Origin of the sequence: Haladaptatus cibarius D43 (assembly GCF_000710615.1) — an archaeon.
GTDB lineage: Archaea > Halobacteriota > Halobacteria > Halobacteriales > Haladaptataceae > Haladaptatus > Haladaptatus cibarius.
In genome coordinates this window covers 167491-223971 of record NZ_JDTH01000001.1, presented here as the reverse complement: position 1 = coordinate 223971, position 56481 = coordinate 167491, and the positions used below count along the sequence as shown (strand labels likewise).

Below are 56481 nucleotides of genomic sequence, written 5' to 3'. Positions count from 1 at the left end.
CGTGAATGTATTCGTCTTCCGTTTCGACCGACTGGATGGCTGGCGTGTCGGTCATGGCGTCTGAGGTACGAGAGGCAGAGTAAGAAAAGTGGTGGCTAATCAGAGTAAGCGACAGCCCTCAGAATCGGTCTTCCGTTCGCAGTTCCGAGACTACTTCGCGCACGCGCTGAGCCTCGGACTTCGGGACGACGAGGACGCGGTCGTCGTACGATGTGACGACCAAATCGTCTACCCCGACGAGGCTCACGTGTTTGTCGCTGGCGACGACGTTGCCGGTTGCGTCGATGGTCAGCACGTCGCCGAGAACCGTATTTTCGCCGGGAACGAGTCGTTCGAGTGCATCCCACGAACCCAAGTCGTCCCACTCGAAATCGGCGGGAACGACGGAGGCTTCGTCGGTACGCTCCATCACGGCGTAATCGACGCTCACGGATTCGACGCGGTCGAAGCCGTGTTTTAAATTACCTTCTTCGAGTGCCGAGACGAGAGGAGAAAGCGGGGAATCACGCGCCTCCCGCAGGAAGGCCTCCGGCGTCCACGCGAACAGTCCTGCGTTCCAGTAGAAGCCGTCCTTCACGAACTGCTCTGCGGTTTCAGCGTCCGGTTTTTCGCGGAATTGATCGACACAGAAATGGCCTCCGTAGTCTGTTCCGGGTTCGATGTAGCCGTATCCGGTCGCGGGTCGAGTGGGTTCGATTCCCACAGTTACGACCCCCTCGGTTTCCACTGCAATCGAGGCGGCACGGCGGGCGGTCGTTTCGAAATCGCCAGCGATGTGGTGGTCACTCGGCATGCACAACAGAACGCAGTCACCGACCTGTTCGCGGATTCGGTGGGCGGCGTAGGCGAGCGCAGGGCCGGTGTCTTTGGGTTCGGGTTCGACCAGCACGCCGACTTCAGGGACGTGTTCGCGCACGAGGTCGGCGTGGTCGTCCCCGGTACAGACGAAAATTTCGTCGGCGAACCCGGCGCGTTCGACGGTTTCGGCGAGTAGGGAATCGTCCCCGAGGAGCGAGAGGAACTGCTTCGGGCGGTCGCTTCTGCTCGCGGGATATAATCGCGTTCCGGTTCCACCAGCCATGATGAGGGCGACGAGCGGGCGAGTCATGGAACAAATGACGAGTGGCGGTTTCAAAAATCGGTCTATCCGGCTCTCGCTCAGCTAATCGACTGGACGAAAATGAATGTGGTTGTCGTGGTTCGTTCCTCAGGCACCGCGTGCTGTGTCCGAGCGAGCGGTTTCGCGGGCCTCGGTTCTGCTTCCCTGTGCCATGAACATCATCGAGACGCCGCTGACGAGTAGGTTCACGCCGAACAGGAGTCCGACTGCCCAGAGCGCGCTGGTTGGGAATCCGGCCCAGATGAGTCCGGCCACGGCCAACGCGAGAACGCCGCTCACGACGAGCGCGGCCCAGCCTTTCTCACTGCGGGCTTGGAATCCCATCACGATTTCGAGGATACCTTCCGCGAGCAGGAACGCGACCAGCAGGATGGTCAACGTCGTCAGTCCGATGACGGGGTTCGACAGCAGTGCGATACCGGCGATGGCGTACACGACCGCGAGCAGTCCTTGGATGAAGAACCGTTTCCACCCACCCGAAAAGGCGTGTGCGACGTGCACCAGCGCACCGACGACCAGTAGCGCGCCCAGTAAAATCGACAGCGACACACCCGCCACGAACGGCGAAAGGATGGCAAGAACGCCAACGACGGCGATGATTGCCCCCGCACCCATCGAGGCTCGCCACGATGTTTCGGCAGTGCTGGATACCACGTCAACACCGCTCTCTGATTTCGTACTCATTGTTATGTCCCCGAGTGTCGTGTAGGCTAGCCAAGATTATAAATTATATCTATTATTTGAAGAAAATTCCGGATAGCAGACCACTTTGTGAGAAATTCATAGTCGAGAACAGCTCTGTTGCTTGAAATCCGATTGGAGAGCCTACGACAGTACACAGACAGAACCTAAATTTTGAATGTCCAATTGATGAGTATGTTGGCAAAGCCAGATTTGAGATTGCCGAACCGCTATTCGGTTCGAACGCTAAAATAAATAGTCAAAGAGTAGTCATTCATTTCGCAGTTACCACGTTTCGATGGTTCGTTCCCGAATGTCCTCCACACACCCCTCACAGGCCGGATGTTCCGCGTCGAAACAGGCCGGACGACCTTCCTTATCGAGTCGCACCGCGCGACGTTCGGCGTATCGCCGACAGACGATTTTCGCCCGTCCGTGTTCGTCCTGCGGCAAATCCGCGAGCGTGGTGTCGCGGGCGTTCCGGTAGGCTTCCTTTGCCTCCTCCACCTGCTTGTCTGCCGACTCCCGCGTTTCGGCATACTTCTTGCCCACTTCCCTGAGTTTGATACGAAGGAAGCGTTCGAGACGGTCGTCCATACCGCACGTTGGTGGTGAGGGAATGAAAGGTTTCCCCGATGCGGTTCTCACGGAGTCGTCCGCCCGAATCGGCGCTATCGTACCGGTAAACAGTTCGGCAGTCGGAGAACCGAGTTTGCACAGAAACGCCGCAAACCCGCCCGAGACAGCGGTTTTCACTTCCACTCAGGCTCCACGTAACCTTTTATACTATTGCGAACCAACCACCGTATGTCTCCCATAGAAAACGAAGTGGAGACGGAACAACCATGACCGATGTGCGACAGCATGCGGAAGAAATACACGAACAGTTCTCCGACCATCTCGACGTAACTGTAGACGACGTAGCATCGCGTCTCGACAGCCTCGTCAACGAATACAAGGTGCCCATGGAAGAGGCACGACGAAGCGTCACCAGCCATTATCTGGACGAGGCCGGACTCGAACGCGACGACATCCGAACTGGCGGAACCAGCGACGTACAAGTCGAAGACATCGAAACCGACGAGCAGTGGGTGAACCTCACGACCAAGGTCGTTGACCTCTGGGAACCGCGAAGCGATTCGGTTGGCCAAGTCGGTCTGCTTGGAGACGAGACGGGCACTATCAAGTTCACGAAGTGGGCCAAATCCGACCTCCCCGAACTCGAAGAAGGCACGGTCTACCAACTCGGCAACGTCGTCACCGACGAGTATCAGGGTCGATACTCGGTGAAACTCAACCGAACGACGAACGTCGAGGAACTCGACGCCGACATCGAAGTCGGCGACAACGCGACCGAAGTCGAGGGCGCACTGATTGACATCCAGTCCGGCAGTGGCCTCATCAAGCGATGTCCGAAAGAGGACTGTACCCGCGTCCTGCAGAACGGACGCTGTTCCGAACACGGCGAACAGGAAGGCGAGTTCGACCTCCGAATCAAAGGCGTCGTGGACGACGGAATGGACGTTCACGAAGTCATCTTCAACGAGGAGGCGACCCAGAACCTGACCGGCATCGAACTGGAAGAAGCCAAGCAGATGGCGATGGACGCACTCGACACCACCGTCGTAGCCGACGAAATGCGCGCAAAAACGCTCGGCTACTACTACCGCGTGTCCGGCCCGACCATGGGTCGATACGTGTTGGCGAACGATGTCGAACAACTGTCCGGGCCAGTGGATGCAGAAGCGGCGCTAATCAAAGCGAGGTCGATGTAACATGAGTGGAGCACCTACCAGAGAAGTCGCACGCAGGACGTTCGCGGCGGAGTTCAACGACGCGAGTTACACATTCAAGGAATCGGACGACGAGCGAGCACCGGTTTACTTGCTCCTCCCCACGGGCGAGCGAGCGAACCGCGTCTTCGTCGTCGGGACGCTGACCGAGAAAGAAGACGTCGGCGAAGATAGCGAGTACTGGCGTGGCCGGGTCGTTGACCCGAACGGCGACACATTCTTCGTGTACGCCGGGCAGTACCAACCAGACGCCGCGGCCATGCTCCGCGAACTCGAAGCCCCGGAGTACGTCGCCATCGCCGGAAAGCCGCGAACCTACGAGATGGACGACGGAACCGTGAACGTCTCGCTCCGACCGGAATCCATCACCGTGGTCGATGATTCGACGCGCGACCGCTGGGTGGTTGAAACCGCCGAGCGAACTCTCGAACGAATTTCGACGTTCGACGACGAAACGAACCGCTACGCGGCCATGGTGAGAGAAGAGTACGACCGACCGGTCGATACGTACCGAGACAACGCGATTCGAGCGCTCGAAAGCCTCGATACGGACGGCAAATCGGACGGCGGAGCAAACAGCCAAACGAAAGAGGGCGACGAAATGAGCGATGGCGGAGTAAGCGAGGAGGCAGACGGGGAAAGCGAAACGCCGATGCAGTAGCCAGACGCCGCTTATCTTTCGGAGCAGTCGTAGTCGGGCGAGGGTTTTGTCGAACAGAGAATCGTCTATCGAACAGTTTGGCGGCTAAAGCCGCCAAACGAGCAAAATCACCAAGATGACAGACGAGCGGACATCACCGAGCAGTGGATGGCAGGACGTGTACGACGCGATGGAGTCAGAGACGTCCGCGGAAGCACCGGTCAACCCCTGTCCCGACTGCGGAGTGGAATCGAGGCGCATCTTCCGGCGCGTGTTCGAGTGCGAAGAACACGGCGTCTGGGCACTCGACAGGACGGGAACGCCACGAATAGGCACCAATCCGAAACGGCTAAACGCCGACTGATACGGATAGAATAGTCGGGTGGTCAGTCCAGCGATTCATCCAGCGCGTCCTCGACGCGCGATTCGAGGAGGCCAGACCAGACGAGCGTTTCGGCGGCCGAAATATCCTCGTGAATCGGGCGGTCGTCGGTCAGCGGCGGAACGACCTCCCGAACCGCGTCGTAGGCCGCGCCAGTTCCGACGCCATGTGCGAGGTCACCGGAAATAAATTCGCTCGCCTGCGCGCCACAGACGAGTTCGATGCCGACGATGGCGAGCGTGTTTTCGACTGCGCGACGAGCGTTGTACGCGCTCTGGGCGCTCATGCTGACGTGGTCTTCCTGATTACCGCTGACTGGCGTGTTGTCCATCGAGGCGCGGCCAATCGACCGATTTTCGTTCAGCAGTGCCGCGGCGGTATACTGGGCAATCATGTAGCCGGAGCGCAGACCGCTGTGTTCGGTGAGAAACGGTGGGAGGTGCGGTTCTTGGATATTCGGATTGAGCATACGGTCAACGCGGCGTTCCGAGATGGCCGCAAGTTCCGTAATCGCGTTAGTCAGGTAGTCCAGCGGAAGTGCAAGTGGGTCACCGTGGAAGTTGCCGCCGGAGAGGACTGCGGCGTCGCCCGTCCCGCTAGCTCTACTGTTCACCGCGTCGGCAGGGAAGATGAGCGGGTTGTCGGTCGCGCTGTTGAGTTCGACCTCCACCGCTTCACGGAGGTGAGAAACAGCGTCCCGAACCGCGCCGTGAACCTGCGGGAGACAGCGAAGCGAGTAGGCGTCCTGCACCCGGTCGCAGTTGCGATGCGACTCGACGATTTCGGAGTTTTCGGTGAGTCGTTTGACGTTTCGTGCAGTTTTCGCGTGGCCGTCGTGGGGACGAATATTCGCGATAACGGGATCTGCCGACGCAGTCGTTCCCATCGTCACTTCTGTCGTCAGCGCGCCCGCAACGTCCGCCGCCCGAATCGCGCGTTCTGCGTCCCGAACCGCGAGGGCGGCGAGTCCGACCGAAAGTTGCGTGCCATTGATGAGCGCCAACCCTTCCTTTGCCGCGAGCGTCACCGGTTCGAGTCCGGCGGTTTCGAGCGCGTCCGTGCCGGACATTTTCTCCCCATCGACGGTTGCAGTTCCCTCGCCCATCAGAACCAGCGCGAGATGTGCGAGGGGAGCCAAGTCGCCGCTCGCGCCGAGGCTTCCGCGGGATTTGACGACGGGGTGAACGCCCTCGTTCAGCATCGTCACGAGTTGGTCAACGACGAGTTCGCGGATACCGGAGTAGCCCTTAACGAGGGCATTGATTCGCCCGAGCATCATCGCGCGAACCTCCTCCCGGGTCAGTTCTCTGCCTGCTCCGGCGGCGTGGCTTCTGACGAGGTTGGTTTGGAGCGTTTCGATGTCCTCCGGCGGGATTCGTTCGTCCACGAGTTCGCCGAATCCGGTGTTAACACCGTACACTGCCTCGCCGCTTTCGACCACCTGTTCGACGCGTTCTCGGGCAGTTCTGACCCGTTCGCGGGCTTCGTCGGAGACGAAGACGGTTGCGTCGTCCCGCGCCACTTTTTCTACGTCTTTCGGCGTGAGCGATTCGCCATCGAGTCGGATTTCGGTCATAGAGAGTTCACCTTTGTAGTGGAGTGGTTGTAAATCGGTTCTGAGTCGATGTATCGTTGGCATTCGTGAACTTTTATCCACGGTGACGCGCGAAGGCGAATCGGAGGTTCGCCCGCGCGAGGTCTTCCGAGCGGAGTTCTCGTGAGCGAAGCGAACGAGAACAGGAAAGAGCGTGTCTCTTTCCGTGCGACGGAAGGCTCGGAAGTCACATGCCCGCGCAACGCAGTGAGCAGGGACGTCGTCCGGTGGACGATCGAAGGGAGTCGGTTGGGGTGGTCTGCGGGCGATTGCGGAGCGGTTGCGGTTTCATTGAAGTCGGCAACTGCCAACGACAAATCGACTGATGAATCACGCACTGCGAACGAACCAACCGTAAACCAAAATTCGCTCTTCCAACTTTCGCGTTCAAGCACGATGTACCACCTGACCATTTTTCAACACAGTCTCGACCGTGTTCACGCCGAAGTTGTACGGAACGTGGACGTAGCTCGGAGCATCGAGAACGGCAATATCGCCCGCGGTACCGGGCTGAAGCGTCCCCGCGCCATCCGCCATATCCAGCGCCATTCCGGCGTGTTTCGTGCCCGCGACCAGCGATTCCTTGGGCGTTATGCCCATTTCGACGCAGGACAGAGACGCGGCGAAGCCCATACTCTGTGAGTAACAGTTTGGATTGAAATCCGTGGCAATTGCGACGGGCGCATCCGCGTCAAGGAACGCCCGCGCGTCGGCGAACTCGGCACCCAAACCGAAGGCGGTGCCGGGAAGGAGGACGGGCACGACGCCCGACTCGACAACTGCGTCAATGTCCTCCTGCGTGGCGTAGAGCAAATGGTCTGCGCTGGTCGCATCCAGTTCCGCAGCGAGTTGTGTTCCGCCGATGTGGGCGAGTTCCTCGGCGTGAACTTTCGGCGTCATGCCGTGTTCCTTGCCCGCTTCCAGCACGCGACGGGACTGCTCGACGGAGAAGACGCCCTCCTCGCAGAACACGTCGCAGAACTGCGCGATACCCTGTTCTGCGACTGCGGGAATCTGTTCTTCTACGACTTCGTCAACGTAGTCGTCCGCGTCCCGACCCTCGGGGATGGCGTGTGCGCCCATGAACGTCGGAATCACCTCTACGGGGTGCTGGTCGTCGGCGCGGGCGATGACGTCCAGCATCTGGAGTTCGGTTTCGGTGTCGAGTCCGTAGCCGGATTTTATTTCGACGGTGGTCGTCCCGTGAGCGAGCATCGTGTCGAGGTGCGAGAGCAGATTGGACAGCAGTTCCTCGTCGCTTGCCTCCCGGACTGCGCGGACGGTTCGGAGAATGCCGCCGCCCTCCGCGAGGATTTCCTGATACGTCTTTCCCTGCAGTTTCGCCTCGAACTCGTCCGAGCGGTCGCCTGCAAACAGGGCGTGGGTGTGCGGGTCGATGAAGCCCGGAATCACAGCTTTGCCGGTAGCGTCAACCGCGAACTGTGCATCCTCAGGCGAATATTCGCGGGTCACTGGGCCAGTCGCCCCGATTCGTGCGACTTCACCATCGACCACCGCGATTGCGGCGTCTTCATAGATGCCGAGCGATCCGTCCGCTTCGATAGTTACGATTTCCGCCGCGTCGTGAACGACAGCGGTGAGTTCTGCGTCTTCGCGGTCGGGTTCCGAATTTGGAGCGCTCATCTGCCACCTCCAAGTGTAGAGAGGAAGTGCGCGATTGCTCGCGCACCGGCCTTCGCCGTCAGTTCGTTTTCGTCCAGCGATGGGGCACATTCCACAATTTCGAAGCCAGCGACCCGCGGGTCGCTGGCGACCAATCGGAGCATCCGGAACAGTTCCCGGGTCGTGATTCCGCCCGGAGTCGGGGCGCTGACACCCGGCGCAAACGCGGCGTCCAGCACGTCCAAATCGACGCTGACGTAGACGGTATCCACGTCGCCCATTGACTTCAGCGCGGTGTCGATTGCGGAAACGGAATCCTCGCCGACTTCTTCCGCGGTGACGATTTCGCCACCTTCCTCGCGGACGAACTCGGCGTAGTCGGTGCTCGTCTCGAAGTGACGAACGCCGACGCAGGCGTAGGAAGCGAGGCCGCCGCCAAGGTCGGAGTCGAACAGTTGGCGGTAGGGTGTTCCGCTAGTCGGGGACTCCCGAACTTCGCGCACGTCGAGGTGGGCGTCGAAGTTGATGACGCCGAGCGAGGCGTCTTCCGTCAGCAGATGAACTGCATTCGCATAGGTGAGCGAGTTGTCGCCGCCGAGGAAAACCGGGAACACCGATTCGTCGTGGATTTTGCTGGCCGCAGTGTGGGCGAGCGATTGGGCTTCTTCCACCCATTCGGCGTTTTCGAGGTTGGCAACGTCGCCGAGGTCACCAAGCGATTCGATTGGCCCGGCGTCGAAGTGATGGGTTTTGATTCCCGAGAGTTGCTCGCGGAGTGCCGACGGCCCTCCGCTCGCGCCTTTCCTGCCGATAATCGCCCCGTCGTACGGTTCACCGACGAGGACAGCATCGAACTCGTTCGCAGTGTCGGTCGTTGCAGGTTCGACCACGTCGCCGAACTGCTCGTCGTTCGGGTCGGTAGACGTGCCCTCCCAGTCGAAAGTGTGGATAAAGTCGCTCATTCGCTATCACGCATCGGAATCGAGACGTTTGATTGTTCTGCTTGGTCAAGTGCAACGTCGTAGCCCGCGTCGGCGTGGCGAATCACGCCCATTCCGGGGTCAGTCGTGAAGACGCGACGGGCTTTTTCGGCTGCGAGGTCGGAACCGTCCAGCACGACGTGGTTGTTCGTGTGAAGTGCGTTGCCGATGCCGACGCCGCCGCCGTCGTGGACGGAGACGATGTCCGCACCCGCCGCGCAGTTGAGCAGGGCGTTGAGAATCGGCCAGTCCGCGACGGCGTCCGAACCGTCGCGCATGGCTTCCGTTTCTCGGTTCGGACTGGCGACCGACCCCGCATCGAGGTGGTCGCGGGTGACGACGATTGGTGCCTCGATTTCGCCGTCCGCGACGAGTTCGTTGATTCGAAGGGCGAACCGTGCACGTTCCGTGAGTCCCTCATCATCTCCGGCGGCGTCGCCGCCTCTGTTTCGATGTTCCTCCGAAACATCGTCCGTATCGTAGCCCAACCAGCAAACTCGGGATGGGAGTCCCTGAAATTCGACCTGCTCCTGTGCGAGGTCAATCCAGCGGTGGAGTTGCTCCTTTTCGGGGAACAGTTCGACCACTGCCTCGTCGGTTCGGTGGATGTCCTCCGGATTGCCCGAAAGCGCGGCCCAGCGAAACGGCCCCTTTCCTTGACAGAACAGGGGCCGGATATACGCCGGAACGAAACCGGGGAAGTCGAAGGCGTGTTCCATCCCCCGGTGTTCTTTCACCTGTCCGCGGATGTTGTTGCCGTACTCGAAGGCGATTGCGCCTGCGTCCTGTATGTCGAGGAGTCCCTGAACGTGGCGGGCCATCGTGTCCAGACTCTGCTCGACGTACTTTTCTGGATTCTCGGCGCGAAGTTCGTCGGCCTCGGAAACGGAGTACCCAGAGGGGTAGTAGCCTTCTAGTTCGTCGTGCGCGCTCGTCTGGTCGGTGATGACGTCCGGAACGAAATCCCTGTCGAGCATGCCCTCTAGCATGTCTGCCGCGTTGATGTGGACACCGACCGAATACGGTTCGCCCGCTTCTGCGGCCTCTTTGGCGTTTTCGATGGCTTCGTCCAAATCGTCCGTCTTCTCCATGCAGTACCCCGTCTCGATTCGGCGGTCGATTCGGGATTCATCGACTTCCGCCGCGATACAGACGCCGTGGTTCATCGTGACCGAGAGGGGTTGCGCGCCGCCCATTCCACCGAGGCCACCCGTGACGACGATTTTCCCGCGCAGGTCGCCCGCAAAGTGTTCGTCCGCAAGCGCGGCCAGTGTTTCGTAGGTTCCCTGAATGATACCCTGCGTGCCGATGTACGCCCACGACCCCGCGGTCATCTGGCCGTACATGATGAGACCTTTCGCTTCGAGTTCGTGGAAATGCTCCCAGTCGTCCCATTTGCCGACGATGTTCGAGTTGGCGATGAGAACGCGCGGAGCGCGCTCGTGAGTTCGAAAGCGCCCGACTGGTTTGCCGGACTGAACCAGCAAGGTTTCGTCGTCGTCCAGTTCGCGCAATTCGGCCAGAATAGCGTCGTAGGCGTCCCAACTGCGGGCCGCGCGGCCGGTACCACCGTAGACGACGAGGTCTTCGGGTTTCTCGCCGACGTCCGGGTCGAGGTTGTTGTTCAGCATGCGCAGGGCTGCCTCCTGCCGCCAGCCCTTACATTCGATGTCGGTTCCAGTCGGCGCGCCCTGATAGTCGTGCCACTGGGCGCTCGGTTCGCCGACGCCATGCGTCTCGGTTCCGTCGTTCGTTTCGGATTGCTCGCTCATTGTATGTCATACGCGCGCGAACCGCAAATACCTCAGGCCCCGCACGTGGAGGGCTGTTTAAGTATTCTCGACGGAAATCGAAACACGATGCACGAGGTTGTACTTCGAATCGAGGGAGACGGCGCGTGCGCGGCGGCCACTCGCGCCACCGAGACGACCATCGAACTCTGGTGTAACGACCACTGTGACCTCCTCCACATCAGCGGGCAGACAGGCGCAACCGCACTGGAACACCTCGAAGAACTCGTCGGAGTACAAGAACTACTAGTCGAGGGTTGCGAGCGATTGGCGATGACCGAAACCTGCCTGAAAGACCGCGAGACGGACACTATCGAATCGTTTCTGGCACGACACAGTTGCCTGCTCGTGCCACCGCTTCGGTACGCGGACGGCGAAAAATGGTGTCGGATACTCGCTCTGGATTCGAGCAATCTAACCGGACTGTACCGTGATTTGGTGAACGAGTTTTCCGTCACTGTTGAATCGAAACGCGAAATTGCTGGGGTACCCGGTGACAGACCACTGCTCACACCTGAAACCGCGATTGCCGACCTCTCGCCGCGTCAGCAGGAAGCACTCGTCACTGCACACGAAACGGGCTACTATCGGATTCCGCGGGAGACGACGACCGCTGAAATTGCCGCCGAAATGGAGATTGACCGCCGGACGTTCGAAGAACACCTTCGTCGCGCGGAGAACAAACTGGTCGATGGAATGGTCGCGTTCTACGGCGGCCGAACTCCCGTCTGACAAAACCTTAAGTAGTGGTACGCCACCAATATACACAACGATGGGCAACAAAAACAAAACCATCTCCTTCAGGGTCAACGAGGACGCCTTCGAAACCCTGCGGGAGATTGCGGAAAAGCGCGACATTTCGCTGTCGGCAGTGTTCCGCGACTACGTCGAGACGCTGGTCGCCCACGACGGAAAGGTGGAAGTCGTCCCCGAAAATCAGGTCAAAGACGACAACGAGAGTTCGTTCCCGCCAAAAATCGAGGTGCCAAAGAGTTTCGTCCGCGAACACGAACGCCTCGAACTGGAGGCCGAACATCTCCGCGACCAACTCCAAGAGCACAAACAGTACGTCCGCCATCTAAAGTCGAAAGTGGACGACGAAACCGAAGAGGAAGTCATCCACTTGGAGGAACTGGACGACGAGATAGAAAACGACGAGCCGTTTCGGCTGGGCTGAGTTGGTCGGGTCGGCTGACTGTGCCGATTCGATTGCTGTGGTTCTATTCGGGTTCCTTCGTTCAGATTACCCCGATAGCGAGTGTTTTTTCCGCCGAGCGAGCGCCTCCGCCGAATCGTCGCCCTCCACGTTGGCGAGTTCCTCAACGGCTTCCAGCGTCCGCACCGAATTGTCCAAAAAGGACAGCACGTCGCCTGAGTAGGCGTACACCATGTAATCGTCGGTCATCACGTCCACGATGGCATCCGGGCCGAGGCCACCTTCGCGCAGTTCTAACAGGTAGCGCATGAACTTCCGCTCCGGACAGCCACAGTACGGATTGCTCTGGCAGTCACAATCGAGGAAATCCTCGGCGAAATCGAGAACCCTGTCTCGCGTTGCGCCGTCCAGTTTTTGCATGCCGTCGCCCTGAAACAGGATGTCCAGCGTCGCACCCTTGAACGCCCCTTTCGGGATGTTCGTCTCCAACTGCGAGGAGATTTGGCGATGGTTTTTGACGTAGATTTTGTCCGTGATAGCCACGCTTGGTGGATTTGTATTCGGTTCTGCCGGATAAGCGTGTCGTCAACAGGAGAGATGGATGGAGGTGCCGAACATTTTTGAGATTCTGTATCGTCTGCTGGCATTGCAAATCACACCGACGAGACTGACAGTTCCCGACTCCAAATACCGCCACCGCATACGGACGAGTGCGCCGACCGCTGGCGCACTCGCCCTCGGCGCTCGCAATCGAAGCAGACCGCTTGCCTCGTACTCCCCCATCCCTCCCCGGGCATACGGACAGTTCGCGCAAAGCGCGCGAACTGTCCGCATCGCGCTTCCTAAAGGATGTGGAAATTCGAGGAACCAATTGCGAGTCCGGAAGCCATCGAAATCAAATAGTTTGTAGAAGTAATTGGAGCAATGACAAGTCTCTCCGAGCGATGGTTTAGCCGATTTTCCGACGACTGGGAAGACCCCTCGACTGCACGAGGATTTTTCGGCGGGTTATGGCAGATAGGGCTTCAAACCGTGCTGTTCGTGTTACTTTTCTACCTTAGCATCTCGATGGACATCGCAAAATTGGGAGGATGGTATCTCCCAAATGATTTCATACTCGCATTTTCGGTTCTACTCGGTATCCTGCTCGGTGGCGGACTAAACTATCTCCACTACACCCGAGAGCGATTCAAGCGACTCGGACGGACGTTTACGTACCGAATAACGATGATTATCGGAGTCTATGGTCTGTATGTGCTTCTTCTCTCGATACATTCATTTCACGGAATTATGTTCGCACTCGCCAACATCGTCGCCAAAATCCTTCTTCTCCTCGGAATGACAATATCCAGAAAACTGTAATCGCGGTCGATAGCTCAGTGTTCGCGCGTGACGACGAATTCCGCGAAATCGCGCAGATAGTCCAGCGCCTCGGAATCCGGCGCGTCAACTCGGTCAAGCGCAGCGAGGGCCGCGTCGGACTGCTCGTGGGCCAGTTCGTTCGCCTCGTCCGCGCTGAGGTCGGTGACCTGCACAATGGAGGGGCGGCCGATTTCCTCGTCCTGTCCCGTCGGTTTTCCGAGGTCGTCCGGGTCGGCAATTTCGTCCAACACGTCGTCTCGAATCTGGAACGCGACGCCGACACGCTCTGCGTACTCGCCGAAAGCGTCCACTGTTTCCGAATCTGAACCCGCCGCAATCGCACCGAGTTCGGCGGCGGCGCGGAACAGCGCCCCGGTTTTTCGGCGCGCGAGTTCCATGTACTCAGACCGGTTCGAAGGCAAATCGACGAGTTCCGAGGCTTCCCCCATGCCGAGTTCTATCATCGACTCGGCGACGACTTCCATCGCACGAGGGTGTGAGGAAAACAGTTCGAACGCTTCGCCGAGCATGCCGTCGCTGGCGATGATTGCCGGGCCGTAGCCGTATTCGGCCCACGCACTCGGCGTCCCCCGGCGCACATCCGAGCGGTCGATGATGTCGTCCACGACGAGCGATGCGTCGTGAACGAGTTCGACGCCGACGCCGAAATCCACGGCGTCTTCGGCGTCGCCGCCTGCTGCCTCACAGACCAGCATTGCAACCGTCGGTCGAACGCGCTTGCCACCCGAAAGCGCGGTGTGTGCAAGTTGTTCCGACAGTTCGCGTGGTTCGACCCGCGCTACGACCTCCTCCAATCGGTCTTCGACGAGCGTCCTGCGGGCCATCAGGTACTCCATTCATCTGTGCTTCAGGACGGGGGACGCAAATACGTGACGGGTTCAGTTTGCTGTCATCACGGCGCGAATCGACAAAAACGTGGGTTCGCGTGACACGCGCTCGAACGTTTCCGGAGCTTTCTCACGAAACGCCTCAGTCGGTTGGCTTCCCTCGATGCGGTCGAGTCGAAATCCAGCATCGAGCAGGGGATTCAGTATCGCAGACAGTGGCCGCCGATACGTTGGCACTTCGACCGGGTCGCCGAAACTCGTCCAGACCTCGCTCACGACTTCCGTCTCGAAGTAGTTCTCCGGGTCGAAATGGAAGTAATCCGCGACAGGGTGACCGGAGGAAAAGACGAGCAGGCCGTCAGCGCAGAGTACGCGTGCGAGTTCCGAGAAGAGCGAATCCCACTCTTCTACATAGTCGAACGCCAGTGAACTGTAGACGAGGTCGAACCGATTCGACTCGAAGGGCAGATCCTCGCCGAAATCGCATCGCAGAAATTCAGCGTCCTGTGCCCGCTCGCGCGCGTGAGAAAGCATTGCAGGGCTTGCGTCGATGCCAGTTACGTTCGCATCTTCGTCCAGCAAATACTCGGTCGTGATTCCCGGGCCGCATCCGGCGTCCAGCACCATCATTCCGGAAATATCGGGGAGCAATCCCTGCGTCGTCGGTCGTTCGAGGTCTGCGTTGAACGGTTTCGTCGGCGCGCGTTCGGCGTAATCGTCGGCCAGTTGTTCGTAGGCAGAGAGGGCCAGCGGTCGCTCTCGCTCGTCGGTCATACACTTCGCTCTGCAAGAACGGTGAAAAAGGTCGCTAGTTGAACTGCTCAAACAGAGAGAGCAGAAAAATCGAACGAGTGTTTAGCTGAACTTCTCGATGAGTTCCGGCACGACGTCGAACAGGTCGCCGACGACACCGTAATCCGCAATGTCGAAGATTGGCGCGTTCGGGTCGGTGTTGACCGCGATGATGGTTTCCGCGCCTTTCATTCCGGCGACGTGCTGCACCGCGCCGGAGATACCGATTGCGAGGTACACCTGCGGCGTGACCTGCGCACCCGACTGACCGACCTGCCGGTTCTTCGGAAGCCAACCGTTGTCCACGATTGGGCGCGAAGACGCGAGGGTCGCGCCAGTCGCCTCTACGAGGTCTTCGATGAGCGGGAGGTTTTCTTCCTCCTCGATACCGCGGCCGATACTGACGATGAACTCCGCTTCGCTGATGTCCACGTCGCCACTGCCGACCTCTTCGAATCCGGTGACAGTCGAGCGAACCGCGGATTCGTCAACTTCGAAGTCGAACGCGGAAACCTCGGCGTCACCGACGCCTTCGGCCTCCGGCCATTCTGCGCCACGAGTCGTGACGGCGAACTGGTCGCCCTCGACGTCTACGGTCGTCTCGACTTTCGACCCGTACATTTCGCGGGTCGTCGTGAGCGTTCCGTCGTACTCGAAGCCGATTACGTCGGTGACGAGTGGCAGGTCGAGTCGGTTTGCGACTGCTGGCGCGTAGTCCAGTCCGTTCACGCTGTTCGGCATGAGAACGAACGTCGGCGCGAGGTCGTTGTACAGCGCTTCTACGGCCTGCACGTACACGTCGTGGTTGAACTCTTCGCCGTTTTCGACAGTGTGAATCGCGTCCACGCCTTCGCGGTTCAGATTGTCCGCGAAGGAATCCACGTCGCCGCTGATGACTGCGAGGTGGAGGTCGCCACCTGCGTCGTCGGCGAGTTCGCGCCCGGCGGAGATGATTTCGAAACTCTCGTCGCGGAGTTCGCCGCGGCGGTGTTCCGTGATGGCGAGAACGTCGCTCATTCTGCCACCCCCTTCTCGCGGAGCACTTCAGCCAGTTTCCCGGCCGTTTCTCCGGCGTCGCCCTCGAAGATTTCTGCGTCACTCTCGCTTTCAGGTTCGTACATGTCGGTCAGCGTCAGGTCGCTCTCCAAGGTGTCGGCGTCGAGGCCGATGTCGGCGAGCGTTTTGGGTGCGATTTCTTTGGACTGGGCTTGTCGAATACCACGCAGGCTAGCGTATCGTGGTTCGTTGATACCAGTCTGGATCGTGAGCACCGCGGGGAGTTCCACGTCGGTCAGTTCCTCGACACCGCCCTCCAGTTCTCGGCGGACGTGCGCGACACCTTCGTCGGCGTCCATATCGAGCGCATTCACGACTGCCGCCCACTCGAAGTCGATGGCGTCCGCGAGCGCGACACCGGTCGAACCAAACGCATCGTCGCCCGCCTGCACGCCGGTCAGCACGATGTCCGGTTCCTCTTCCGCGACGACAGCGGAGAAAATCTCTGCTTTTGCTTCGGTGTCGAGCAAGTCAACGTCCTCGAACGACTCGTCCCAGACGCGAATCGAACGGTCTGCGCCTTTGGCGAGCGCCATCCGAATCGTTTCTTCCGAACGCTCCGGGCCGATGGTGACGGTGACGACTTCGTCGGCGATGCCCTCTTCGTTCATCTGAACGCCTTCTTCGACGGCGTAGTCGTCCCACTCGTTGAGGTCGTATTCGAGGTAGCGGTCGTCTACCTCCGTTCCTTCGACTTCGAAGTCATCCGCGAGTTCGGCGACTTCTTTTACGGTTACCAAGACCTTCATAATCAATTCCTTTCCGGGTAGCGGGTAAACGTTTTCGAAACGGCGAACAATGCACGAGCAGTACTATTCGGTTTTCTTACTCGTTTGAACCGGATTTTGGAGAAACTACTCGTTATCGAAGTCAGCGATGTCTTCGTCCGGGAGCGTGATGAGGTTTTCACGGCCGATTCTGAGTTTATCCACGCGGTCGTCGTCGTCCATCGCCGAGAGGAGTTGTGACACCTTCGCGTTCGACCAGTTCGTCTCCGTGACGATTTTCGCCTGCTTCATCCGGCCACCGTTCTGTTTCAGCAGGTGTTCCACACGCTCTTCGTCGGACAGCAGTTCGACATCCGGTTCGTCGTCCTCCGGTTCGGAATCGGAGACGACTTCACCACCCGAATCGTGTCTGGGTTCCGAAACCGTCGCAGGCGGATCGCCGGAAGGTGAGTCATCTGTCGATTCATCATCCCGCCGTTGCATCAGCACGTACAGACCGCCAATCCCGGTACTGACGACGAGCAAGAGCAGTACGATGTTCGTCGTGGAAAGAAACGGTTCTTCGTCTCCGTCGCCCGTTTTGGTGTACGTGACATCGATTTCGCGGGTTTCGGGGTTCAACGACATCGGCCCCTCCAACGCAACGGTTCCGTTGTTGTGGCCGTAGTTCGGCGAGTTCTGAATCCGATAACCGTCTGGCGATTCGATGATGAGTCGTTGATCAGCAGTGAGCGAATCGAGCCACGTCGATGAATCGCCGTCGAGCAAAAACGCATCCCGCAAAATAATTTTGTCACCTTCAACCTGTGTGAAGTTCGTCCAGACGAAAGAGAGCGATAGCGTGTGAGTCGTATTCCCCGGCGTGTACGTCCGCTCTACGTCGAGAATTTTCATTTCGCGGCCAGTCTCCGACTCCATCTGATCTGCGATTCGAATGAACAACTCCTGTGAGGGACCAACGTTTGTGCTACCCCGTTCGAAATCGTCGCCGAGTTCTTCGAAGGCGGCGGTTTCGTTCTCGTTTCTGGTGACGAACTCCATCGAAACATTCCACCGGGCATCGCCATCAGACTGTGGCGTAATTCGAATCGTGGTTCCATTCGTGGTCGTCTCTTCGGGTGTTGATTGGCTTGCAACCGTCCCATCGACACCGTTCGGCGTATCGAGGTTGGTCGAAGCCACCTGTCGTGTATCCGCCGCGGAAACAGCGGAACCCACGACGAGGAGGGTAAGGAAGACCACGAGGAGGGCGGAATGTAACCGCATACCCTTGTGTGGTCAATCGGGCAAGAAAATACTTTCCATCCGTGCGATAAAACATCAGCGACTGATTTGAATGATTTCCGTCCTTCTTAGCCGTTCATACAACTGCTTCGAAATCCCGTACGTATTTTAATGTGGAGGTACGTACAGCACTCACATGACCCGGGTGTTCCCCGTCGTATTCGCAGTACTTCTCGCCCTCACCGCGCCGACTGCTGCGTTCGAAACTGGGTCTGCGACCTCGATGCAAACCGGAGCGGACACGGATAGCGTAGTGACCCCACCGGGAGTCAACAACACGACCGCACAGTTGAGTCTTGACACTCCCGACCGCACCGGAACGGACACACCATCGACCAGCCTCGGTGCAGCGTTGGAGATGGATAGAAACAAGGTACAGACGGAGAGTCGGATATACGAACTCGACGAGAAGTTATCAAATTCGAACAACGACCAAAGCAGACACCACGAGCTTCGGCAGTACAGATTCGACATTGGGTCACGACTCTCGTCGTTGAAGTACACGGAACAGGAGATTCGAACGGAGTTCAACGACGGAGAAATATCCAGTGAAGAGTACATACGACGGCTCGCGGTGCTCCACGCGAAGGCGACGAACGTCAAGCGCTCGATACAGTACATGGAAGAGCGCGGGCAGGACGTTCCGCAGTTCACTCCAAGGGCGTGGCGACTCAGGGCGGAACTCATTCCCTTGGAAGGAGTCATTCGAGAGTCCGCGATAAACCAGTACAACGGACGAACCGAATCGCACACGATATACGTAGCCACGACGGATACAGGCGTCGTTCTATCGAGTATCGAAGGCAACCAGTACGTGAGAGAGGCGTATCTCTCCGAGAACAGAGACATAAACGGTACGAACCAACTGCTCGCTCAGGAAGCCCAGAATATCACAGAGACACAGTATCCGTGGGCACGAGAGAACAACGACGGAGAGATAAGTACGAACTCCAGATTTGGCACGGGGATCTTCGTGACCACGTTCCCGCACGAACAGGGAGTTATCGAAGCGGTTCTCGACGGAAAGACGGAGAAAATATTCCGAGAAACGCAGTACAGCTATCTCACTGGCGACAGTCACCTTCCATACGGAGAGGCCATCCAAAACGACACGATAGGCCACCAACTCACCGTCAACCGAACGTATCCCGGTGGCCCACTCCGAATCAACGCGACCGACGGAAACGGCAATGCGGTCGATAGTCGCATCTCGATTGGCGAGCGAGAGATCGGGAGAACCGGAAGCGACGGCGTTCTATGGACTGTCGCTCCGAGACGGAGCGTTACTATTTCCAGCGTGCACGGAGGCGCGCCACTCAACGTCACCGTTACTCCGTATGGATTGTCGCAATCGAACGAATCGGGTGGGACGCCGCAATCTGTCGTCACAGCCGAACATTGAAATAGCGAAACGGAACCATTCGGGTGCGTGTCGAACCGCGCTCTCTCACCTGTCGTCGCAACGGTTCTTTTACTCCTCGTCACGCTCGTCCTCGCGGGGACAATTGGCGCAGTTACGGTGCAATCGACCTCGCTTCAGGAACCGACGTATGCCGTCGTCGACGTTTCGGCTGATGCCGCCACGAACCGTTTGACGTTCGTTCATCGGGCGGGAGATTCGCTCGCCGTCGAATCACTGTCCGTTCATGTCCTCGTCGATGGGACGCCGCTGAAACACCAGCCGCCAGTTCCGTTCTTTTCAGCACACGGATTCCAATCCGGCCCGACTGGGCCGTTCAACAGCGCGACGAACGAAACGTGGGATGCTGGCGAAACCGCGAGCCTCGGAATTGCAGGGACGAACGCACCACTTCTCGAAACGGGGGACAGAGTCGTCGTTCGAATCGCCGTGGACGATACGGTCGTAACGGAGGTAGAGACAACGGCAGAATAAAACGGCGGTCAGTTTTGTTCTTCAGGCACGCGCGCGACGGTCGTGATGGCGATGTCGGGGTCGTACTGCGGCCCCATTTCGCGGTGGCGGATGTCCTCGTAGCCCGCTTCGCGGAACATTCGGTCGGCTTCTTCGCGGTCGTAAAAGAGCATTATCGAGTCCGCAACTTTCTGCATGACGCCGGTTCGAGGGTAGTTCGGGCCGACGATAAGCACTTGTCCGCCGGGTTTCGTCACGCGGCGAATGTCTCGAAGTGCTTCGACTGGGTCGGGCCAGTATTCGATTGAACCCGACGACCACACCACATCGAAGGAGTCGTTTTTGAACGGCAGTCGTTCTGCGTCACCGCGGTAGAAGCTGACAGGGTCGTATTTGCCGATTTTCGCCCACGCCTTTTCGAGTTGGTGGACGCTCTGGTCGAGTCCGTAGACGTTGTCCGTGTGTTCGAGCAGGCCTTCGGTTCCGAAACCGGTTCCACAGCCAACGTCTAAGACGTGGTCGTCTTCGTCGATGTCGAGCATCGACAGTGCCTCGGTTCGCATCTCTTCGTTCCAGATGAACGGATTGACCGTGTCGTACACCTTCGAGAGATATTTGTAGAAGATTCGTGCGCGACGTTTGTTTTCGAGGATACCCATTAGGCGGCGGTTGGGACTGGTAAGTCATGAATCCCCACCTTTTTCTGCGGTCGTGAGCCGAAAAGTGGCGCGATTCGCGCCACTCTTTGGTCGAACTCCCTAGAAAAAGGTGGGTCAAAAACCTCCTCACCCCCTCAGTCGCGTCTTCGACGCTCCTTCGAGGGATTCGTCGGTCCGCTCGCTCGTCGCGTTGCTCCTCGCTCACGGAGGGTGTGCTGGTCCTCTGGCGGTTGATTGGCCTGCCGATTCGTATGGGTTGTTTAGATTGCAGTTCTCCCGGTTAGTCGGGCCGCCTATCGCTTACGACTCGTTTCACTCGTCGTGCGCTTGGTTCCGCAAGTAGTTTATAGCCGCCAGAGTAACCTTCCGCGTGATTACAGTATATGCCGAGGCCAGAGGTTCTCGAACGAATAACGGAGGCCGAAGAAGAGGCTGACGAAATCGTCGCGGAAGCCAAAGAAGACCGCGAACAGCGGATTTCTGAGGCGCGAAAGACGGCTGAGGAAATCCGCGAAGAAGCCGAAAAAGAGGCCACAGAATTGGAAGAAAAGCGTTTGGAAGAGGCGCGCGCGGAAATCGAATCCGAACGCGAAGAACTGCTCGCGGCGGGTGAGCAAGAACGCAAACAACTCGAATCGCGCGCACAAGAGAACGTAGAGGACACGAAAGAGTTCGTCCTCGACCGGTTCAAGGAGGCGGTGCATGCTCAGACCTGAGCAAATGAGCAAGGTTTCGGTGACGGGGTCACGGGACGTTATGTCCGACGTCATCGAGACGATTCACGAACTGAATCTCGTTCATCTGTCGAACTACGATGGGTCGTGGAAAGGATTCGAACCCGGCAACCCGACCGAGGGCGCAGAAGAGGTGTCCGACAAACTCGTCACGATTCGTTCCATCGAGAGCATCCTCGATGTGCAAGACGAAGACGCAGGGCCACAGCGAATCGTCACCGACGACGCGCTAGACGACGAACTGGAAGACATCCGAACGAAGGTCAACACGCTCGACGACAAGCAAAACGAGCTGCAGGACGAACTCCGAAACGTCGAAGACCGCATCGACTCGATGGAACCGTTCGCGGAACTCGGCATCGACTTAGACCTGCTGTCGGGCTACGACAGCCTCCAAGTCGCAGTCGGTGAAGGGAACACGGACGAAATCGAGCAAACGCTGCGCAATGCAGACGACATCCAAGAGTTCGAACTGTTCACCGGCGGCGGAACCGTCGCCATCTTCGCGTACCCGGCGAACGATGCGGACGAAGACGCGCTAGACGACGCGCTCGTCGGCGTCGATTTCGCATCGTTCGACGTTCCGGACGCCTCCGACAGTCCGGAAGAGTACGTCTCGGAGCTTCGACACGAACGCCAGAAGCTCGAATCGAAACTCGATGGCGTCGAAAACGAACTGCACGACGTGAAACTCGACGGTGCTGGATTCCTCCTCGCCGCGGAAGAGAAACTCAGCATCGAGGTGCAGAAGGCGGAAGCACCGCTTCAGTTTGCGACGACGGAAAACGCCTTCATCGCCGAAGGATGGATTCCGACCGAGAAGTACAACAAACTGGCGAGCGACCTCGACGCGACGGTCGGCGACCACGTCGAAGTGGACGAACTCCGTCGCGCCGACTACGAGGAAGGCCACCCGCACACCGTCACTGAAGAGGCGGAAGAAGTCGCGACAACCGACGGTGGCCACGTCGTTGACGACGACGAACAACCGCCGGTCGTGCAAGACAACCCCGGCCCAGTCAAACCGTTCGAACTGCTTGTCGAAACCATCAATCGACCGCGCTACTTCGAGTTCGACCCGTCGGTCATCCTGTTCCTCACGTTCCCGATTTTCTTCGGGTTCATGATCGGTGACCTCGGATACGGACTGCTGTACCTCGCGCTCGGATACACACTCTACACGAAGGTAGACAGTCTCGCACTGAAAAGCCTTGGTGGCATCGCGCTGTGGTCAGGCCTGTTCACCGCGATTTTCGGCGTGTTGTACGGCGAAATCTTCGGGTTACACATCCTCGGCGAGGTAGTGTTCGGCGAGATGGGACCACCGATGAAGAAGGGACTTCAGCCCGCAAACGCTGAGTACGCGAGTACGTGGCTCGTGCTGAGCCTACTCATCGGACTTGCACACCTCACGCTCGGCTACCTGTTTGGGTTTTTCGAGGAACTCTCGCACGGATTCAAGGATGCACTGCTCCACAAGGGGTCGTGGATTATCCTCATGCTCGGCGTCTGGGTGTGGATTTTCAGCAAGCAGATGATGGGGCCAAAGCCCCCGTTCCTGTTTGAGGTGTTCAACGGAAGTCCGTTCGCGCTCGGCTTTGCTGGCTTCCCAGCATCGGTCGGACCGATTGCACTCGGCATCACCGCAGTCGGCTTCGTGCTGATGATTGCCGGTGAAGTCTCCGAATTGGGCGGCCCCGGTGCACTCATCGGCGCGCTGGAGAGCCTGAAATCGCTGTCGGACGTTATCTCCTACACTCGTATCGCCGCAGTGCTGCTGGCGAAGGCGGGAATGGCGTTCGTCATCAACCTGCTGTTCTTCGGTGCGTACGAACACCACGGAGAATGGCACTTCATGCTCACCTACAACGCGGACTACGTAATGAGCCACTACGAGGGTGCAAGCATCGTCTTCCCCGGTCTGATGCATTCGGGCATCGCGGGCGTGCTGGTCGGATTGCTCATCCTCGTTGTCGGTCACCTGCTGGTGCTGGCGCTCGGTGTCACGAGTGCAGGACTGCAGGCCGTGCGTCTCGAATACGTCGAGTTCTTCGGCAAGTTCTATCAGGGCGGCGGCGAAGAGTACGAACCCTTCGGCTACGAGCGGACGCACACGACGCAGGACTGACGCTGAAACCTCGCTTTTCGTTTTTCACGGCCGACTCGGCCTCGGTCATCTCTCGACACTGGCATTTGGTACCATGATTTAGCAGGTACAGCCCGCGATACGAGCAAATGCGACGAAACGCTTTGGGAAGTTTTAAGAATCCAGTGACTCGAACTACGACTTGTTAGGCTATAGAGCCACAAAGGACTAAACCAATGTTCGAATTCATACTCGCATTCGTTGACGCAGCTGTACTGCTTGCACAGGATGGCGCCGCACAGGGTGGCAATGCACCAGCAATTCCAAACAAGGCCGCTGCTGCACTCGCAGTCGGTATGGCCGCACTCGGCGCAGGATACGCAGAACGTGGTATCGGTGCCGCCGCGGTCGGCGCTGTCACGGAAGACCAGGACCTGTTCGGTACGGGACTCATCTTGACGGTTCTGCCGGAGACGCTCGTCATTCTGGCGCTCGTCGTCGTGTTCGTCGTTCCGAACTAAACCCCCTTTCCCTCTTATCAAATGAGCCTGGAAACGGTAGTTGAGGATATTCGAAACGAGGCCCGCGAGCGTGCGGAACAGATTCGTGCGGAAGGAGAAACCCGCGCGGACGAGATAATCGCTGAGGCGGAGTCGGACGCCGAGGAGATTCTCGCGGCGAAAGAGCGCGAAATCGAGAGCCAAATCGAGCGAGAACGAGAGCAGAAGCTCTCCAGCGCGAAACTCGAAGCCAAGCAGAAGCGACTGGAAGCCCGCCGGGACGTCCTGCAAGACGTTCGTTCCGACGTGGAAGAAGAAATCGCCACCCTTGACGGTGACGACCGCGAAGAACTGACGCGCACACTGCTTGATGCGGCAGCGGAGGAGTTCGACTCCGGCAACACCGTCCGAATCTACGGACGAGCCGACGACGAAGAACTGCTCACCGACGTTGTTACGGACTACGATGGCTTCGAGTACGCGGGCGAATACGACTGCCTCGGCGGCATCGTCGCCGAGAGCGAGGCGTCCCGCGTTCGCGTGAACAACACGTTCGATTCGATACTCGAAGACGTGTGGGAGGACAACCTCCAAGCAATCAGTTCGCGGTTGTTCGAGCAATGAGCACAGCAGACGGAACATCGAACTACGAGTACGTCAACGCCCGCGTCCGGGCACGACGAGCCGCGCTGTTCGACGACGAGGATTATCGGAAACTGCTCCGAATGGGGCCGGGTGAAATCGCCCGCTACATGGAGGAGACGGAGTACGAATCCGAAGTTAACGCACTCGGTGCGCGCTACGACGGTGTCGACCTCGTGGAGTACGCACTCAATCGCAACCTTGCCAAACACTTCGACGACCTGCTGGATTGGTCCGGCGGGAAGTTGTACACCCTTATCGCGCGATACCTGCGAAAATTCGACGCGTGGAACGTCAAAACGGTGCTTCGCGGCATCTACGCGGACGCAGACAGCCAGTCGGTTCGTGACGACCTGATTCACGCAGGCGAGTTCGAACGGTCGTTTCTCGACCGATTGGCCGACGCGGGAGCAATCGAAGACGTTGTCGAAATGCTCCACGGAACGATTTTCGGCGACCACCTCGAAGCCGCATACGAGGATTACGACTCCACCGGTCTGCTGATTCCGCTGGAGAACGCGGTTGACCGCGCGTACTACGAAGGACTGATGGAAGGCGTCACGGAGACGGAAAACCGTGCAACCCAGTTGTACGTCGAATTTCTGCAAGCGGAAATCGACTTCCGGAACATCCGAAACGCCCTGCGAATCAGCCGAAGCGGTGCGGACATCGACCCCTCGGAATACTTCATTTCGGGCGGGCGCTTGTTCAAGGCCGCGGAGCTGTCACAGCTCGCCGGGAACACGGACGAACTGATCAGCCGAGTTCGAGAGAGCACGTACGGGAGCGACCTAGACGAAGCACTCGACGAACTGGAGCGCGCCGACAGCCTCATCCGGTTCGAGCACGCCCTCGACGCGGCGCTGCTCGAATACTCCGACCATCTGTCGCACGTATTCCCGCTGTCGGTGTGTCCCGTGCTCGCGTACATACTCGCAAAACAGAAGGAAGTGGACAACATCCGTGCCATCGCACGCGGACGCGAAGCAGGACTGTCCGAAGACGAAATCGAAGACGAACTGGTGATACTATGAGCCAGGAAATCGCCGTTATCGGAAGTCCGGACTTTACGACCGGGTTCCGACTCGCAGGGGTTCGGAAGTTCGCAAACGTTCCGGACGACGAAAAGGACGCGGAGTTGGACGACGCTGTTTCTCAGATATTGACTGACGACGACGTAGGCATCATCGTGATGCACGACGACGACCTTGGACACCTCTCTCGAAACGTCAGGAACGACGTCGAGACGAGCGTGGAACCCACCCTCGTGACGCTGGGTGGTGGCGCGGGAAGCGGCGGACTCCGCGACAAAATCAAGCGCGCAATCGGTATCGACCTTATGGACGAAGACGAACAAGGTGATAACGAATGAGCCAGGCAACAGACAGCGACGTCGTCCGTGAGGACGGCGTCATTCAGAGCGTGAGTGGTCCGGTCGTGACCGCCACGGACCTCGGTGCCCGGATGAACGACGTTGTGTACGTCGGTGAAGAAGGGCTCATGGGCGAGGTTATCGAAATCGAAGGCAATCAGACGACGATTCAGGTGTACGAAGAAACCTCGAACGTCGCACCCGGCGGACCCGTCGAGAACACGGGCGAACCACTTTCCGTTGACCTCGGGCCGGGCATGCTGTACTCCATCTACGATGGTGTCCAGCGCCCGCTCGACGTGCTCGAAGACAAAATGGGCGCGTTCCTCGACCGCGGTGTTGACGCACCCGGTATCGACCAGGAGAAGACCTGGGAGTTCAACCCCGAAGTCAAAGCAGGTGACGAGGTCGAACCCGGCGACGTCGTCGGAATCGTTCCCGAAACCGAGAGCATCGACCACAAAGTGATGGTGCCGCCGGACTACGAAGGTGGCGAAGTTGTCTCCATCGAAGATGGCAACTACGCCGTCACGGACACCGTCGTCGAACTCGACAACGGCGAAGAAGTCCAGATGCAACAGGAGTGGCCGGTTCGTGAACCGCGCCCATCCGTCGATAAGCAGACGCCTCGGACGCCGCTCGTGTCCGGTCAGCGTATTCTCGACGGCCTGTTCCCAATCGCAAAGGGTGGTACCGCCGCGATTCCGGGGCCGTTCGGCTCCGGGAAAACGGTGACCCAGCACTCGCTCGCAAAGTGGGCGGACGCGGACATCGTCGTCTACGTCGGCTGTGGTGAGCGCGGAAACGAGATGACGGAAGTTATCGAGGACTTCCCGGAACTCGAAGACCCGCGTACCGGCAAACCGCTGATGTCGCGGACGTGCCTCATTGCGAATACGTCGAACATGCCCGTGGCCGCACGAGAGTCGTGCATTTACACGGGAGTCACCATCGCGGAGTACTACCGCGACATGGGATACGACGTTGCGCTGATGGCCGACTCCACCTCGCGGTGGGCAGAGGCAATGCGTGAAATTTCCTCGCGTCTCGAAGAGATGCCCGGCGAAGAGGGGTACCCGGCGTACCTCGCCGCCCGTCTCGCAGAGTTCTACGAGCGCGCAGGCAAATTCGAGAACATCAACGGCACGGAGGGTTCAGTGTCGGTTATCGGGGCAGTGTCGCCACCCGGCGGCGACTTCTCCGAGCCGGTCACGCAGAACACCCTGCGTATCGTGAAGACCTTCTGGGCACTAGACGCCGACCTTGCAGAACGACGGCACTTCCCGTCGATCAACTGGAACGAGTCGTACTCGCTTTACAAGGACCAGCTCGACCCGTGGTACGAACAGAACGTCGAGCCGGACTTCCCGGAGAAGCGCCAGTGGGCAGTTGACGTGCTTGACGAGGAGGACGAACTCCAAGAGATTGTCCAGCTCGTCGGTAAGGACGCACTACCGGAAGACCAGCAGCTCACGCTCGAAGTCGCACGCTACCTGCGTGAGGGATGGCTCCAGCAGAACGCATTCCACGACGTGGACATGTTCTGTGCGCCGGAGAAGACTTACCGAATGCTCGAAGCCATTCAGACCTTCAACGAGGAAGCGTTTGCCGCACTCGAAGCGGGCGTCCCCGTTGAAGAAATCACGGCTATCGACGCCGCACCTCGTCTGAACCGGATGGGAACGGCCGAGGAGTGGGAAGGCTTCATCAGCGAAGTCGAAGAAAGCATGACCGAACAGCTCAGGGAGAAATACTAATGAAAGAATACCAGACAATTACGGAAATCAGCGGCCCGCTGGTGTTCGCCGAGGTTGACGAGCCAATCGGATACGACGAAATGGTCGAAATCGAGACGCCTGAAGGCGACACACTGCGCGGACAGGTGCTCGAATCGAGCGACGGTCTCGTCTCGATTCAGGTGTTCGAGGGAACCGAAGGTATCGACCGACAGTCTTCGGTTCGATTCCTCGGCGAGACGATGAAGATGCCCGTCACGGAAGAACTCCTTGGGCGTGTGCTCGACGGTTCCGGGAATCCAATCGACGGCGGCCCGGAAATCGTTCCGGACGAACGACGTGACATCGTCGGTGCGGCTATCAATCCGTACGCCCGCGAGTACCCCGAAGAGTTCATCCAGTCCGGTGTGTCCGCCATCGACGGCATGAACACGCTGGTTCGTGGACAGAAACTGCCTATCTTCTCGGCGTCCGGTCTGCCACACAACGAACTCGCGCTTCAGATTGCGCGACAGGCAAGTGTGCCGGAAGACGACGAGAGCGACGACGACGAAGGAAGCGAGTTCGCAGTTGTCTTCGGCGCGATGGGAATCACCGCCGAAGAGGCGAACGAGTTCATGGAGGACTTCGAGCGAACCGGTGCGCTGGAACGCTCCGTCGTCTTCATGAATCTCGCGGACGACCCCGCAGTCGAGCGGACGGTCACGCCGCGTCTCGCACTCACCACGGCAGAGTACCTCGCGTTCGACAAGGATTACCACGTGCTGGTTATTCTGACGGACATGACGAACTACTGTGAGGCACTGCGAGAAATCGGTGCCGCGCGTGAAGAGGTTCCGGGCCGTCGTGGATACCCCGGTTACATGTACACTGACCTTGCGCAGTTGTACGAGCGCGCAGGTCGTATCGAAGGCCGTGAAGGGTCTGTTACCCAGATTCCGATTCTCACGATGCCCGGCGACGACGACACGCACCCGATTCCTGACCTGACCGGTTACATTACCGAGGGTCAGATTTACATCGACCGTGACCTGAACTCGCAGGGTATTCAGCCACCAATCAACCCGCTTCCGTCGCTGTCGCGCCTGATGGACGACGGTATCGGTGAGGGCCTCACCCGTGCAGACCACTCCGGTGTGTCCGACCAGATGTACGCCGCGTACGCACAGGGTGAAGACCTTCGTGACCTCGTGAACATCGTCGGTCGTGAAGCACTGAGCGAACGTGACAACCAGTACCTCGACTTCGCAGACCGCTTCGAGAAGGAGTTCATCGACCAAGGCTTCGAGACGAACCGAACCATCGAAGAGACGCTGACGATTGGCTGGGACCTTCTTTCGATGCTGCCGAAAGAGGAACTCAACCGTATCGACGAGGAGTACATCGAAGAGTACTATCCTGAAGAGCAGGCCGAAGAAGTCACGGCTGACTGAATCGGGATTCTGCGGTTTGATTTTTCAGCAGTATTGTACCGAGAGGCGAGCGTTTGTTCTCCTGTTTGACCGGCAATTCGCAGTCGAATATCCCCAGACAAGGAATCACGACTGTAAAGTATTATCCCCTTCCAGTTTTTATGGTCAACCAAGATGGCTAAGGACGTTAAACCCACTCGGAAGAACCTCATGGCGATTGAGGACCGCATCGACCTCTCCGAGCGGGGCCACGACACGCTCGAAAAGAAGCGTGACGGCCTCATTATGGAGTTCATGGACATCCTCGACCAAGCGCAGGACGTGCGCTCCGGTCTGGACGAGGATTATCAGCGCGCACAGCAGACCATCAACATGGCTCGCGCGATGGAAGGCGACGTTGCGGTTCGTGGGGCCGCCGCCGCACTGCAAGAACACCCCGAAATTACGACCGAATCGAAAAACATCATGGGCGTCGTCGTCCCGCAAATCGAATCCACGAAGGTCAAGAAATCGCTCGACGAGCGGGGCTACGGTGTCCTCGGTACGAGCGCTCGAATCGACGAAACGGCGGACGCCTACGAGGAACTGATCGAAAGCATCATCCTCGCCGCCGAAGTCGAAACGGCGATGAAAAAGATGCTCACCGAAATCGAGACGACCAAGCGCCGTGTCAACGCGCTTGAGTTCAAACTGCTCCCCGAACTGCACGAAGCGCAGGACTACATCGAGCAGAAACTCGAAGAGCAGGAACGTGAGGAAATCTTCCGGATGAAGAAAATCAAGGCCAAGAAGGAAGAAGAAGAGAAGGCCGAAAAAGAGGCCAGCGAGCCGGAGCCTGCCGAGAGCGAAGTCGTCGTTACGAGCTAATCTCTGCGGATTTTCTTTTCGTTTTTCTCTGAACTGGTCAGTAGTAGCTACAACTGTGAGTTTTGCAAAGAGACATGATTACTCGGAACAGTGGTTCTCGCACTTTCGTTTGGAGACTTCACTGTGGATGTTATCTGGCTTTCGGTGATTCCCTGAGTTCGGCAAATACCCAAGCAAATCGAAGATGCGGCGAGCAGAAAGCGCGCCGCGCTTTCCGCTCGTCCGCGTGTTTTTTTGGTTCAGATTTTTTCGAGGAGTGGTACGCAAGAGCCATCGGCTCTCGCGATACCCGACGAAGAAAAAAGGTGGTTAGATGTACGTGAACCACTCTTCGTGGTCGTCAGTGCGCCGGTTGACGAGATCGAAGAACTTCGACTGGATTTCCTCGGTCACGGGGCCACGGCTTCCATTACCGATTTCAACGTTGTCCACCTGCCGGATTGGGGTGACCTCCGCCGCGCTGCCGGTGAAGAACAGTTCGTCGGCGGTGTGGAGTTCGCCCCTGCTGATGGTCGCGTCGTCATTGACCGTGTAGCCCATCTCGCGCGCAACTTCGATGACGCTGTCGCGGGTGATGCCGTCTAAGATACTCTGGGAGAGGCCGGGCGTGTAAATCTCGCCGTCGCGCACGAGGAAGATGTTCTCGCCGGGGCCTTCCGCGACGTTACCTTCCTTGTTCAGCACGATTGCCTCGACGAAACCGTTGCGTCGGGCTTCCTCGCCAGCGAGGAGGCTGTTGACGTACAGGCCGGTCGTCTTGGCGTTCGTCGGAATCTGGCTGGAAGAGTGTTTGCGCCACGAGGAAACCATCACCTTGACGCCGTTTTCGAGGGCTTCGTCACCGAGGTACGCGCCCCACGGCCATGCCGCGATGGTCACGTCGGTTGGACAGTCGCCGGGGCTGACACCGAGGCTGTCGTAGCCGTAGTACGCGATTGGCCGAATGTAACAGGAGTGGAGGTCTTGGCGGTCGATGAGTTCGAGGGTTGCCTCCGTGAGTTCCTCCGGTTCGTACTCGATTTCCATGTCGTACGGCTTGCAGGAATCGTAGAGGCGCTGAAGGTGTTCTTCCCAGCGGAAGATTGCAGGACCGTTTTCCGTATCGTAGCACCGCACACCTTCGAAAACGCCGGTTCCGTAGTGTAGTCCGTGCGTGAGGACGTGGACTTTCGCGTCGTCCCAATCGACGAACTCGCCGTTCATCCATATCGTATCCACATCCATCTCGTCAAAGCTCATACGCTCTCCTCAATGAAGGCCAAGGTAATCAGTTTTGGCGATTGTCCCCGAACGATTGGTCGGGATTATTCGGGCGAGAATAAACAGTGATTGCTACGGCGGCGTTACTATGACGGTGTGTACGCCTGCGAGAACGCATTGAGGATGACCACACCGAGAATAATGAGAGATATTCCGACGATTGCCATGAGGTCTATCGTTTCTTCGAACATCACGATACCGATGCCCGCCGCACCGATGATACCGACACCCGACCACGTTGCGTACACCAATCCGATTGGGAGTTCTTCGAGCGTGAGACTCAAAAAATAAAACGAGCCGATATACCCAACAACGACGATGGTACTCGGAATTACGTTCGTAAAGCCATCCGTGAGTTTCAATGCGGTCGTTCCACCGATTTCGGCTGTGATTGCCACAGCGAGATATAGGTATTCTTTCACAACAGAGAGTGAAACACGAGCGGACAATAAAATACACTATCGAGAACATTTCAACATGACACAGTCAAGAACGTGTTATCCCCGTAGCTGTAACCATGAAATTGCGTCTGCCGACAACTTCTCGGGAAAGTCAGGAATACGATTTTTCGCTCGAAAAAGGTGATTCGATTCAGCGACCCGCGGGCCGTCCAGTAGCGCGGCGAGTCGAACGTCCTTTCAGCCACGAACCCACCGCACCGCCGATGATACCGGGAATTGCGGCGACGACGACGAACAGCACGCCGAAGCCGAACAGTCCAATGGCCGGAACTGGCCCGGCCATCAGCCCTGCGAAGGTCAACAGGACGAGCGCCACGATAGCCCCTGCAGCAGTCGCCACGCCGCCGTTGAGCGCGCCGTCACCGAGTCTGCTTCCAGCGACGTATCCAGCCACGATACCGCCGATAATGCCGGTTAGTCCCGCACCCACGATGGGGAGCGTCATGTCGGTGAACGGGACGGCAGCCCCGCTGAACAGGCCGACGATGATGGTTGCGACGATTCCGTATACGACTGCTCTGAGTTTGAAGTCCACACATGTATTATGGATTTGTAGTAAGATGAGTATTTTTCATAATTACGATACGTATTCGGTCGTTATCGCAATCGAGCCCGATAAATTTCGTTACCGGTGAATCGAATTGCCCTCTTGCTAAAACGAAATAAGACGACTTACGCCAGCGTTTCGATAATCTGTGCGCCTTCGAGATACGGGAATCCGTGGCGTTCCGCGTATGCCCGCGCATCGTCCGGAGAAAGCGCGCCGCCAGTTTGGTCGTCCAGCATCTCGCAAACGACGACGGCAGGGGACAGTTCCGCGGCGTTCGCCAGCGCGACACCGAGTTCGGTGTGACCCTGTCGTTCGTCGAGCAATCCGGGTGCGGCCCGCAGAAGGTGGACGTGGCCCGGCGCGCGGAACTCGTCGGCGAAGTCGAGTTCGTCAGCCGTACCCGCCGCGTGCGCCAGTTCGGTAATCGTCAGTGCGCGGTCGTCGTCGGTGATTCCGGTGTACGTATCGCGGTGGTTCACCGTCAGGGTGAACGAAGAGCGGGAGTCGTAGCCGAGGTCGTGGCCTTCGCTCGCCGGATGGTCGATTATTTCGTCCATGTACGCGAGGTCGAACGCGTCCGCAACGTCGTGGGAGAATGCGACGCAAATCAGGCCGCCTGCGTCGTTGCGAAGCCGGGAGACTGCTTCCGAGGTAACTGCTTCCGCCGGATAAATGAGGTCAGTTTCGCCCTCGCGGTCTTCGGCGTCGTGGACGAGGAGGGGCGACCCGGCTTGAAACGCCTCGATTGCCTGCTCGACTGTCGCGGAAGTCGTTTGGCTCATGGTGCCTCCTCGACGTGAACCGTGACGTGGTCGTCGTCGTCCAGTCCGAGTTCCTCGCGGAGTTTTGCGGGAGCGATAAGTTCGACTTGGTCTTCGTCGTGGTGGGTTCGCTCGGGCGCGATGACGTGAGCCTGCTCGTAGGAGTCGCCATCTGCTGTTTCCACGGTGGCAGGGTAGCAAACTGCAGGGCCGTACGTTCGGTCGCCGTCTTCCCAGCCGTCGATTGGAACCGGGTCGAGTGCTTCCATCGCCGAGCGAGCGCGGACGCTTTCGGTGGTTAGTTCGATGTTCAACGTGCCGGGGAACGGTTCGTAGCCCAAGCGTTCCGTAAACTGCGCCATATAGCCCGACAGCGAGATGTAGTGGCGACCTTCACCCATTCCACCGGTAACGGTACCCGAGAGGTCAACCCCGGAGAGATTTTCGAAGATACGTCGATAATCCTCGTATTCGCGTTTCAGTTCCCATGCGCCGTCGTCGGTGATGGCAATCCACTGACCGTTGCTGACGATTTCGCGGGTAATGAGGCCCGCATCGTCAAGTCGTTGGAGGCGACGTGATGCCGTCTGATTGGAGGCATCGAGGCGGTCTGCGAGGTCGGCACACGACACTTTGACCTCGCTTTCGAGCGCCCCGTCGAGGGCGAGCAGTTTCAGCGCGGCGAGTTCGTCGTACCCGACCACGAGCGATGTCGCTGGCATACACGATAGTGAGAGCTTCGGTCGTTTAAGCATACCGAAAATGGAATGCGTATCAAAAATGGGACGGGGAACGACGCGATTCCGTAGTTGGAGTAGTATCTTGTCCCTCACTACATCTAAATTTGCTGGTTTCAGGGGGGAGTGAATCTCCCACGATTCCGTCCCACAATATTCTTACAAATAATTTTGAAATTTAATATTTTGAGAACTAGATTAATGTGTGTAGTGATAGTACATCATAAATGCATGTCAACAGAGGATGACACACAGCGTGGCGACGACGGTCGAAAACAGCGGACGAAAGGCACTGAGAGTGCTGAAAAATCCGATCTACACGACACGTATGGCTCTCGACATTCGACTCTGACGCGCCGGGCATTCGTCGGCGGACTCTCCGTCGTCGGACTCGGTGCTGGCGTATCCGGATTTTCGGGGACGGCGGAAGCTGCTGGCGAACCAGTTCATTTCCAGTACTTCCATGAGACGTGGCCGACGATTACGAACAATCTCTCGAAGGTTGCAAACCGCGGCTACGACGCGGTTTGGATACAGGCACCGCAGAAGAGTGGCTTGACGTGGGCAGACCAGAACGGGCGGAACGACCCGCCACTCGGCTACCAACCGGTGGATTTCACGACGTTCGACAGCGAGTTCGGGACGGAAGCCGAACTACAGACGCTCATCAACGAGGCACACAACCAAGGGCTGGAAGTGTACGTCGATTGTGTCATGAACCACATGGCGGTCGGGTACGACTACGATTTCCCCCGCTTCTCCTACGACGATTTCCACCACGACGTCGGTTCTATCGACGACTGGAACGACGACCATCAGGTCGAACACGGCGAACTCCTCGGACTCCCCGACCTCGCGCAGTACGGGTCGTACTCCTCCGACTATGTCCGCGGCGAGTTGATGAACTACATGGAGAAAATCGCCTCCTTCGGTGCGGACGGCTACCGCTACGACGCGGTCAAGCACGTCGAGGAGAAGTATTGGAGCGACTACGCGAACCCGAAGGCCGACGAATTGGGCATGAAACGCATCGGAGAGGTGTTCGACGGAAGCGTCGATTACGTTCAAGGCTACATCGACACCGGAATGGATGCCTTCGACTATCCGCTGTACTACATCCTGAAGGACGTGTTCTCCGGGGGCGACGTGAGCCGACTCCAAGGTGCAGGCGTAGTGGCCCAAGACCCGTGGCACGCCCGTCCGTTCGTCCAAAATCACGACGAGGGTGCCCCATCGCAATACCACCTCGCTCACGCCTTCGTCCTCACCAGCGAGGGCGTCCCGATGATTTACAACCTCTACCCGAACGCCATTCTGGACGACAGCGAGGTCAACAACATGGTTTGGGTGAAAAAGACCCTCACAGGTGGCGAAACGTACTGGCGACACGCAGACGGCGACCTCGGCGTCTACGAGCGATACAACAACCTCCTCGTCGGCATCAACAACGGTGGCGGTTCCCGCACCCAGTCGGTGTACACCTCGTGGACGAACACGACGCTCAAAGATTACAGCGGAACGGGCGGCGACATCACGACCGACGGAAATGGGTGGGTCGATATTACGGTTCCGGCGGAGGGGTGGGTGTTCTACGCGCCGTACTGAGAGAGAACAAAAAAGCAGAGAATCCGAGTCAGTTGGTCTTTTTCCACTCGCCAGTCACCGAATCACGCGCCCAAAACTCGCTATCCTTTTTCAGTTTCGGAACCCACGTATCCTTGGTTTTCGACAGTAGTGCGACCCGAGAAGCAGGAACCTCTTTTAGCACGTCGTGTTCCGGCATGTGTTCTTGCACTCGCTCGGAAAATTCTACGACCTCCTCGTGGTCTAACATCGCATCCCGGTCGAGTCGGCCGCGAGAGTGCCCGACGTGCATGTAGGCCTTGAGTTCGACGAAATCCGGGTCGGCGCGCTCGTAGAAGCCAGCGTACCAGTCCGGGTTTTCGACGTTCTCGCCGCCGACGAGCGTGGTTCGAAGAACAGTTCTCGTGTCGTCCTTTTTGGCGAGCACGTCCATCGTGTCGATGAGGTTCTTCCACGCGTCGTCGTCCACCGCACGAACCACGCGGTCGAAGGTGGCCCGGTCTGGCGCGTCCACGCTAACGTAGAGTTGTGTCGGGTCGCACTCCGCCAACATCTCGGGGTTCGTTCCGTTGCTCACGAGGAACGTGGTGATGTCCCGGTCGTGGAACGCCTCGATGAGTTCCGGCAGATAGGGATACAGCGTCGGTTCACCGTCGAGGCTGATTGCGACGTGGCGCGGTTCCATCGATTCCTCGAAGATTTCTCGGGGGACTTCGTCGTTGCCGCCGAATCCCGACAGGAGCTTCCGCTGAAGGCGAATACTCGCGTCAACGACTGCTTCGGGGTCGTCCCACTCCACGTCACCGAGTTCGTAGGAATGACCACGGTGGTCGCGCCAGCAGAAAACACAGCGTTCGTTGCATTTCACCACTGGCGTCATCTGAATACAGCGGTGGGACTCGATGCCGTACCAGATATTTTTATAACATTTTCCCTCACCACGGAGGGCGTTGGCCGTCCACCCGCAGGTCTGCGTTGCGGTGTGGTTTTCGTTGTGGTAGTCCGGGTTGTCTACCTGTTTCGGCCCGTCATCAGAACCCTTCGAGTTCTGATTGCTCGTCGAGGGTTCCTCGACGGTGTCTGACTCGCTCATTGAGGCGGCATAAGCATCGTGGCATCAAAAGATGTAGGGGTATGGGAGTGAACCGTCACCGGAGTCGAGGACGGAATGCTTCGAGAACGGTATCACGGTTCGAAACCTGTGAGAGGTCAACCTCGTAGACCATCGGCCACGGGAGGCGACGTACGATTCGCAGGGTGTCGCCGTCGATACTAACGCGGCGGACTCGTCGCCATGGAACGGCAGTTTCAGCGACTGTTCCGTCCGTGCCGACGAGGAGACAATCGTCGAGTGCAGTGAGTGTGACCGTTCTGTCATCGACCATCGAGTTCCCAATTATCACTCCGATGAATATACCGATGATTTGGCCGACGAACGTTCCGACGGAAAGGCTCCGTCCGACTGCGAGGTGAACCAAACCAACCCCGATGATGCTAGAAACGAGCGTGAGCGGGAAGTAATACCGGCGTAACTTGGTGCCACTGACTGCGGCGTGAATCGCCTGCGTTCGGTGCTGAATTTTTGCGTTCCGCCGGGTACCACATGCAGTTCCGACGATGGCGACGAGCGCGAAGACGGACGAGTACAGAACGAGTTCATTCGACGGGGTGTACTCGGCGAGAGCCATTGCTCCGAAAATGCCGACGAACGGGAGAGCGCCAGCGAGCGTGAGCAACCAGTGAAGGCGAGAAACGACTGCCCAATCGAGTTGGTCAGGTATCTGTTCGACGACTATCCAGCCGAAAACTGCGACGAGCAAGCCGATTCCGAAGACGTAGCGTAGGGGGATGGAAGACAACCACAAAAGCGAAAAGAAGACGGCGATCCCGGTAACAACACCGAGAGCGATGCTGAATGCCTGTAGTCGAGGAGGGCGAGGGCGCATATCGAACTCTTATTTCTCCAACAATATCAGTGGTGCGCAAATAAATCGAACGGGGCGAAAAAAACAGAGAAATCGGAACGAGTTTCGTGAGTGATGCGACTTCGATGCGTATCGCTCACGCAATCCCTTTACCCATAGACGACGCGCTCTCCGTCATGACTTTTGACCCCGACCAACTCGAAGCGCGACTGATGAGCCACGGCGTCTACGTCACATCGCTCAATGCAGACGAAGAGCGAATCGAAATCGAGTACGAGTCGATTAAAGCGGGAAACACGAGCGTGATCCCTCATCAAGAAGTCGGCCGCGTCATCAACGTGGTTCGTGACTTAGTCGAAAAGCGGAGAGACGTTCGCGGGGAAGTCACCGACCTCGACGGAGAGCGGGTAGGTACCTGGCGAGCGAAAGCGGAGTGGTTTCGGGAACTCGAAGAAGACGAACTGTCCGAGGTGGATTTTTCGGGGAGAGTAATCGAGAGCATCCACGAGGAAAGTTGATGATTGTGCGAAGCGATACTACGTAGTGCGATTACGCGGGGGTTCCAATGGGGGAAGAGAGATTTCGATTAGAGGGAGTGCTGGGTACTGCGCTCAGGAGCGTACGGTCTGAACTACGAATCGCGTTCGTCGTCGGCGTCGTCGGTTTTCTGCTGATGTTTTACGCCCTCCGACTGTTCATCTGGCCCGAACTGGAGGGACAACTGCTCGGAACGAAGGCGATAGTCGTCGCGGTCACACCCTTCGACGTGGTGCTGTTGCAGGCGAAAATCGGCCTCTTTGCCGGTTTGCTGTTCGCCGGAAGCTGGATTCTGTATCGTTCTCGGGAGGGGTTCAAAGTACGCGGAGTGTCGCTTCCGGGACGACGAAAGACGCATTTTCTCGTCGGAATACTGGCCATCGCGTTGTTCGCTGGCGGCGTCGTCTACGCCTACTTCGTCTTCCTTCCGCTGCTGTTCGGATTTCTGATTAGCAACGCGATTATGGCGGGATTTCAACCGACCTACTCCATCGTGGACTGGACGCAGTTCGTCTTTTTGTTGGTTCTCGTTCTCGGTTTAACCGCAGAACTTCCGCTGATTATGGGCGGATTGGTGTACGCCGACATCGTTTCCCCCGACCTGTTTCGGGACTACTGGCGACACGCCGTCTTCGCTATCGTCGTCATCAGTTCGATGGTAAACGGGTCGCCAGACCCGTTTTCGATGTCACTCGTGGCGATTCCGATGACGGCCTTGTACTTCGTCGGACTGGGTACGGCGAGAGTCGTCAGACGAGCCAGCGGCAATCGAGATTCCCCGGGACGGCGCTCTGAGAGCGCCATCTCTACCGAAATCAATCTTTCCGACCTCGACGCGAAGGGGATTCGCGCCGCACCGCCGGAAGCCTTCGCCAACCTCACGGAACACGAGGCGCTGGAACTCGCGGACGACGCGCTCAATGAGGGAGATTCCGAAAAAGCGCAGGCGATTCTCGACCGGTTTGATGAACGCGACGAGTCCGGCGGACTCGCCGCGAACGAGGAACAGAACGGCGAGAAAGAAGAAGCAAACGAGAATCCAAACGTCTCTGGAACGGTCGAACGAACCGCGAGCAGAATGGCCGCGGCGTTCGCCGAGGAGGAAACCACCGAGGACGACATCGGCGGCTACTACTACGACTTGCGGTTCATCGTCGGAAGCCTGCGGAGCAAATCCTTCCGTATTATTGGGGTTTTTATGGCCGTGGTCGCGCTGGTGTTCACCTACCTCTACCAAGGTGGTATCGGCGAAATCAAGCGCGATTTCCTGATTCACCTACCAGCGGGAACACCGACGAGCGAGGTGAACATCGTTCTCCTGCATCCCGTCGAAGCACTCGCGTTCGAGATGAAAGTGAGCCTGCTCGTCGGCGTCGTCGCAGTACTTCCGCTCGTGCTGTACTACGCGTGGCCAGCCATCGAAACGCGGGAACTCGCTCGCACCAATCGGAACGTGTTTTTCGTCTGGGCGGGCGTCCTCGCACTCGGACTCCTTGGCGGGAGTTTCGTCGGCTATCGGTTCGTCGCGCCGAGCGTGATGTCCTACCTCGTCGCCGACGCGCTGGGCGCGAACATGATAATCGCGTACCGAACCGCCGCGTTCTTCTGGCTCGTCTTCGCCACGACAGTCGGCGTCGGCCTCTGGATTGAAATTCCGGTCACAATGCTGTTGTTCCATCATTCCGGCGTCGTCCGCTATCGAACCATGCGAACCTACTGGCGGCAGGTCGTCGTCGGCGTGCTGGTGGCATCCTCGCTCTTGCCGGGTGGCGTGCTGTTGATGGTCAGCGTCGGATTTGCGGTCATGCTGGCGTACTGGGTCGGACTCGTGGTTCTCTGGGTCGATTCGCTCGGCGAGCGATTGGTTCGCACGACAACCTGAGCGTCATCCGAGCGTCGCCATATTCAGAAACCCATTTACTGGCGCACCAGAAACCAGTGGGTATGTTCCTGACGTTCAGGGAGGAAGTCGAAGATGCCCTTCACGGGGCGCTCTCGTCCCTTTCGCTCCCGACTGACGACCTCGGAATCGAAACACCTCCGGAGGGTGTAGACGCCGTCCTCGCCTCCAGCGCGGCGTTCCGACTCGCCGGGGAAGTCGGCGCACCGCCACCGAAAGTCGCGGCCGACATCGCGGAGGAAATCGACGCAAGCGACTTCGACTACATCGCCGACGCAACGCCACAAGGCCCCTACGTCAACTTCCTGCCGAGCGGTGCGTACTACGACGAAACGGTCACCGCGGGACAGCAAGAGGAATACGGTCGCCTCGAATCGACTGGCGAAAGCGTCGTGGTCGAACACACCAGCGCGAATCCGACCGGCCCGGTTCACGTCGGACGCGCCCGAAACCCGATTACAGGGGACGCAGTCGCGCGAATTTTGGATTTCGCGGGCAACGACGTTGACCGCCACTACTACGTCAACGACGCTGGCCGACAGATTGCCGTGTTTACGTGGGCCTACGAAACCTTCGACGAGGACGAATTGCCAAACCCAGAACGCGAACGCGCGGACTACGACCTCGTGCGCTACTACCGCAAAGGAAATTCGTACCTCGAAAAGGCAGACCCGGAGGACGTAGACGAGGCTGAAACCGAGATTCAGTCCATCCTGCAAGGACTCGAAGAAGGCGACGAGGCAACCTACGAGCGCGTCAGCGAAGTCGTCGATACCGTCCTTTCAGGCATGCGAGTGACACTCGACCGCCTTCCCGCCGAATTCGACGAGTTCGTCAAGGAAACCCGGTTCATGTTCGACGGGAGCACCGACGACGTGGTTTCCCGCCTCAAAGAGAGCCAGTATTCGGTGTACGAGGAGGACGCATGGCAACTGGACCTCTCGGAGTTCGGCTTCGAGAAAAACCTCGTTTTCCTGCGTTCCGACGACACGAGTCTGTACACGACCCGCGACTTGGCCCATCACGAGTGGAAACTGGACAACTACGACCGCGCCGTGACAGTCATCGGCGAAGACCACAAATTACAGGCCGAGCAACTCTCGCAGGCACTCGAAATCCTCGGCAACGACACCGAGAACCTGACCGCGTTCCACTACTCGTGGGTCAACCTTCCCGAAGGTGGGATGAGCACCCGCGAGGGAACCGGCATCGACATGGACGACCTGCTTGACGAGGCAGAAAAGCGTGCCCGCGAGGAGGTCGAAAAGCGCATGGACACCCGCATCCGAGACGACGACCTCACGGAAGCGGACGTAGACCGCATCGCAAGACAGGTCGGCATCGGCGCAGTCCGCTACGACATCATCTCGAAACAGCCCACGAAAACCATTACGTTCGAATGGGAGCGCGCACTGGATTTCGAAGCCCAAAGTGCGCCATACGTCCAGTACGTCCACGCACGAACCTGCGGAATCATCGAGGAGGCAGACGAGGTGCTTGACACCTCGAATACAGCGAGCGGTGATGAACCGCGAGCAGGTGGGGACGTGCCAAGCGAAATTGACCCGTCGCTCCTCGATAGCGACGCGGAGCAGGAACTCATTGAGGTCATCGCGCGCTTCCCGCACGTTATCGAGGAGGCCGCGGACGACCTCGAACCGCACGCCGTTGCGACCTACACCCGCCAGTTTGCGGAGACGTTCAACACGTTCTACCGCGAGTGCCCCGTGCTTACGGCGGATGACGACAATCTACGCGATGCCCGTCTCGCGCTCGTGGCGGCGTCGAAACACACCATCGCAAACGCGCTGAACGTCATCGGCATCGAAGCGCCGGAGTCGATGTAGAGAAACCGGAGGCCAGCGAACAAATCACCGCCCACGAACAGTATTGCACCCGCTCCAAAACCGAGTGCCAGCAATACGAACAGCACTATCCACCAGAACGGAACCGAACCCTCTTCCGCCATTCCGTCTCCGTAGACCACGGCAGGACACTTGGTTGTTGTCGCGCTACCGGAACAGAGAACCGATACGACCGAATAGGCCGTTTTTCTCCTCGTCTTCTTCCTCGGAATCCGCTTCGTCCTCGTCGTTCAGATGCGGACGAACCGGTTCGTCCTGAAACGGAACCGCGTCGATGTCTTCCTCGTTTTCGGGTTCCGCTTCGACGATTTCGTCTGGCAAGTTGGAGGAGTCTTCCGGAGCTTCGTCCGAAATATCGGCGTTCGAGTCGGCGTTTCCTGCAGTTGGAATGGATTCGTCCGGAGTCGATTTGGACTCGTCCGGAGTCGGTTCGGATTCGGTCGCAATCGGTTCGGAGTCGTTTACAGTCGAATCGGGGCCAGTCACCGTCGGATTACTCTCGTCAGCCGATTGCTGACTCGCCTTTTCGGGATCTTCTGTGGAGTCGGCGAGAACGGTGTTGAAGTCGTTTCCCTGATTTCCGTTAGCAACGTCGTCTTCACCGTCTGTATCTTCGGTGACTGGTGCCTGAAGTTCGTCGTCCGGGGCTTCATCCAGTTCGTCAAAACTTTTCTCAAACGCCGGTTCGTCATCGGATTCGGACGATAGTTCGGCGGTCGCCGAACCGTCGTCGGGCACTGCTTCGACAGTCGGTTCGCCGTCTTCGGTCTGGTCGCCGGTTTTGATGACGCGCCTATCGATGAGGTCGTGAACCGGGTCGGTACCGGGCGCAGAATCGGAGTTGGGGCCTGGGTCACCCTGTTCGGCAGTCGGTGACGAATCCGGCCCAGTCGATGGCGAGTCCGGGCGCTCGGACTCCACGGGGTCAGTGTCTTTTCGTTCGGCACGTCCGTCAGACTGTGCCGAATCCTCGTCTTCGAACATCGATTCGGAGGATTTCGCCGAGTTCGGTTCCCCGGAGAGTTCCGGGGTGTCCGTCTCACCAGTGAGAATGTCGGCGAGTTCGCGGTACGCAGTCGCGGCGGGCGAGGTTGGTGCGAACATGGCCAGCGGTCGGCCCGCGTCGATTCCCATGGGAACCGTCTCGTCGTCGGGAACTACGGTGAGAACGTCCGTGTCGAGGGTTCCTTCCACGTCGTCCGCGTTCAGGATGTCGTTACTTCGGTGGGTGAGAACCGCACCGCGAACGGTTCCTTCGACGCGAACCGTGAGTTCCGCGGTTTTGGCGGTGTCGCGCACCGCGGCAACGTCCGGCGTAGTGACGAGGAGGACGCCGTCAGAGAGTGAGAGGGGAAGAATCGTGTCGTAGCTGATTCCTGCGCCGGTGTCGAGCAGAACGTACTCGTACTCCTCGCGCAGTTGAGCGACGACCTGCTGTAACTTCGCCGTTTGTGATTGAGCGAAAGCGTGAATATCCGTACTACTCGGAAGGACGTGGATGTCTCCCGGCGCTTCGTAAATCGAATCTTCGACGGTCGCTTCGCCCGCGAGCACCTCGTGGAGCGTCGAATTCGTCGGCTCGAAATCGAGGTAGCCCTCGACGTTCGCCATTCCGAGGTCGGTGTCCACGACGATTACCTCGTGTTCCGCCGACGCGAGCATCGCGCCGAGGTTGATTGCGGTCGTCGTCTTCCCCACACCTCCCTTCCCGCTTGCAACCGCGTATACTGTCCCGGTCATGGTCGTTACGTCAAACCGAACAACAGCACGTATATAAACCTAGTCCGTTGGCGGGCGGAGGGAGTGGTCGTTGCGACAGTAATAGGAGGATTCGGTCGTAGGGCGACGTATGAACGAACCGGGTATCGACGTGCTGATGAATCAGGCGACGGTGCAGCGTCGTATCGACTCGGGGAGAGTTCCCGACTGGGGCGTCGAACATTACGAGAGTTTTCGAGACGGCCTGCTCGGCGAGCGAAACGACGCGCCGTTTCCGTGCTACTTCGGCATCGAAACCGAACGCGAGGGTGATGGCTTGTACTCTTTTTGTTCCTCGATGGCCGACAAGGACGCGCTTCTCGCGCTCGGGGACACCATCATCGAATATCTCGACGTGTACGAAAACCACGCTGAACGCGCGCCGCTGACGGTGTTTTTCGAACCGCCGGAGGAGTCGCTAGACGAGTCCGGCTATCACGAAGCGCTGTGGCATATTCTCCAATTTCTGCACGTTCACGACCTGGAACCGTGGCCGGAGAGGATTCCGACCGACCCCGACAGCGAACGGTGGGAGTTCTGCTTCGGCGGCGAATCGATGTTCCTGACCTGTCGGGCACCGTTTTACGAGGGCAGAAAAAACCGGTACTGCCCGGTCGGACTGGAAATCACGTTCCAACCGCACGCTCTGTTCAAGGGTGTGAGCGCGGATACGCAAGCCGGACAGACCGCAAGAAAAGTCATTCAGGAGCGAATGGAGGACTGCGACGGCGTCTGTCCGCACGCAGACCTCGGCGACTGGGGCGTCGAGGGCGACCGCGAATGGGCGCAGTATCTGTTCTCGGAAGACGAACAAAAAGCGCCGGACGAATGTCCGATTCGGATCACTCGTGAACATCCGAAAAGTACCTTCCTTATCGACGCATGAGCCGCGAATTACCAGCCAACATCGACTTCTCCGACGCCGTCTTGCTCGCCATCGACTTCCAACAAGGGTTTCGAGATGCTTCGTGGGGAGCGCGAAACAATCCCGATGCAGAAGAGCGTGCGAACGGACTGCTCGTCGCGTGGCGAGATGCTGGCCGTCCCGTCGTTCACGTCCGACACGACTCGCAAAAAGAGGGTTCGCCACTCCGAAGCGACAGCGAGGGATTCGCATTTCTGCCGGAAATGGAACCGGAAGGCGATGAACCAACGTTCGAAAAGGAAGTCAACAGCGCATTCATCGGCACCGACCTCGAATCGTGGCTCCGCGAGGGCGGGTACGAAACCCTCGTCGTAGTCGGGGTGACCACCGACCACTGCGTTTCCACAAGTACCAGAATGGCCGAAAATCTCGGCTTTCGGCCAATCGTCGTGTCCGATGCAACCGCGACCTTCGACCGTGTTTCGCCGGACGGAACCGAAATCGACGCCGAAACGAATCATCAGGTCGCACTCGCACATCTTCGTGGTGAGTTCGCTGCGATTGCCGACGCAGACGAGATACTGCAAGTGATACACTAAACCGTTCGAATCGGCAAAAACATCGGTAGCGACTCGCACGCAAGGTCAAAGGTTACTTACCAGTTGGAGCGGCTAGAAGGGAGTAATGAGCCAGCAGGAGGAAGGACAGTCCGACAGGAAACGATACGAGTTCCAGAAGGTCATCGAAGACCTAAAACAGTATGAAGGCTCTGGGACGCAACTCGTTACCATCTACATCCCATCGGACAAGCAAATCAGTGACGTAGTCGCGCACGTCACGCAGGAGCACAGCGAAGCGAGCAACATCAAGTCGAAACAGACGCGAACCAACGTGCAGGACGCACTCACGTCCATCAAAGACCGTCTGCGCTACTACGATACGTTCCCACCAGACAATGGTATCGTCATCTTCAGCGGCGCAATCAACTCCGGCGGCGGCCAAACCACCATGGTCACCAAAGCGTTGGAAGACCCACCGGAACCGGTACAATCGTTCCGGTACCACTGTGACTCCGAGTTCCTCACGGAACCGCTTGAGGAGATGCTCGGTGACAAAGGCCTGTACGGGCTCGTCGTCCTTGACCGACGTGAGGCCAACGTCGGATGGCTGAAAGGCAAGCGAGTCGAACCAGTCAAATCCGCTTCGTCGCTCGTGCCGGGCAAACAGCGAAAAGGTGGTCAGTCCGCCCAGCGTTTCGCCCGCCTTCGACTGGAAGCCATCGACAACTTCTATCAGGAGGTCGCGGGAATGGCGAACGACCTGTTCGTTCCGAAACGACACGAGATGGACGGCGTCCTCGTTGGCGGCCCATCGCCGACGAAAGACGAGTTCTTGGACGGAGATTACCTCCACCACGAACTCGGGGAAATGGTTCTCGGGAAGTTCGACGTCTCCTATACCGACGAATCCGGGCTCTACGACATCGTAGACGCCGCGTCGGAGACGCTTGCCGACGCCGAGGTCATGAAGGACAAACAGGAGATGGAGACATTCTTCAAGGAACTCCACGAGGGCGACCTCGCAACCTACGGGTTCGAACCGACGCGGAAAAATCTCATGATGGGGTCGGTAGACCGCCTGCTCCTCTCCGAAGACCTCCGCAAAGACGTGGTTGCCTTCGACTGCGGCGACAAGGAAGAGTACGAGTTTATCGACCGTCGCAAAAACACGCCGGAACACACCTGCGAGGATGGGTCGGAAGCCGAACTGGTGGAACGCGAAGACGCCATCGAGTATCTGATGACCCTCGCCGAACAGCGAGGCACCGAGACGAAGTTCATCAGCACGGACTTTGAGAAAGGCGAGCAACTGCTGAACGCCTTTGGCGGCGTTGCTGGCATCCTCCGTTACTCGACCGGCGTGTAAGCCGGGACGTCCTTCCATTTCTGCATGCGGTTTCTGCTTCGGCTACTCATCCCACTCGTCGTTCGACCGCTTGTTCCGACCCTTCGGCATCGTAGAGTAGTTCATCGTCACGTTGCTGTCCGGTCTATCGCTCTGCATCGTGGAGAACGCGGTACTGACATCCATATCTGGACGGGTTTCCGGCATGGTCGGTTTGGCGGTGAGGTTTTCTATGGCGGATTCGCCTTCGCCACCGGAACCTAACTCGCTCTGTTCGATTTGTTCTTGCAGTCGGTCACGAGCTATCTCGATTTTTTCGCGGAACTCTTCTGCGTTCTCTGCCAGTTCGGACTGGAGTTTTCCTTCGGTGGCCTCGGACGCCATTTCGGTCTTTTCCTTGGTCGATTCGACACGGTCTGAATCCAATTTCTCATCGTCGGAGTCGTCACCACCGAAAGCGTCCGATAGCTCCTTTCCCTCCTCCCACAAGTTCTGCATCTCTTCGGAACTCCAGAACTCACGGAAGTCGATGGCTTTCATCAGCGCCTTGTAGTCGATTGCTTTTCGTAGATTTCCGCTCTCAATCGCCTCCGGTACGTCGGAGAGTTCTATCACGTCCGGGAGTTCAGAAACGTCCACCGTTTCGAGAAACGCTTCGGAATCGAACGAGTCGAGTACGTCCTGTCCATCGTCGAGAACCAACCAGAGGTTGTCCGCCGCGGCCGTCACCTCATCGAACGACTCGGCGGACTCGAAGGCCGTTTCGAGATGTTCGACAGCAGTTCGGACTCGTTCCGCGAACTCCGTGAGCGAGTCGTCGTCGGTTTCGTCCGCGACTGCTCGTTTGCTCTCGAACTCCGTCAGTGATTGTTCTAACTCGTCGGCGGTTTCGGTGAGTTGTTCGTTTGACATCGTAATCACGGGCTTTCAGGGAACCTCGACGCAGGTTCCGGGCTGTTAGCGTCGCTGGGATGTCACGTGGATATTTCTGCCCCCCACCTGCGTCCGTCTACGGAGGGACGAGATGAATGAATATAAATTGATTGCTGGCTTTGAATCTCGGCCTGTTTGTATCGGATTCACGAAAACCGTACTTTCCTCGGTTTTCAACGGTTTCGTTCGAGATTCCTTTGAATCAGTCGTAATATCAGAGCCACGCGGGAGTTCAACGATAGTTGCTGTTAATGAGTGACGACGCCGTTATTCCAGAAAATGAGTGGGTGGGAATCGACGGGCGAGCGAATCGGTCGGGAACTCGGCAGCAAAGTCGGTCGTGCGCTCGGTGAGTGGATAGGACAACAGTTCAACCGCGAAAGGCAGGAAGGAAAAGAGGGTTCCAAACAAGATAGTGGCGTCGCTTCCGACGAGGCGGAGACCGAAACCGCATCCGAAATGCCGAGCAGTCGGGAAGAATTAGAGGAGTTGTCGTACAGGGAACTCCAACAAGTCGCAAAGGAGGTTGGCGTCAAAGCGAACACGAAACGAGAGGAAATGGTCGAAAACGTCGCCGACGAGTTGGGTGTCGATTCCGAAGCGTAGGACAACCCATCTTCCCTGAGCTCCCGACTAGTTATATACAAGAGAAGGTTGACAGGGTGTACACAGATGAGGGGGGATGTACGACGGAACGGAGCGGCGGCAGAGCTATCGGTTGGGGAAAATCATCGACTGGTAACAGACGGGGGTGAAACTGAAGGAGAGGAGTCGGCCGAAGAAGAAGCCGAAAGCGAGCAAGCAGAAGAATCCGAAGCGGAAGCGACAGGTGAGGAAGAAGCAGAAGACGAAGAGGAGCGAACGACCGTTCTCTATCTCGATCTGGAGGGGCTGTTTCTCAACCTCTTGGGACTCGAAATCGACCTAAACGAGGTCGAACTGGACATCTCCGCCATGTCGCGGCCCGGCGGACTGCTTGGCAATCTCCTTTCGGGAGTTGCCGGACTGCTGGATAAGGGGCCGTTGAGTCGCCTTAGCGATGCGGTATCCGGTTTCGAACTTCCGTCGATGCCCGAGTTCGAACTTCCGTCGGTATCAGACGTTCTACCCGGTAATGGGGAGAACGGTGGGCTATCCAACGTGATCTACGGGATGATAAACGAACTGCTGGATATGCTTCTTGAGGCGCTTGGAGAGGACGAATCCGCGGACGAGGAGGCGAGCAACTCATGAGCGAAAAGGAAAAAACGCAAGAAAAGCTCTCCCAACTGACCGACCAGCTGGGAGTCGGCGGCAGCAGCGATGACGACGATTCCGAACTGCTCGACTCCGTTCCGACGCCGACGCCCGGAACGGACAAACTGGGTTCGGTCGGCGAAAAACTGGGTCGTCGTCTCGGCGCCATCCTCGGGCGACGAATCGGAATCAAAGTCGGGAATTTGCTGTCGGAATCGAAGTCGGAGGGCGAGAACGAAGATGGGGAAGAAGAATCGGAGGAGAGCGAGCAGGAAGCTGAAGAAGACAAAACCGAGGAAGAAGGTGAAGAGGCTGAAGAAGAGGAGACAGAGGAAGGCCCGTCCCTCGAAGAGATGTCCGACGAGGAACTACAGTCGCTTGCGACCGACCTGCAAGAGCAACTCAGAGAACGGTCTGAGTCGGGATAGACCCGACTCAAACGAAGGTCGGAATTATTTTGATTGGTAGCCAGTCCGGTAATGCAATTCAATGACGGGACTGAAATCGGATGATAGCCGTCATTTTCGCTTCAAAAGGCGACCAAATCCCGTCCTACAGGTCAACTGCATAACCGAACCCACTTTATTGTCGGGGGCACTCACATCGCACATGAGTAGATTCGCGGAAGTAAACGACCAGTACGAACCGGACTCGGTCGAAGACCGGGTGTTCGACTACTGGGACGAGGTGAACGCCTACGAGAAAACGAAGGCGAACCGGGAGGGCGCGGAGCGGTTTTTCTTCGTTGACGGCCCGCCGTACACCTCCGGGGCGGCGCACATGGGAACGACGTGGAACAAGTCGCTGAAGGACGCTTACATCCGGTACCTGCGGATGTCGGGCTACGACGTGACCGACCGTCCGGGCTACGACATGCACGGCCTTCCCATCGAGACGAAAGTCGAGGAGAAGATGGGCTTCGAGAACAAGAAGGACATCGAGGAGTTCGGGATGGAGAACTTCATCGAGGAGTGCAAGGAGTTCGCCGACGACCAACTCGACGGCCTCCAGAACGACTTCAAATCCTTCGGCGTCTGGATGGACTGGGACAACCCGTACAAAACGGTCAGTCCCGAGTACATGGAAGCCGCGTGGTGGGGCTTCCAACAGGCGCACGAACGCGGCTTGGTGGAACAGGGAAAACGCTCCATCAGCCAGTGTCCGCGCTGTGAGACCGCAATCGCCAACAACGAGGTCGAGTACGAGGACGTGGACGACCCGTCCATCTACGTGAAGTTCCCGCTGAAGGACAAGGAGGGAAGCCTCGTCATCTGGACGACGACACCGTGGACGGTTCCGGCGAACACCTTCGTCGCCGTGGATGCGGACGGCACCTACGCGAAAGTTGAGGCAACGAAAGATGGCGAGACGGAAACGCTCTACGTCGGCGAACCAAAGGTCGAGGAAGTCCTCAAAGAAGGCCGCTACGACGACTACGAAGTCGTTTCCGAACTCATCGGCGAGGAACTGCTCGGCTGGGAGTACGACCACCCACTGGACGACGAAGTTCCTGAGCATCCAAGCGGCGAGGGCACGCTCCAAGTGTACGAAGCCGACTACGTCGAAATCGGTGGCGACGGTACCGGACTCGTTCACTCCGCACCCGGCCATGGTGAGGAGGACTTCAACCGCGGGACAGAACTCGGTCTGGACGTATTCTGTCCCGTCGGCGGCGACGGCGTGTATCGAGAAGCGGGCGGCAAGTACGAGGGACAGTTCGTCAAGGACGCCGACGAGGACATCATGGCTAACCTCGAATCGGAGGGCTACCTGCTCGCCTCCGGCACCGTCCACCACAGTTACGGCCACTGTTGGCGGTGTGACACGGGTATCCTCCAAATCGTCACCGACCAGTGGTTCATCACGGTCAGCGACATCAAAGAGGAACTCCTCGACAACATCGAGGACAGCGAGTGGCACCCACAGGAGGCCCGCGACGAGCGATTCTACAACTTCGTGAAGAACTCGCCCGACTGGAACGTTTCGCGCCAGCGATACTGGGGCGTGCCAATCCCGATTTGGACGCCGGAAAACTGGGATGGCGACATGGGCGATGTTGTTGTCGTTGGCACTCGTGAAGAGTTGGCGGAAGCGGTTGACCAAGACGTTTCACCCGACGAAGTTGACCTTCACCGACCGACGGTTGACGACTTGACCATCACCAAAGACGGCACGACCTACACCCGCGTTCCGGACGTGTTCGACGTGTGGCTCGACTCTTCGGTTGCGTCGTGGGGTACGCTCGATTACCCCGGCAACGAGGATGACTTCGAGGAACTATGGCCCGCCGACCTCATCATGGAAGCTCACGACCAGACTCGCGGTTGGTTCTGGTCGCAACTCGGCATGGGAACCGCAGCGCTCGGCGACGTGCCATACGACGACGTGCTGATGCACGGATGGGCGCTCGCGGAAGACGGGCGCAAGATGTCGAAATCCATCGGGAACATCGTCGCCCCAGAGGAAGCAATCGAACGCCATGGCGCTGACCCGATGCGTCTGTTTTTGCTCTCGCAGAACCCACAGGGCGAGGACATGCGCTTTTCGTGGGACGAGATGCAGAACATGCAGCGGAGCCTCAACATCCTCTGGAACGTGTTCCGGTTCCCACTGCCGTACATGCGGTTGGACGACTTCGACCCGGACGCAGTTGATGTCACAGACGCCGAAACGGAACTCGTGGACGAGTGGATTCTGTCACGGCTTCAGAGCGTGACGGCGGAGATGACCGAGCAGTGGGACGAGTACCGCCAAGACCGCGCGCTTCGCGCACTGCTCGACTTCGTCGTGGAGGACGTCTCGCGGTTCTACATTCAGGTCGTCCGCGAGCGAATGTGGGAAGAAGAGGACAGCGCGAGTAAGCAAGCTGCCTACGCGACGTTCCATCACGTCCTGAAGTCGGTGGTCGCCCTGCTCTCGCCGTTCGCTCCCTTCGTCAGCGAGAAAATCTACCAGAACCTCACGGGCGACGAGGGCGAAGACAGCGTCCACATGCTCGACTGGCCCGAAGTCGATGAGTTCTGGCACGACGAAGAGATGGAGGCTGACGTGGCAGTGCTTCGCGCTGTCGAGGAAGCGGGTGCGAACGCCCGCCAGCAGGCCGAGCGAAAACTCCGCTGGCCCGTCTCACGAATCATCGTGGACGCGCGAGACGACTCAGTCGTCCGCGCGGTCGAGAACCACGGCGACTTGCTGGCAGACCGCCTGAACGCCCGCGAAGTCGAACTCGTCTCGCCCGATGAAGGCTGGGGCGAACTCGCCTACAGTGCCGAGGCGGACATGAGCGTGCTCGGCCCGGCCTTCGGTGGCGATGCAGGCAGAGTGATGAACGCGCTCAACGAGGCCCGCGTCTCCGACGCGAACCTCTCGGAACTCGAAGATGCCGTCGCGGATGCACTCGGCGAGGAAATCGAACTGGACGACGAGATGGTCGAGTTCGTCACCCAGACGCCCGACGACGTGAGCGGCACGTCCTTCGACGTGAACGGCGACCAACTCGGCGTCGTCTACGTCGATACGACGCTCACGGAGGACATCGAAAGCGAGGGCTACGCCCGCGAAGTCATCCGCCGTGTGCAGGAGATGCGAAAGGAAATGAATCTCGACATCGAGGAGGAAATCCGCCTCGAACTCGACGTTCACGACGACCGAGTGGCTGATTTCGTCGAAGACCACATGGAACTCGTGACAGACGAGGTTCGCGCCGAAAGCGTTGGTGCGGTCGAAGATGGCCACCGGAAAGAGTGGGATGTCGAAGGCGTCACGATGACGATTGCGATTGTTCCGTTGACAGAAGCGGAAGTGTAGTGTATCCACCGCGAACGAAGTGAGCGGGCCGAAAACGTTCGATGGGGCACGAATGGAGTGAGTGCTCCCGGAGAAGGTGGCGATGGCTTTTGGATCAGATGGTACCAGTGAGGAAGCGATAGCGACAGAGCGCGGGAAGGTGGTTACAGCGCGTCGGCGATAGCGGGCGCAACCGACACCTGACTCACTGCTCGCTCGATAGTGTCCGTACCGTACACTGCCTCGACGCCTGCTTTTGCGAGTTTCGTCCGGGCGTTCTGTGCCAACATCGGGTGAACACACGTGACGAACACGCGACCGACATCGCGTTGCTGGAGCAGGGAAACCGCTTCGCTCATGGTCGAACCGGTGGCGATGATGTCGTCGGTGATGACCACGTCCCGCCCGGTTACGTCAGTGTCGCTCGGCGTCATTTCGATCTCCGTTCCGGAGAGTCGTTTCTTCTCGAAGTAGTCCGTAACACCGCGGCCATACGTCGTTTGTACGGTGTCGGCGATGTCGAGCGCACCTTCGTCGGGCGAGAGGAAAACCGGTTCCGTCAGGTCGTCGGGGAGTGGGTCGGCGAGTCGGCCTGCAGCGTCCACCGGTTCCGCAGGAACGTCGAAGAAATTACAGACCGCGGTTTCGTGGGGATTGACGGTGAGTACGCGATCGGTTCCGGTGCTGATGGCGCGGGCGACTGCGCGGGACGAAATCGGCTGGCCGCGTTCGAAGGTCTTGTCCTGTCGAGCGTAGCCCATGTAGGGCAGAACGGTGACGACTTCCTCGGCGCCCCATTCGCGGACGGCGTCCTGTAGTTGCAGCAGTTCGAGGTGAGCGTCGCTAGAAACCGTCGAAGCGACGATAATGGCACGGGTATCCTCGAATCCGGGCGCACTTGCGAGCAGTTCGTCGTCCGGAAACGACCGATACTCCACGGACGCGAGTGACTCGTCCATTTCGTCGGCGAGTGTGGCCGCCAACGACTGGGAGGCAGACCCACTGAGTATCATACGAGAAGACTGGATACCCCCGTTTAAACCCGTTTTCACTCGAAGCGAAGGATGGCAAATTCACCTCGAATTGTAAAGTTGTCTCCAGAACTGTCTTCACAAATATATTCCAGTAGAGAGTGATTCTGATACATATATAAAAACATGAGTATATTATTTATGGAGTAAAGTAGTACTGACGAACAATGGTTTCGGTAACTCGACTTAGTATCGACGTATCGCGGTCGGTGGACGAATCCGACCTCACGCCCGCCGAGACGGGTATTTTGAACCTGCTCGCCGAGGGTCGATGCACGCCCGCATACGTCGGTACCGAACTCGCAGTTGGAGCAAATACGGCCAGAAAGACGCTCGACGGATTGCGAGAACTCGGACTTGTAGCGAAGCCCTATCGCGGTTTGTACGAACTCTGCCTCGAAAATCCTGAAAGTACCGATAGCTCGAAGTACAGAACGACGGAAACAGTTCTCATCGACGTTCCGTTCGGGGACGACGAGTTCACGCCGAGCGAGCGAGGCGTCCTCAATCTCCTCTCGGAGGGGCGGGCCATACCGGCCTATCTCGCACAGGAACTCGGCGTCACCCAAGAGTGTGTCAAAGATCGCCTCCGTGACCTCACCCGACTTGGACTCGTGCGAAAAGTACACCGCGGACTGTACGAACTCGATACGAATCGACGGGCTTGATGTCGATTATCCCTGCCAACAGTGAATACAGATTACCGAACTGCGAGTGCTCGAACGCCTTTCAACCCGAGATGGCGACTTCGCCAGCCGTCACCGACAGACGAGAGGAACGTCCCGGATTCGGTAACGGTGTGCACGCCGTTACCGAATCCAACAGCAGCGATTGGTTCATCGACCGGGAGCGCAACGTCCTCCCATTCGACGCTCTCGCGCCACTCGCCACCCGACTTCGCAAACAGCGTGTCGGCAGTGCCAGCGTAAGCGATTTCGGTGGGTTCATCCGTCGTATTCACGACGCGAAAATCGCCCGGCAAAGCGTCCATCCAGCCGTTGCCGAGCCAGTACAATCCGTCGGCAGTCGCGGCCAACGGGACACCGTCGGTGGAAACGTCTCGAACGTCGTCCAGACCGACGTGCCGGACACCATCGTCCACGATTTGATAGACTCCGTCAGCAGTCGCCACGAGATTGCCGTCGATAGCGCGTACTTCGGGGAGTGACGCCAGTTCGCACCAGTCGCCGTCGTAACGCGCCAGCGTACCGTTTTCACCTGCAGTGACGAGGCTGTCGCCGTCGAATCCGACGGCGACTGCCGGGCCGAAGTCGAGGGGTGAGAAATCGCCGTCGAGAACGTCTTCGGCGGTTGCGACTGCGAGGGAACCGCCTGCTGTCGCTACGTCACGAGCGACACATCGATGGGCGATAGCAAACTCCCCGACGATGTCTCCCGAAACCTCGACGCGAGCAACGCCGAGTTCCGTGGCGACGAAGACGGTCGTCGTCCCTTCTTGGTCGCTGTACACCCGTTTTTCGTCGATACTGGTCATATCCGAATGAGCGATACGAATCGGGGAAAACGTTCGGGTTACCACCTCGATTTCGATTATCGCGTGACTTCGGTCGAAACGACGGTTCCTTCGTCGTCGAACGTCAGTTGGAGTTCTTCGTTTTCGAGCGGGATTCGCAGTCGAAGTCGGAGTGGCTTATCAGAAACGACGCCGAGATATTCGTGGTGGAGCGCCCAATCGAGGTTCCACGATGGGATAGACGCAATATCGACGCCGTGGGACGCGTGAAATCCGACGACTTGAGGATGGTCACGGACGAGCAGACCGAGCGGGAGGTTCGACATCGCCCAGCATTCTCGACAGGTCACGCGGAGTCGATACGGTACATCGCCGATACTGAGGGATGGATTGGCGTCGGTCAATTCTCCGTCCATCTGGGAACCACATTCCGGACACGTCCGCGCGAATGCGAGCGCGTTCCACCGACGAGTCCACGCGTCGAAGGCGGAGAGGAGGTCGTCCCGACGGGTGGTCGGAGCGGGCGGAAACGGATTGTGGAGGAGTTCCTCGCCGCAGTCGGCACAGGAGATGCAGATTCGCTCGTCTTCGTATCGCGCGATGAGGGATTCGGCGTGGCAGTTGTAGCACGTTCCGGGTGCCGAAAGGGTGGTTCCGTCCGCTTGTTCCGTGAAAATTCCGGCGGTCAACGCGCTTGCGACTTTCCGCCCGGCGTAGGTGAGCGTGTACCCATCCGCGGTTTTCCGGACGTACTGCCCGACCAGTCGCTGAAGGTGGTAGTTGAAATTTCCACTGTCGCGCACGCCGACGCGTCGTTTGAGTTCTGCGTATGAAAGTGCGTGCTCGCCCTCGCGGAACGCCTGTTGGAGTTCGTATATCATCGACACCCGGCGCTCGTTGCCGATTGCGGCGAGCGCGTCGGCGGGGTCCGGACGGGCGTCGTCCATGTGGAACGGTTCGTCGGTCGGATGTATATCTCTCCCGAAAAGATGTCAGTATTCTATGTGCAATTGCTTGCGCAGAACGGTTTCAGAACAGCAGTGTCTTTGCTTTCCTGTGTGGGATTTGAGTCGAAATATCGGGCTTTACTACGCCTACAAGGCGACCAAAGCGGTCGAGTTCTACCGCCCGATAATGTATCTCTACTTTCTCTCGCTCGGCGTGGATTTCACCGCTATCGCGCTTCTCGAAGGGATTTACAACGTCACGACCGTTCTGGGGGAAATTCCCACGGGCTACGTCGGCGACCGAATCGGGCGCAGAAACAGCCTGCTCGTCGGAACCGGAATTATCACGGTTACGCTCGTCGGAATCGGCTTCGCGGAAACGTTCCTCGAACTCGCCGTGCTGTACACCTGCTGGTCGATGGGATACAACTTCCGGTCGGGAAGCGACGACGCATGGCTTTATGATACGCTCGCAGACGAACTATCGGAAGACCGATTCGCACACATTCGGGGGCGGGGACAGTCCGTCGCCCTGCTAGTCGGCGTCGTCGGCAGCGTTGCTGGCGGTTATCTCGGCGACATCGACCTCTCGTATCCGTTTCTAGTTGCAGCAGTGGTATCGGGCGCAGGGATTCCGATTCTGTTGAGTTGGGAAGAACCGGCGAGTTACGAGGAAAGCGACGCCGATGAACTCGGCCTGCGGGAAGCGGTCGGCGTCATCGGCGAGACGCTTTCACACCCCAGATTGCGTTCGTTCGTAGTGTACTACTTCGTCCTGTTTTCTGCGGTTTCGTATCTCGTCTTCATGTACGTTCAGCCGGTTCTCGAAACCGTTCTTCCGCAGATTGGGGTTCCACAGGGTGAGGTCGAACCGCTTCTGGGCTGGTTTTACGCGGCTATCAGCCTTCTTTCGGCCGGGTTGAGCTATCATACCGGAACGATTCGGGAGCGTGTCGGACTCCGGCGCTGGTTCCTCGTGATTCCCTTCGTCGTCGGAATCGGACTCATCGCGCTTTGGACGACGCCGATTCTAGCGATTCCGGCATTCCTGTTCGCTCGCGGAATTTCCGAAACGACGCGCTCGCTGGCCTCGCAGTACGTCAACGATAGAATCGACACCCTTGGACGAGCAACCGTGCTCTCCGCACTTGCCATGGTGAGTTCCGTGACGGTCATTCCGTTCCAACTCGGGAGCGGCGTGATTTCGGACGTAACGTCGCCGCTCACTGCGCTCGCGGCCGCTGGCGGGGTGTTGA

The 56481-nt window shown here is 58.3% G+C and carries 57 protein-coding genes (2 of these 57 cut by a window edge); 30 read left to right on the top strand and 27 right to left on the bottom strand.

What is annotated here, in order from left to right:
• From HL45_RS01155 to HL45_RS01140, 4 genes are all read right to left on the bottom strand, one after another.
• On the bottom strand, positions 1-55 hold the beginning of the coding sequence (locus HL45_RS01155; RefSeq protein ID WP_049969283.1) for a hypothetical protein. The gene continues 215 nt to the left of window position 1, outside the view; the window shows 55 of its 270 coding nt (coding positions 1-55); it begins with the start codon at positions 53-55; its stop codon lies off the left edge, out of view.
• 63 nt (positions 56-118) lie between these two features.
• Entirely contained in the window at positions 119-1108 is a 990-nt protein-coding gene (locus tag HL45_RS01150; RefSeq protein WP_049969282.1) for a mannose-1-phosphate guanylyltransferase, read from the bottom strand.
• A gap of 99 nt (positions 1109-1207) precedes the next feature.
• A complete protein-coding gene (locus tag HL45_RS01145; RefSeq protein ID WP_049969281.1) occupies positions 1208-1735 on the bottom strand; it encodes an HdeD family acid-resistance protein in 528 nt (175 codons plus the stop codon).
• Between the two features lie 351 nt (positions 1736-2086).
• Positions 2087-2398: a DUF7091 family protein gene (locus HL45_RS01140; RefSeq protein WP_049970040.1), complete on the bottom strand. Its 312-nt coding sequence runs from the start codon at positions 2396-2398 to the stop codon at positions 2087-2089.
• A 248-nt stretch (positions 2399-2646) separates the two neighbouring features.
• Here HL45_RS01140 and HL45_RS01135 point away from each other — a divergent pair, with 248 nt between their 5' ends.
• The 3 genes from HL45_RS01135 to HL45_RS01125 all read left to right on the top strand — a co-directional run bounded on the left by HL45_RS01135 (position 2647) and on the right by HL45_RS01125 (position 4598).
• Positions 2647-3576 carry a replication factor A gene (locus HL45_RS01135; RefSeq protein ID WP_049969280.1) on the top strand — a complete coding sequence of 310 codons (930 nt, stop codon included), beginning with the start codon at positions 2647-2649 and terminating at the stop codon, positions 3574-3576.
• Position 3577: 1 nt separating this feature from the next.
• The gene (locus HL45_RS01130) at positions 3578-4255 is read left to right on the top strand and encodes an RPA family protein (protein ID WP_049969279.1); all 678 of its coding nucleotides are present in this window, start codon (positions 3578-3580) and stop codon (positions 4253-4255) included.
• 115 nt (positions 4256-4370) lie between these two features.
• The gene (locus HL45_RS01125) at positions 4371-4598 is read left to right on the top strand and encodes a hypothetical protein (protein ID WP_049969278.1); all 228 of its coding nucleotides are present in this window, start codon (positions 4371-4373) and stop codon (positions 4596-4598) included.
• Between the two features lie 22 nt (positions 4599-4620).
• Here HL45_RS01125 and hutH read toward each other — a convergent pair whose 3' ends face one another.
• The 4 genes from hutH to hutU form a co-directional block, all read right to left on the bottom strand.
• Positions 4621-6192, bottom strand: coding sequence for a histidine ammonia-lyase (hutH, locus tag HL45_RS01120; RefSeq protein ID WP_049969277.1), 1572 nt, complete (start codon positions 6190-6192; stop codon positions 4621-4623).
• Between the two features lie 405 nt (positions 6193-6597).
• Positions 6598-7854 carry an imidazolonepropionase gene (gene hutI, locus HL45_RS01115; protein ID WP_049969276.1) on the bottom strand — a complete coding sequence of 419 codons (1257 nt, stop codon included), beginning with the start codon at positions 7852-7854 and terminating at the stop codon, positions 6598-6600.
• The gene (hutG, locus tag HL45_RS01110; RefSeq protein WP_049969275.1) at positions 7851-8795 is read right to left on the bottom strand and encodes a formimidoylglutamase; all 945 of its coding nucleotides are present in this window, start codon (positions 8793-8795) and stop codon (positions 7851-7853) included. The genes hutI and hutG overlap by 4 nt, the downstream gene beginning before the upstream one ends.
• The gene (gene hutU, locus HL45_RS01105) at positions 8792-10585 is read right to left on the bottom strand and encodes a urocanate hydratase (RefSeq protein ID WP_049969274.1); all 1794 of its coding nucleotides are present in this window, start codon (positions 10583-10585) and stop codon (positions 8792-8794) included. Before hutU ends, hutG begins: the two co-directional genes overlap by 4 nt.
• Positions 10586-10672: 87 nt before the next feature.
• On the opposite strand from hutU, the gene HL45_RS01100 reads away from it, so the two are divergent.
• Both HL45_RS01100 and HL45_RS01095 read left to right on the top strand, forming a co-directional pair.
• The gene (locus HL45_RS01100; RefSeq protein WP_049969273.1) at positions 10673-11335 is read left to right on the top strand and encodes a helix-turn-helix domain-containing protein; all 663 of its coding nucleotides are present in this window, start codon (positions 10673-10675) and stop codon (positions 11333-11335) included.
• Between the two features lie 40 nt (positions 11336-11375).
• On the top strand, positions 11376-11780 hold the full coding sequence (locus tag HL45_RS01095) for a ribbon-helix-helix protein, CopG family (protein WP_049969272.1): 405 nt from the start codon (positions 11376-11378) through the stop codon (positions 11778-11780).
• Between the two features lie 66 nt (positions 11781-11846).
• On the opposite strand, the gene HL45_RS01090 is transcribed toward HL45_RS01095, so the two are convergent.
• The gene (locus tag HL45_RS01090) at positions 11847-12302 is read right to left on the bottom strand and encodes a DUF5814 domain-containing protein (RefSeq protein WP_049969271.1); all 456 of its coding nucleotides are present in this window, start codon (positions 12300-12302) and stop codon (positions 11847-11849) included.
• Positions 12303-12683: 381 nt separating this feature from the next.
• Between HL45_RS01090 and HL45_RS01085 the strand changes: the two genes are divergently transcribed.
• Positions 12684-13121 carry a hypothetical protein gene (locus HL45_RS01085; RefSeq protein WP_049969270.1) on the top strand — a complete coding sequence of 146 codons (438 nt, stop codon included), beginning with the start codon at positions 12684-12686 and terminating at the stop codon, positions 13119-13121.
• A gap of 14 nt (positions 13122-13135) precedes the next feature.
• Here HL45_RS01085 and HL45_RS01080 read toward each other — a convergent pair whose 3' ends face one another.
• From HL45_RS01080 to HL45_RS01060, 5 genes are all read right to left on the bottom strand, one after another.
• The gene (locus tag HL45_RS01080) at positions 13136-13978 is read right to left on the bottom strand and encodes a polyprenyl synthetase family protein (protein WP_049969269.1); all 843 of its coding nucleotides are present in this window, start codon (positions 13976-13978) and stop codon (positions 13136-13138) included.
• Between the two features lie 42 nt (positions 13979-14020).
• Entirely contained in the window at positions 14021-14743 is a 723-nt protein-coding gene (locus HL45_RS01075) for a class I SAM-dependent methyltransferase (protein WP_049969268.1), read from the bottom strand.
• An 81-nt stretch (positions 14744-14824) separates the two neighbouring features.
• Positions 14825-15778, bottom strand: a complete 954-nt coding sequence (locus HL45_RS01070) for an electron transfer flavoprotein subunit alpha/FixB family protein (RefSeq protein ID WP_049969267.1) — start codon at positions 15776-15778, stop codon at positions 14825-14827.
• Complete coding sequence (locus HL45_RS01065; RefSeq protein ID WP_049969266.1) at positions 15775-16566, bottom strand: electron transfer flavoprotein subunit beta/FixA family protein; 792 nt, start codon at positions 16564-16566, stop codon at positions 15775-15777. The genes HL45_RS01070 and HL45_RS01065 overlap by 4 nt, the downstream gene beginning before the upstream one ends.
• A gap of 105 nt (positions 16567-16671) precedes the next feature.
• Positions 16672-17811 (bottom strand): helix-turn-helix transcriptional regulator, encoded by a 1140-nt coding sequence (locus HL45_RS01060; protein WP_233274654.1) that lies wholly within the window; start codon positions 17809-17811, stop codon positions 16672-16674.
• A 154-nt stretch (positions 17812-17965) separates the two neighbouring features.
• Between HL45_RS01060 and HL45_RS21545 the strand changes: the two genes are divergently transcribed.
• A complete protein-coding gene (locus tag HL45_RS21545; RefSeq protein WP_233274653.1) occupies positions 17966-19231 on the top strand; it encodes a DUF7094 domain-containing protein in 1266 nt (421 codons plus the stop codon).
• 27 nt (positions 19232-19258) lie between these two features.
• A complete protein-coding gene (locus HL45_RS01050; RefSeq protein WP_049969265.1) occupies positions 19259-19723 on the top strand; it encodes a type IV pilin in 465 nt (154 codons plus the stop codon).
• An 8-nt stretch (positions 19724-19731) separates the two neighbouring features.
• Here the strand turns inward: HL45_RS01050 and HL45_RS01045 are convergent, their stop codons facing one another.
• On the bottom strand, positions 19732-20361 hold the full coding sequence (locus tag HL45_RS01045; protein WP_049969264.1) for a methyltransferase domain-containing protein: 630 nt from the start codon (positions 20359-20361) through the stop codon (positions 19732-19734).
• Between the two features lie 383 nt (positions 20362-20744).
• Here HL45_RS01045 and ahaH point away from each other — a divergent pair, with 383 nt between their 5' ends.
• From ahaH to HL45_RS01000, 9 genes are all read left to right on the top strand, one after another.
• Positions 20745-21077: an ATP synthase archaeal subunit H gene (ahaH, locus tag HL45_RS01040; protein WP_049969263.1), complete on the top strand. Its 333-nt coding sequence runs from the start codon at positions 20745-20747 to the stop codon at positions 21075-21077.
• Positions 21064-23223 carry a V-type ATP synthase subunit I gene (locus HL45_RS01035; RefSeq protein ID WP_049969262.1) on the top strand — a complete coding sequence of 720 codons (2160 nt, stop codon included), beginning with the start codon at positions 21064-21066 and terminating at the stop codon, positions 23221-23223. Before ahaH ends, HL45_RS01035 begins: the two co-directional genes overlap by 14 nt.
• 194 nt (positions 23224-23417) lie before the next feature.
• Positions 23418-23702, top strand: coding sequence for an ATP synthase subunit K (locus HL45_RS01030; protein ID WP_049969261.1), 285 nt, complete (start codon positions 23418-23420; stop codon positions 23700-23702).
• A gap of 21 nt (positions 23703-23723) precedes the next feature.
• A complete protein-coding gene (locus HL45_RS01025) occupies positions 23724-24305 on the top strand; it encodes a V-type ATP synthase subunit E (RefSeq protein ID WP_049969260.1) in 582 nt (193 codons plus the stop codon).
• Entirely contained in the window at positions 24302-25357 is a 1056-nt protein-coding gene (locus HL45_RS01020) for a V-type ATP synthase subunit C (protein WP_049969259.1), read from the top strand. Before HL45_RS01025 ends, HL45_RS01020 begins: the two co-directional genes overlap by 4 nt.
• The gene (locus HL45_RS01015) at positions 25354-25695 is read left to right on the top strand and encodes a V-type ATP synthase subunit F (RefSeq protein ID WP_049969258.1); all 342 of its coding nucleotides are present in this window, start codon (positions 25354-25356) and stop codon (positions 25693-25695) included. Before HL45_RS01020 ends, HL45_RS01015 begins: the two co-directional genes overlap by 4 nt.
• Positions 25692-27452 (top strand): ATP synthase subunit A, encoded by a 1761-nt coding sequence (locus HL45_RS01010; protein WP_049969257.1) that lies wholly within the window; start codon positions 25692-25694, stop codon positions 27450-27452. The genes HL45_RS01015 and HL45_RS01010 overlap by 4 nt, the downstream gene beginning before the upstream one ends.
• Positions 27452-28864 (top strand): ATP synthase subunit B, encoded by a 1413-nt coding sequence (locus HL45_RS01005; RefSeq protein ID WP_049969256.1) that lies wholly within the window; start codon positions 27452-27454, stop codon positions 28862-28864. Before HL45_RS01010 ends, HL45_RS01005 begins: the two co-directional genes overlap by 1 nt.
• Before the next feature lie 153 nt (positions 28865-29017).
• Positions 29018-29710 carry a V-type ATP synthase subunit D gene (locus tag HL45_RS01000; protein WP_049969255.1) on the top strand — a complete coding sequence of 231 codons (693 nt, stop codon included), beginning with the start codon at positions 29018-29020 and terminating at the stop codon, positions 29708-29710.
• A gap of 309 nt (positions 29711-30019) precedes the next feature.
• Here HL45_RS01000 and HL45_RS00995 read toward each other — a convergent pair whose 3' ends face one another.
• The 5 genes from HL45_RS00995 to HL45_RS00975 form a co-directional block, all read right to left on the bottom strand.
• Complete coding sequence (locus HL45_RS00995; RefSeq protein WP_049969254.1) at positions 30020-30949, bottom strand: branched-chain amino acid transaminase; 930 nt, start codon at positions 30947-30949, stop codon at positions 30020-30022.
• 107 nt (positions 30950-31056) lie between these two features.
• Positions 31057-31392 carry a DMT family transporter gene (locus HL45_RS00990; RefSeq protein ID WP_049969253.1) on the bottom strand — a complete coding sequence of 112 codons (336 nt, stop codon included), beginning with the start codon at positions 31390-31392 and terminating at the stop codon, positions 31057-31059.
• A gap of 169 nt (positions 31393-31561) precedes the next feature.
• The gene (locus HL45_RS00985) at positions 31562-31966 is read right to left on the bottom strand and encodes a DUF5518 domain-containing protein (RefSeq protein WP_049969252.1); all 405 of its coding nucleotides are present in this window, start codon (positions 31964-31966) and stop codon (positions 31562-31564) included.
• Between the two features lie 137 nt (positions 31967-32103).
• Complete coding sequence (gene ribB / locus HL45_RS00980) at positions 32104-32763, bottom strand: 3,4-dihydroxy-2-butanone-4-phosphate synthase (protein WP_049969251.1); 660 nt, start codon at positions 32761-32763, stop codon at positions 32104-32106.
• Positions 32760-33464: a DUF120 domain-containing protein gene (locus HL45_RS00975; protein WP_049969250.1), complete on the bottom strand. Its 705-nt coding sequence runs from the start codon at positions 33462-33464 to the stop codon at positions 32760-32762. Before HL45_RS00975 ends, ribB begins: the two co-directional genes overlap by 4 nt.
• Before the next feature lie 246 nt (positions 33465-33710).
• Between HL45_RS00975 and HL45_RS00970 the strand changes: the two genes are divergently transcribed.
• Complete coding sequence (locus HL45_RS00970; protein WP_084156766.1) at positions 33711-35084, top strand: alpha-amylase domain-containing protein; 1374 nt, start codon at positions 33711-33713, stop codon at positions 35082-35084.
• A 28-nt stretch (positions 35085-35112) separates the two neighbouring features.
• Here HL45_RS00970 and twy1 read toward each other — a convergent pair whose 3' ends face one another.
• Complete coding sequence (twy1, locus tag HL45_RS00965; RefSeq protein ID WP_049969249.1) at positions 35113-36156, bottom strand: 4-demethylwyosine synthase TYW1; 1044 nt, start codon at positions 36154-36156, stop codon at positions 35113-35115.
• Between the two features lie 55 nt (positions 36157-36211).
• A complete protein-coding gene (locus tag HL45_RS00960) occupies positions 36212-37009 on the bottom strand; it encodes a hypothetical protein (protein ID WP_049969248.1) in 798 nt (265 codons plus the stop codon).
• Positions 37010-37164: 155 nt separating this feature from the next.
• Here HL45_RS00960 and HL45_RS00955 point away from each other — a divergent pair, with 155 nt between their 5' ends.
• From HL45_RS00955 to argS, 3 genes are all read left to right on the top strand, one after another.
• Positions 37165-37506, top strand: coding sequence for a hypothetical protein (locus tag HL45_RS00955; RefSeq protein ID WP_049969247.1), 342 nt, complete (start codon positions 37165-37167; stop codon positions 37504-37506).
• Between the two features lie 47 nt (positions 37507-37553).
• Positions 37554-39407, top strand: a complete 1854-nt coding sequence (locus tag HL45_RS00950; protein ID WP_233274652.1) for a twin-arginine translocase subunit TatC — start codon at positions 37554-37556, stop codon at positions 39405-39407.
• A gap of 62 nt (positions 39408-39469) precedes the next feature.
• Positions 39470-41272, top strand: coding sequence for an arginine--tRNA ligase (gene argS, locus HL45_RS00945; RefSeq protein WP_049969246.1), 1803 nt, complete (start codon positions 39470-39472; stop codon positions 41270-41272).
• Positions 41273-41437: 165 nt separating this feature from the next.
• Here the strand turns inward: argS and minD are convergent, their stop codons facing one another.
• Positions 41438-43030, bottom strand: a complete 1593-nt coding sequence (gene minD / locus HL45_RS00940) for a cell division ATPase MinD (RefSeq protein WP_049969245.1) — start codon at positions 43028-43030, stop codon at positions 41438-41440.
• Positions 43031-43139: 109 nt separating this feature from the next.
• Here minD and HL45_RS00935 point away from each other — a divergent pair, with 109 nt between their 5' ends.
• The 3 genes from HL45_RS00935 to prf1 all read left to right on the top strand — a co-directional run bounded on the left by HL45_RS00935 (position 43140) and on the right by prf1 (position 45839).
• Positions 43140-43934 (top strand): YqcI/YcgG family protein, encoded by a 795-nt coding sequence (locus HL45_RS00935; protein ID WP_049969244.1) that lies wholly within the window; start codon positions 43140-43142, stop codon positions 43932-43934.
• Positions 43931-44512: a cysteine hydrolase family protein gene (locus HL45_RS00930; protein ID WP_049969243.1), complete on the top strand. Its 582-nt coding sequence runs from the start codon at positions 43931-43933 to the stop codon at positions 44510-44512. The genes HL45_RS00935 and HL45_RS00930 overlap by 4 nt, the downstream gene beginning before the upstream one ends.
• A gap of 85 nt (positions 44513-44597) precedes the next feature.
• The gene (gene prf1, locus HL45_RS00925) at positions 44598-45839 is read left to right on the top strand and encodes a peptide chain release factor aRF-1 (RefSeq protein WP_049969242.1); all 1242 of its coding nucleotides are present in this window, start codon (positions 44598-44600) and stop codon (positions 45837-45839) included.
• Between the two features lie 42 nt (positions 45840-45881).
• Here prf1 and HL45_RS00920 read toward each other — a convergent pair whose 3' ends face one another.
• The gene (locus HL45_RS00920) at positions 45882-46730 is read right to left on the bottom strand and encodes a hypothetical protein (RefSeq protein WP_049969241.1); all 849 of its coding nucleotides are present in this window, start codon (positions 46728-46730) and stop codon (positions 45882-45884) included.
• A 300-nt stretch (positions 46731-47030) separates the two neighbouring features.
• Between HL45_RS00920 and HL45_RS00915 the strand changes: the two genes are divergently transcribed.
• The 4 genes from HL45_RS00915 to ileS all read left to right on the top strand — a co-directional run bounded on the left by HL45_RS00915 (position 47031) and on the right by ileS (position 51794).
• On the top strand, positions 47031-47357 hold the full coding sequence (locus HL45_RS00915) for a hypothetical protein (RefSeq protein ID WP_049969240.1): 327 nt from the start codon (positions 47031-47033) through the stop codon (positions 47355-47357).
• A 66-nt stretch (positions 47358-47423) separates the two neighbouring features.
• A complete protein-coding gene (locus tag HL45_RS21360) occupies positions 47424-47984 on the top strand; it encodes a hypothetical protein (protein WP_049969239.1) in 561 nt (186 codons plus the stop codon).
• The gene (locus HL45_RS00905) at positions 47981-48415 is read left to right on the top strand and encodes a hypothetical protein (RefSeq protein WP_049969238.1); all 435 of its coding nucleotides are present in this window, start codon (positions 47981-47983) and stop codon (positions 48413-48415) included. Before HL45_RS21360 ends, HL45_RS00905 begins: the two co-directional genes overlap by 4 nt.
• 181 nt (positions 48416-48596) lie before the next feature.
• Positions 48597-51794: an isoleucine--tRNA ligase gene (ileS, locus tag HL45_RS00900; protein WP_049969237.1), complete on the top strand. Its 3198-nt coding sequence runs from the start codon at positions 48597-48599 to the stop codon at positions 51792-51794.
• Positions 51795-51937: 143 nt separating this feature from the next.
• Here the strand turns inward: ileS and HL45_RS00895 are convergent, their stop codons facing one another.
• A complete protein-coding gene (locus HL45_RS00895; protein WP_049969236.1) occupies positions 51938-52786 on the bottom strand; it encodes a ribose-phosphate diphosphokinase in 849 nt (282 codons plus the stop codon).
• 185 nt (positions 52787-52971) lie between these two features.
• Between HL45_RS00895 and HL45_RS00890 the strand changes: the two genes are divergently transcribed.
• Entirely contained in the window at positions 52972-53472 is a 501-nt protein-coding gene (locus HL45_RS00890; RefSeq protein WP_049969235.1) for a helix-turn-helix domain-containing protein, read from the top strand.
• A 32-nt stretch (positions 53473-53504) separates the two neighbouring features.
• Here HL45_RS00890 and HL45_RS00885 read toward each other — a convergent pair whose 3' ends face one another.
• Both HL45_RS00885 and HL45_RS00880 read right to left on the bottom strand, forming a co-directional pair.
• Positions 53505-54299, bottom strand: coding sequence for an HVO_0234 family beta-propeller protein (locus tag HL45_RS00885; RefSeq protein ID WP_049969234.1), 795 nt, complete (start codon positions 54297-54299; stop codon positions 53505-53507).
• 56 nt (positions 54300-54355) lie between these two features.
• Positions 54356-55225 carry a DUF7351 domain-containing protein gene (locus HL45_RS00880; protein ID WP_049969233.1) on the bottom strand — a complete coding sequence of 290 codons (870 nt, stop codon included), beginning with the start codon at positions 55223-55225 and terminating at the stop codon, positions 54356-54358.
• A 109-nt stretch (positions 55226-55334) separates the two neighbouring features.
• Between HL45_RS00880 and HL45_RS00875 the strand changes: the two genes are divergently transcribed.
• Positions 55335-56481, top strand: the 5' portion of a protein-coding gene (locus tag HL45_RS00875) for an MFS transporter (protein ID WP_049969232.1). The gene runs 77 nt beyond the window's last position; the window shows 1147 of its 1224 coding nt (coding positions 1-1147); it begins with the start codon at positions 55335-55337; the stop codon falls past the right edge of the window.

What these genes read in the sequence shown, in the direction of transcription:
- HL45_RS01150 (WP_049969282.1), bottom strand. Translation starts at nt 1,108, where the DNA reads ATGACTCGCCCGCTCGTCGCCCTCATCATGGCTGGTGGAACCGGAACG.
- HL45_RS01145 (WP_049969281.1), bottom strand. Translation starts at nt 1,735, where the DNA reads ATGGGTGCGGGGGCAATCATCGCCGTCGTTGGCGTTCTTGCCATCCTT.
- HL45_RS01140 (WP_049970040.1), bottom strand. Translation starts at nt 2,398, where the DNA reads ATGGACGACCGTCTCGAACGCTTCCTTCGTATCAAACTCAGGGAAGTG.
- HL45_RS01135 (WP_049969280.1), top strand. Translation starts at nt 2,647, where the DNA reads ATGACCGATGTGCGACAGCATGCGGAAGAAATACACGAACAGTTCTCC.
- HL45_RS01130 (WP_049969279.1), top strand. Translation starts at nt 3,578, where the DNA reads ATGAGTGGAGCACCTACCAGAGAAGTCGCACGCAGGACGTTCGCGGCG.
- HL45_RS01125 (WP_049969278.1), top strand. Translation starts at nt 4,371, where the DNA reads ATGACAGACGAGCGGACATCACCGAGCAGTGGATGGCAGGACGTGTAC.
- hutH (WP_049969277.1), bottom strand. Translation starts at nt 6,192, where the DNA reads ATGACCGAAATCCGACTCGATGGCGAATCGCTCACGCCGAAAGACGTA.
- hutI (WP_049969276.1), bottom strand. Translation starts at nt 7,854, where the DNA reads ATGAGCGCTCCAAATTCGGAACCCGACCGCGAAGACGCAGAACTCACC.
- hutG (WP_049969275.1), bottom strand. Translation starts at nt 8,795, where the DNA reads ATGAGCGACTTTATCCACACTTTCGACTGGGAGGGCACGTCTACCGAC.
- hutU (WP_049969274.1), bottom strand. Translation starts at nt 10,585, where the DNA reads ATGAGCGAGCAATCCGAAACGAACGACGGAACCGAGACGCATGGCGTC.
- HL45_RS01100 (WP_049969273.1), top strand. Translation starts at nt 10,673, where the DNA reads ATGCACGAGGTTGTACTTCGAATCGAGGGAGACGGCGCGTGCGCGGCG.
- HL45_RS01095 (WP_049969272.1), top strand. Translation starts at nt 11,376, where the DNA reads ATGGGCAACAAAAACAAAACCATCTCCTTCAGGGTCAACGAGGACGCC.
- HL45_RS01085 (WP_049969270.1), top strand. Translation starts at nt 12,684, where the DNA reads ATGACAAGTCTCTCCGAGCGATGGTTTAGCCGATTTTCCGACGACTGG.
- HL45_RS01080 (WP_049969269.1), bottom strand. Translation starts at nt 13,978, where the DNA reads ATGGAGTACCTGATGGCCCGCAGGACGCTCGTCGAAGACCGATTGGAG.
- HL45_RS01075 (WP_049969268.1), bottom strand. Translation starts at nt 14,743, where the DNA reads ATGACCGACGAGCGAGAGCGACCGCTGGCCCTCTCTGCCTACGAACAA.
- HL45_RS01070 (WP_049969267.1), bottom strand. Translation starts at nt 15,778, where the DNA reads ATGAGCGACGTTCTCGCCATCACGGAACACCGCCGCGGCGAACTCCGC.
- HL45_RS01065 (WP_049969266.1), bottom strand. Translation starts at nt 16,566, where the DNA reads ATGAAGGTCTTGGTAACCGTAAAAGAAGTCGCCGAACTCGCGGATGAC.
- HL45_RS01060 (WP_233274654.1), bottom strand. Translation starts at nt 17,811, where the DNA reads ATGCGGTTACATTCCGCCCTCCTCGTGGTCTTCCTTACCCTCCTCGTC.
- HL45_RS21545 (WP_233274653.1), top strand. Translation starts at nt 17,966, where the DNA reads ATGACCCGGGTGTTCCCCGTCGTATTCGCAGTACTTCTCGCCCTCACC.
- HL45_RS01045 (WP_049969264.1), bottom strand. Translation starts at nt 20,361, where the DNA reads ATGGGTATCCTCGAAAACAAACGTCGCGCACGAATCTTCTACAAATAT.
- ahaH (WP_049969263.1), top strand. Translation starts at nt 20,745, where the DNA reads ATGCCGAGGCCAGAGGTTCTCGAACGAATAACGGAGGCCGAAGAAGAG.
- HL45_RS01035 (WP_049969262.1), top strand. Translation starts at nt 21,064, where the DNA reads ATGCTCAGACCTGAGCAAATGAGCAAGGTTTCGGTGACGGGGTCACGG.
- HL45_RS01030 (WP_049969261.1), top strand. Translation starts at nt 23,418, where the DNA reads ATGTTCGAATTCATACTCGCATTCGTTGACGCAGCTGTACTGCTTGCA.
- HL45_RS01025 (WP_049969260.1), top strand. Translation starts at nt 23,724, where the DNA reads ATGAGCCTGGAAACGGTAGTTGAGGATATTCGAAACGAGGCCCGCGAG.
- HL45_RS01020 (WP_049969259.1), top strand. Translation starts at nt 24,302, where the DNA reads ATGAGCACAGCAGACGGAACATCGAACTACGAGTACGTCAACGCCCGC.
- HL45_RS01015 (WP_049969258.1), top strand. Translation starts at nt 25,354, where the DNA reads ATGAGCCAGGAAATCGCCGTTATCGGAAGTCCGGACTTTACGACCGGG.
- HL45_RS01010 (WP_049969257.1), top strand. Translation starts at nt 25,692, where the DNA reads ATGAGCCAGGCAACAGACAGCGACGTCGTCCGTGAGGACGGCGTCATT.
- HL45_RS01005 (WP_049969256.1), top strand. Translation starts at nt 27,452, where the DNA reads ATGAAAGAATACCAGACAATTACGGAAATCAGCGGCCCGCTGGTGTTC.
- HL45_RS01000 (WP_049969255.1), top strand. Translation starts at nt 29,018, where the DNA reads ATGGCTAAGGACGTTAAACCCACTCGGAAGAACCTCATGGCGATTGAG.
- HL45_RS00995 (WP_049969254.1), bottom strand. Translation starts at nt 30,949, where the DNA reads ATGAGCTTTGACGAGATGGATGTGGATACGATATGGATGAACGGCGAG.
- ribB (WP_049969251.1), bottom strand. Translation starts at nt 32,763, where the DNA reads ATGAGCCAAACGACTTCCGCGACAGTCGAGCAGGCAATCGAGGCGTTT.
- HL45_RS00975 (WP_049969250.1), bottom strand. Translation starts at nt 33,464, where the DNA reads ATGCCAGCGACATCGCTCGTGGTCGGGTACGACGAACTCGCCGCGCTG.
- HL45_RS00970 (WP_084156766.1), top strand. Translation starts at nt 33,711, where the DNA reads ATGTCAACAGAGGATGACACACAGCGTGGCGACGACGGTCGAAAACAG.
- twy1 (WP_049969249.1), bottom strand. Translation starts at nt 36,156, where the DNA reads ATGAGCGAGTCAGACACCGTCGAGGAACCCTCGACGAGCAATCAGAAC.
- HL45_RS00960 (WP_049969248.1), bottom strand. Translation starts at nt 37,009, where the DNA reads ATGCGCCCTCGCCCTCCTCGACTACAGGCATTCAGCATCGCTCTCGGT.
- HL45_RS00955 (WP_049969247.1), top strand. Translation starts at nt 37,165, where the DNA reads ATGACTTTTGACCCCGACCAACTCGAAGCGCGACTGATGAGCCACGGC.
- HL45_RS00950 (WP_233274652.1), top strand. Translation starts at nt 37,554, where the DNA reads ATGGGGGAAGAGAGATTTCGATTAGAGGGAGTGCTGGGTACTGCGCTC.
- argS (WP_049969246.1), top strand. Translation starts at nt 39,470, where the DNA reads ATGTTCCTGACGTTCAGGGAGGAAGTCGAAGATGCCCTTCACGGGGCG.
- minD (WP_049969245.1), bottom strand. Translation starts at nt 43,030, where the DNA reads ATGACCGGGACAGTATACGCGGTTGCAAGCGGGAAGGGAGGTGTGGGG.
- HL45_RS00935 (WP_049969244.1), top strand. Translation starts at nt 43,140, where the DNA reads ATGAACGAACCGGGTATCGACGTGCTGATGAATCAGGCGACGGTGCAG.
- HL45_RS00930 (WP_049969243.1), top strand. Translation starts at nt 43,931, where the DNA reads ATGAGCCGCGAATTACCAGCCAACATCGACTTCTCCGACGCCGTCTTG.
- prf1 (WP_049969242.1), top strand. Translation starts at nt 44,598, where the DNA reads ATGAGCCAGCAGGAGGAAGGACAGTCCGACAGGAAACGATACGAGTTC.
- HL45_RS00920 (WP_049969241.1), bottom strand. Translation starts at nt 46,730, where the DNA reads ATGTCAAACGAACAACTCACCGAAACCGCCGACGAGTTAGAACAATCA.
- HL45_RS00915 (WP_049969240.1), top strand. Translation starts at nt 47,031, where the DNA reads ATGAGTGGGTGGGAATCGACGGGCGAGCGAATCGGTCGGGAACTCGGC.
- HL45_RS21360 (WP_049969239.1), top strand. Translation starts at nt 47,424, where the DNA reads ATGAGGGGGGATGTACGACGGAACGGAGCGGCGGCAGAGCTATCGGTT.
- HL45_RS00905 (WP_049969238.1), top strand. Translation starts at nt 47,981, where the DNA reads ATGAGCGAAAAGGAAAAAACGCAAGAAAAGCTCTCCCAACTGACCGAC.
- ileS (WP_049969237.1), top strand. Translation starts at nt 48,597, where the DNA reads ATGAGTAGATTCGCGGAAGTAAACGACCAGTACGAACCGGACTCGGTC.
- HL45_RS00895 (WP_049969236.1), bottom strand. Translation starts at nt 52,786, where the DNA reads ATGATACTCAGTGGGTCTGCCTCCCAGTCGTTGGCGGCCACACTCGCC.
- HL45_RS00890 (WP_049969235.1), top strand. Translation starts at nt 52,972, where the DNA reads ATGGTTTCGGTAACTCGACTTAGTATCGACGTATCGCGGTCGGTGGAC.
- HL45_RS00885 (WP_049969234.1), bottom strand. Translation starts at nt 54,299, where the DNA reads ATGACCAGTATCGACGAAAAACGGGTGTACAGCGACCAAGAAGGGACG.
- HL45_RS00880 (WP_049969233.1), bottom strand. Translation starts at nt 55,225, where the DNA reads ATGGACGACGCCCGTCCGGACCCCGCCGACGCGCTCGCCGCAATCGGC.